49 protein-coding genes (1 of these 49 only partly in view) are annotated in these 52338 nt (G+C 68.4%); 28 read left to right on the forward strand and 21 right to left on the reverse strand.

Translation table 11 applies throughout. The features are described 5' to 3' along the window. Positions 1-288 carry the 3' portion of a DUF4254 domain-containing protein gene (locus AC5W7N_RS09905; RefSeq protein WP_163811707.1) on the forward strand. The gene continues 138 nt to the left of window position 1, outside the view, so the window shows 288 of its 426 coding nt (coding positions 139-426); the start codon falls outside the window, past its left edge; its stop codon occupies positions 286-288. Positions 289-301: 13 nt separating this feature from the next. On the opposite strand, the gene AC5W7N_RS09910 is transcribed toward AC5W7N_RS09905, so the two are convergent. Then, on the reverse strand, positions 302-799 hold the full coding sequence (locus AC5W7N_RS09910; RefSeq protein WP_256673087.1) for a hypothetical protein: 498 nt from the start codon (positions 797-799) through the stop codon (positions 302-304). 280 nt (positions 800-1079) lie between these two features. Here AC5W7N_RS09910 and AC5W7N_RS09915 point away from each other — a divergent pair, with 280 nt between their 5' ends. After that, positions 1080-1895 (forward strand): ABC transporter permease, encoded by an 816-nt coding sequence (locus tag AC5W7N_RS09915; RefSeq protein WP_194990239.1) that lies wholly within the window; start codon positions 1080-1082, stop codon positions 1893-1895. After that, positions 1892-2725 carry an ABC transporter permease gene (locus tag AC5W7N_RS09920; protein WP_195007021.1) on the forward strand — a complete coding sequence of 278 codons (834 nt, stop codon included), beginning with the start codon at positions 1892-1894 and terminating at the stop codon, positions 2723-2725. The genes AC5W7N_RS09915 and AC5W7N_RS09920 overlap by 4 nt, the downstream gene beginning before the upstream one ends. On the opposite strand, the gene AC5W7N_RS09925 is transcribed toward AC5W7N_RS09920, so the two are convergent. The 3 genes from AC5W7N_RS09925 to AC5W7N_RS09935 form a co-directional block, all read right to left on the reverse strand. Continuing rightward, positions 2722-3582 carry a helix-turn-helix domain-containing protein gene (locus AC5W7N_RS09925; protein ID WP_138447223.1) on the reverse strand — a complete coding sequence of 287 codons (861 nt, stop codon included), beginning with the start codon at positions 3580-3582 and terminating at the stop codon, positions 2722-2724. The genes AC5W7N_RS09920 and AC5W7N_RS09925 overlap by 4 nt on opposite strands. Before the next feature lie 208 nt (positions 3583-3790). Continuing rightward, positions 3791-4492, reverse strand: a complete 702-nt coding sequence (locus AC5W7N_RS09930; RefSeq protein WP_495923559.1) for an FMN reductase — start codon at positions 4490-4492, stop codon at positions 3791-3793. 4 nt (positions 4493-4496) lie between these two features. Beyond that, entirely contained in the window at positions 4497-5636 is a 1140-nt protein-coding gene (locus AC5W7N_RS09935; protein WP_163811716.1) for an LLM class flavin-dependent oxidoreductase, read from the reverse strand. A 174-nt stretch (positions 5637-5810) separates the two neighbouring features. Between AC5W7N_RS09935 and AC5W7N_RS09940 the strand changes: the two genes are divergently transcribed. From AC5W7N_RS09940 to AC5W7N_RS09955, 4 genes are all read left to right on the forward strand, one after another. After that, on the forward strand, positions 5811-6431 hold the full coding sequence (locus AC5W7N_RS09940; RefSeq protein WP_194989673.1) for a TIGR03085 family metal-binding protein: 621 nt from the start codon (positions 5811-5813) through the stop codon (positions 6429-6431). Positions 6432-7075: 644 nt separating this feature from the next. Further along, the gene (locus AC5W7N_RS09945; protein ID WP_495923560.1) at positions 7076-8827 is read left to right on the forward strand and encodes a hypothetical protein; all 1752 of its coding nucleotides are present in this window, start codon (positions 7076-7078) and stop codon (positions 8825-8827) included. 449 nt (positions 8828-9276) lie between these two features. After that, positions 9277-10401 carry a cytochrome P450 family protein gene (locus tag AC5W7N_RS09950; RefSeq protein WP_495923561.1) on the forward strand — a complete coding sequence of 375 codons (1125 nt, stop codon included), beginning with the start codon at positions 9277-9279 and terminating at the stop codon, positions 10399-10401. Positions 10402-10777: 376 nt separating this feature from the next. Next, on the forward strand, positions 10778-11137 hold the full coding sequence (locus tag AC5W7N_RS09955; RefSeq protein WP_163811998.1) for a DUF4254 domain-containing protein: 360 nt from the start codon (positions 10778-10780) through the stop codon (positions 11135-11137). An 85-nt stretch (positions 11138-11222) separates the two neighbouring features. Here the strand turns inward: AC5W7N_RS09955 and AC5W7N_RS09960 are convergent, their stop codons facing one another. From AC5W7N_RS09960 to AC5W7N_RS09985, 6 genes are read right to left on the reverse strand one after another with little or no spacing between them, the layout of a single operon-like run. After that, complete coding sequence (locus tag AC5W7N_RS09960; RefSeq protein WP_195019708.1) at positions 11223-12020, reverse strand: ABC transporter permease; 798 nt, start codon at positions 12018-12020, stop codon at positions 11223-11225. A gap of 3 nt (positions 12021-12023) precedes the next feature. Further along, the gene (locus tag AC5W7N_RS09965) at positions 12024-12947 is read right to left on the reverse strand and encodes a 2-aminoethylphosphonate ABC transporter permease subunit (RefSeq protein WP_416381957.1); all 924 of its coding nucleotides are present in this window, start codon (positions 12945-12947) and stop codon (positions 12024-12026) included. Next, entirely contained in the window at positions 12944-14125 is a 1182-nt protein-coding gene (locus tag AC5W7N_RS09970) for an ABC transporter ATP-binding protein (protein ID WP_194989676.1), read from the reverse strand. Before AC5W7N_RS09970 ends, AC5W7N_RS09965 begins: the two co-directional genes overlap by 4 nt. A gap of 28 nt (positions 14126-14153) precedes the next feature. Then, entirely contained in the window at positions 14154-15227 is a 1074-nt protein-coding gene (locus tag AC5W7N_RS09975; RefSeq protein ID WP_195019707.1) for a 2-aminoethylphosphonate ABC transporter substrate-binding protein, read from the reverse strand. Between the two features lie 56 nt (positions 15228-15283). Then, positions 15284-15964, reverse strand: coding sequence for a phosphonatase-like hydrolase (locus tag AC5W7N_RS09980; protein WP_195019706.1), 681 nt, complete (start codon positions 15962-15964; stop codon positions 15284-15286). A gap of 8 nt (positions 15965-15972) precedes the next feature. Continuing rightward, a complete protein-coding gene (locus AC5W7N_RS09985) occupies positions 15973-17100 on the reverse strand; it encodes a TIGR03364 family FAD-dependent oxidoreductase (RefSeq protein ID WP_195019705.1) in 1128 nt (375 codons plus the stop codon). 96 nt (positions 17101-17196) lie between these two features. Between AC5W7N_RS09985 and AC5W7N_RS09990 the strand changes: the two genes are divergently transcribed. The 7 genes from AC5W7N_RS09990 to AC5W7N_RS10020 all read left to right on the forward strand — a co-directional run bounded on the left by AC5W7N_RS09990 (position 17197) and on the right by AC5W7N_RS10020 (position 23701). Then, on the forward strand, positions 17197-17958 hold the full coding sequence (locus tag AC5W7N_RS09990; protein WP_495923562.1) for a GntR family transcriptional regulator: 762 nt from the start codon (positions 17197-17199) through the stop codon (positions 17956-17958). An 88-nt stretch (positions 17959-18046) separates the two neighbouring features. Further along, positions 18047-18655, forward strand: a complete 609-nt coding sequence (locus AC5W7N_RS09995; protein ID WP_163811732.1) for a TetR/AcrR family transcriptional regulator — start codon at positions 18047-18049, stop codon at positions 18653-18655. Positions 18656-18733: 78 nt separating this feature from the next. Then, entirely contained in the window at positions 18734-19627 is an 894-nt protein-coding gene (locus AC5W7N_RS10000; protein ID WP_194989680.1) for an alpha/beta hydrolase, read from the forward strand. A 67-nt stretch (positions 19628-19694) separates the two neighbouring features. Then, a complete protein-coding gene (locus AC5W7N_RS10005; protein ID WP_163811737.1) occupies positions 19695-20183 on the forward strand; it encodes a hypothetical protein in 489 nt (162 codons plus the stop codon). Positions 20184-20264: 81 nt separating this feature from the next. Beyond that, the gene (gene map, locus AC5W7N_RS10010; protein WP_163811739.1) at positions 20265-21128 is read left to right on the forward strand and encodes a type I methionyl aminopeptidase; all 864 of its coding nucleotides are present in this window, start codon (positions 20265-20267) and stop codon (positions 21126-21128) included. Positions 21129-21228: 100 nt separating this feature from the next. Then, positions 21229-22947, forward strand: a complete 1719-nt coding sequence (locus tag AC5W7N_RS10015) for a cobyric acid synthase (protein ID WP_495924076.1) — start codon at positions 21229-21231, stop codon at positions 22945-22947. A 190-nt stretch (positions 22948-23137) separates the two neighbouring features. Beyond that, positions 23138-23701 (forward strand): alpha/beta hydrolase, encoded by a 564-nt coding sequence (locus AC5W7N_RS10020; protein ID WP_194989683.1) that lies wholly within the window; start codon positions 23138-23140, stop codon positions 23699-23701. On the opposite strand, the gene AC5W7N_RS10025 is transcribed toward AC5W7N_RS10020, so the two are convergent. Next, positions 23681-24748, reverse strand: coding sequence for an alpha/beta hydrolase (locus tag AC5W7N_RS10025; protein ID WP_416381958.1), 1068 nt, complete (start codon positions 24746-24748; stop codon positions 23681-23683). The genes AC5W7N_RS10020 and AC5W7N_RS10025 overlap by 21 nt on opposite strands. A gap of 286 nt (positions 24749-25034) precedes the next feature. On the opposite strand from AC5W7N_RS10025, the gene mqo reads away from it, so the two are divergent. The 6 genes from mqo (at position 25035) to AC5W7N_RS10055 (ending at position 32373) form a co-directional block, all read left to right on the forward strand. Beyond that, positions 25035-26558, forward strand: a complete 1524-nt coding sequence (mqo, locus tag AC5W7N_RS10030; protein ID WP_163811747.1) for a malate dehydrogenase (quinone) — start codon at positions 25035-25037, stop codon at positions 26556-26558. Positions 26559-26576: 18 nt separating this feature from the next. After that, complete coding sequence (locus AC5W7N_RS10035) at positions 26577-27026, forward strand: GNAT family N-acetyltransferase (RefSeq protein WP_138447240.1); 450 nt, start codon at positions 26577-26579, stop codon at positions 27024-27026. Between the two features lie 298 nt (positions 27027-27324). Next, entirely contained in the window at positions 27325-29361 is a 2037-nt protein-coding gene (locus tag AC5W7N_RS10040; RefSeq protein ID WP_495924078.1) for a magnesium chelatase subunit D family protein, read from the forward strand. A gap of 265 nt (positions 29362-29626) precedes the next feature. Next, positions 29627-30241 carry a cob(I)yrinic acid a,c-diamide adenosyltransferase gene (cobO, locus tag AC5W7N_RS10045; protein WP_194989685.1) on the forward strand — a complete coding sequence of 205 codons (615 nt, stop codon included), beginning with the start codon at positions 29627-29629 and terminating at the stop codon, positions 30239-30241. A 100-nt stretch (positions 30242-30341) separates the two neighbouring features. After that, the gene (locus AC5W7N_RS10050; protein WP_495923563.1) at positions 30342-31979 is read left to right on the forward strand and encodes a cobyrinic acid a,c-diamide synthase CobB; all 1638 of its coding nucleotides are present in this window, start codon (positions 30342-30344) and stop codon (positions 31977-31979) included. Continuing rightward, entirely contained in the window at positions 31966-32373 is a 408-nt protein-coding gene (locus tag AC5W7N_RS10055; RefSeq protein ID WP_495923564.1) for a cobalamin biosynthesis protein, read from the forward strand. The genes AC5W7N_RS10050 and AC5W7N_RS10055 overlap by 14 nt, the downstream gene beginning before the upstream one ends. A gap of 92 nt (positions 32374-32465) precedes the next feature. On the opposite strand, the gene AC5W7N_RS10060 is transcribed toward AC5W7N_RS10055, so the two are convergent. Further along, complete coding sequence (locus AC5W7N_RS10060; protein ID WP_495923565.1) at positions 32466-33329, reverse strand: hypothetical protein; 864 nt, start codon at positions 33327-33329, stop codon at positions 32466-32468. Between the two features lie 333 nt (positions 33330-33662). On the opposite strand from AC5W7N_RS10060, the gene AC5W7N_RS10065 reads away from it, so the two are divergent. Beyond that, on the forward strand, positions 33663-34481 hold the full coding sequence (locus AC5W7N_RS10065; RefSeq protein WP_495923566.1) for an alpha/beta hydrolase: 819 nt from the start codon (positions 33663-33665) through the stop codon (positions 34479-34481). On the opposite strand, the gene AC5W7N_RS10070 is transcribed toward AC5W7N_RS10065, so the two are convergent. Then, complete coding sequence (locus AC5W7N_RS10070) at positions 34470-35897, reverse strand: helix-turn-helix domain-containing protein (RefSeq protein ID WP_228806350.1); 1428 nt, start codon at positions 35895-35897, stop codon at positions 34470-34472. The genes AC5W7N_RS10065 and AC5W7N_RS10070 overlap by 12 nt on opposite strands. Positions 35898-36291: 394 nt before the next feature. On the opposite strand from AC5W7N_RS10070, the gene AC5W7N_RS10075 reads away from it, so the two are divergent. After that, entirely contained in the window at positions 36292-36582 is a 291-nt protein-coding gene (locus AC5W7N_RS10075) for a hypothetical protein (protein ID WP_194990343.1), read from the forward strand. Between the two features lie 204 nt (positions 36583-36786). Here AC5W7N_RS10075 and AC5W7N_RS10080 read toward each other — a convergent pair whose 3' ends face one another. Next, entirely contained in the window at positions 36787-38166 is a 1380-nt protein-coding gene (locus AC5W7N_RS10080) for a DoxX family protein (protein ID WP_495923567.1), read from the reverse strand. A gap of 122 nt (positions 38167-38288) precedes the next feature. Then, the gene (locus AC5W7N_RS10085) at positions 38289-39602 is read right to left on the reverse strand and encodes a DoxX family protein (RefSeq protein WP_495923568.1); all 1314 of its coding nucleotides are present in this window, start codon (positions 39600-39602) and stop codon (positions 38289-38291) included. Positions 39603-39962: 360 nt separating this feature from the next. Here AC5W7N_RS10085 and AC5W7N_RS10090 point away from each other — a divergent pair, with 360 nt between their 5' ends. The 4 genes from AC5W7N_RS10090 (at position 39963) to AC5W7N_RS10105 (ending at position 45239) form a co-directional block, all read left to right on the forward strand. Beyond that, positions 39963-41093 carry a phosphotransferase family protein gene (locus AC5W7N_RS10090; RefSeq protein WP_495923569.1) on the forward strand — a complete coding sequence of 377 codons (1131 nt, stop codon included), beginning with the start codon at positions 39963-39965 and terminating at the stop codon, positions 41091-41093. An 8-nt stretch (positions 41094-41101) separates the two neighbouring features. Beyond that, positions 41102-42229, forward strand: a complete 1128-nt coding sequence (locus AC5W7N_RS10095) for an Rv3169 family protein (RefSeq protein WP_495923570.1) — start codon at positions 41102-41104, stop codon at positions 42227-42229. 97 nt (positions 42230-42326) lie between these two features. Further along, a complete protein-coding gene (gene cobA / locus AC5W7N_RS10100; RefSeq protein ID WP_195019692.1) occupies positions 42327-43583 on the forward strand; it encodes a uroporphyrinogen-III C-methyltransferase in 1257 nt (418 codons plus the stop codon). Between the two features lie 171 nt (positions 43584-43754). Further along, positions 43755-45239, forward strand: coding sequence for an MFS transporter (locus AC5W7N_RS10105; protein WP_280212441.1), 1485 nt, complete (start codon positions 43755-43757; stop codon positions 45237-45239). A gap of 23 nt (positions 45240-45262) precedes the next feature. Here the strand turns inward: AC5W7N_RS10105 and AC5W7N_RS10110 are convergent, their stop codons facing one another. The 6 genes from AC5W7N_RS10110 to ehuB all read right to left on the reverse strand — a co-directional run bounded on the left by AC5W7N_RS10110 (position 45263) and on the right by ehuB (position 49650). Beyond that, positions 45263-45679, reverse strand: a complete 417-nt coding sequence (locus AC5W7N_RS10110; RefSeq protein WP_280212440.1) for a PPOX class F420-dependent oxidoreductase — start codon at positions 45677-45679, stop codon at positions 45263-45265. Positions 45680-45726: 47 nt separating this feature from the next. After that, positions 45727-46470, reverse strand: a complete 744-nt coding sequence (yaaA, locus tag AC5W7N_RS10115) for a peroxide stress protein YaaA (RefSeq protein WP_195019691.1) — start codon at positions 46468-46470, stop codon at positions 45727-45729. Positions 46471-46616: 146 nt separating this feature from the next. Continuing rightward, positions 46617-47372 carry an ectoine/hydroxyectoine ABC transporter ATP-binding protein EhuA gene (gene ehuA / locus AC5W7N_RS10120; RefSeq protein ID WP_163812013.1) on the reverse strand — a complete coding sequence of 252 codons (756 nt, stop codon included), beginning with the start codon at positions 47370-47372 and terminating at the stop codon, positions 46617-46619. Between the two features lie 28 nt (positions 47373-47400). Continuing rightward, on the reverse strand, positions 47401-48048 hold the full coding sequence (gene ehuD, locus AC5W7N_RS10125) for an ectoine/hydroxyectoine ABC transporter permease subunit EhuD (protein ID WP_163811773.1): 648 nt from the start codon (positions 48046-48048) through the stop codon (positions 47401-47403). After that, positions 48045-48767, reverse strand: coding sequence for an ectoine/hydroxyectoine ABC transporter permease subunit EhuC (ehuC, locus tag AC5W7N_RS10130; RefSeq protein WP_163811775.1), 723 nt, complete (start codon positions 48765-48767; stop codon positions 48045-48047). The genes ehuD and ehuC overlap by 4 nt, the downstream gene beginning before the upstream one ends. A gap of 16 nt (positions 48768-48783) precedes the next feature. Further along, a complete protein-coding gene (gene ehuB, locus AC5W7N_RS10135; RefSeq protein ID WP_495923571.1) occupies positions 48784-49650 on the reverse strand; it encodes an ectoine/hydroxyectoine ABC transporter substrate-binding protein EhuB in 867 nt (288 codons plus the stop codon). A gap of 345 nt (positions 49651-49995) precedes the next feature. Between ehuB and AC5W7N_RS10140 the strand changes: the two genes are divergently transcribed. Together AC5W7N_RS10140 and AC5W7N_RS10145 are read left to right on the forward strand one after the other, a co-directional pair. Then, a complete protein-coding gene (locus AC5W7N_RS10140) occupies positions 49996-51753 on the forward strand; it encodes a proline--tRNA ligase (protein ID WP_163811779.1) in 1758 nt (585 codons plus the stop codon). A gap of 223 nt (positions 51754-51976) precedes the next feature. Then, on the forward strand, positions 51977-52338 hold a 362-nt coding region (locus AC5W7N_RS10145), incomplete at its 3' end, for an FAD-dependent oxidoreductase (RefSeq protein WP_495923572.1).

The following is a 52338-nucleotide window of genomic DNA, read 5'->3' on the forward strand; positions in this document are numbered from 1 at the left end:
CTGGATCGCCGACGCGGACAGCTGGTGCGGGCGATCGATCGCTGGGTGACGCTGGCGACGCCGATCCCGCACGGTTCGGCCCGGCTGCATTCGGAAACCGTCGGCAGCATCGTCGACCGGATGGCACAGCTGACCGTGCATGCGTTCGTGGCCTCGGCGCACGCTCCCGACACCGTGTACTACGACGCGTGGGTGCGGCTGCACGAGGTGGCCGACAGCTATCAGGACCTCATCGTCGAAGTGCTCGACGGCAATCGCCGACTGCCCGACGCCGCGGGGGAGTGGTGAGCGGGGACAGCCGCTATCGACCGCGGCCGAACAAGCGGAACGACCGTTCCTTGCGCCGCGGCAGCGTCGCGTACACCATGGTCATCTCCGCGAACACCCCCGCATCGCGTTCGCGTTCGGGGCCGAAATCGTCGCGACCGAGCACATGCGCGACGGCACCCGGCGCCATCGACGACACCACCGAGGCCAGCGTCGGGGACAACTCCGCGGCCGGCGCGTCGAGATCGCCGTGCCCGAGCAGCATATGGCCGACGGCGTGCAGCACGATGTGCTCGGCATTGCGGCCCGCTGCCGCGGCGTCGTAGACGATGATGTCGTCGTATTTGCGTGCGATCCACAACCCATTGCCGCCGCAACCGATATCGGCCAGTGCCGACCGATGGGCGGGCTGCAGCGACAGCGGCCTGCTCCGGTGCGCGGCCACCTGAGCGAGGTAGGCGTTCAGGTCCCACGGGTGCGGTAGCGGTACCGTCCGCGCCGCCTCACCCAACCGGGCTTCCATGCTGTTCATCGTCGAACACGTTACCGATCAGGCCTTGTCTCGTCACCTTCGTGGCAGGCAGTGCAGCGTCGGTCCCTGAGCGTATCTTCGGCCTCGAAATCGCTGGGTAGAAAGTGTTTTCGGGTCACAGGCCTGCTGCGCCGAGGCAGCGTGCCGACGGTGGCGGGCGCGCGGGCAGTGGGAATTCACACCCCGAACGGATCCGTCCACCACGCCGTGACCGCGAAGTGATGGCCGCGAGCGCCCGAACGGAGGACGATGAGCGGGTGTCGAGCTCAGGACCGTGGCGGTGAGCGCACCGGCCGGTATCCGGACGGCGGCGCGCGCCGGCGCCGTCCGGCAGTGGTGGGTGCTCACCCGGCGGCTGATCCGTCCGTCGTGGCGCAACGGCGAACTGCTGACCGCGGTGCTCGCGCCGACGGTGTTCACCCTCGGCTTCTATGTGCCGCTGAACCTGGTGATGAGCTTCTACGGTCACGGCCTCAGCAGCTACGCGCAGTTCCTGATGCCGATGATCGTGATGCAGTCGGTGGCCTTCTGCGCCGGCTCGGCCGCGTTACGCGCGGCGACGGACGCCCGAGACGGTTTGGACGCCAGGTTCGGCTCCATGCCCATCGCCGCGACGGTGCCGCTGGCCGCGCGGATGGCGGCCGCGCTGTACCGCACCGCGGTGTCGCTGGCCGCGGCGGTGGTGTGCGGCACGGTGATCGGGTTCCGGTTCTACGGCAGCTGGTGGCACACGGCCGGTTTCGTCGTGCTCGCCTTGCTGATCGCGGCGGCGTTCGCGCTCGGCGCGGACTGGCTGGGGCGGCTCACCCGCAATCCGGAGGCGACCACCCAGTTCCTGGTGTTGCCGCAGCTGATCCTCGGCATGGTGTCGACCGGGTTCGCTCCGGCCGAGCAATTCCCGTCCTGGATCCAGGGTTTCGCCACCTACCAGCCGATATCCCGGTTCATCGATGCCCTGCGCGCGCTGGCCGGCGACTCGACGGGCAACGCGGGCGCGGTGGACTGGCCGATCATGGGACCCGCCCTGGCCTGGGTGTGCGGGCTGATGCTGGTATTCGGCGGCCTGGCCGTCGCGGAATCGGTGCGCAGGCGATGACCACCCAGACGCCGGACCCCATCGGTGTGCGCGGGCTGCCCGTGGTCACCGGCACCACCGAAACCCTTCGCCTGCTGGTGCCGCACACCCTGATCCAGACCCAGCGGCTGCTGCTGCGCTGGTGGCGCGATCCGCTGACGCTCATGCAGTCGCTGCTGTTCCCGGCCTTGCTGCTGGTGATGTTGCAGACCGTGCTCGGTCGCCAGATCTCGGCGTTCTCCGGCGCCAGCGCGCTCTACGGCTCGGTGCCGATGGTGGCGCTGGTCGGGGTGATGTCGGGGTCGCTGGCCGGTGCGATCACCCTCGGCCGCGAACGCGACGCCGGGCTGCTGGCCCGATTCTGGGTGCTCCCGGTGCACCGGGCCTCCGGGCTCGCGGCCCGGATCGTCGCCGAGGGCGTGCGCATCCTGACCTGCACGGTGGTGCTGTTCGCGGTCGGGGTGGTACTGGGATTCCGGTTCGAGCAGGGTTTCGCGGCAGCGGTGGCGCTGCTGGGGGTGCCACTGCTGTTCGGGCTCGCCTTCGCCACGGTGGTCACCACCGTCGCGGTGTTCGGGGCGAGAACGGCGGTAGTGGAGGCGATCTCACTGGGCTCGTCGATGATGATGTTCTTCAGCACCGGATTCGTGCCGCTGGCCGCCTACCCCGGATGGGCGCGCCCGATCGTGGAGTACCAGCCGATGAGCCACGCCATCAACGCCATGCGCGGACTGTCGCTGGGCGGGCCGGTGCGCGAGCCGTTGCTGGCGACGCTGGCCTGGTCGGTGGGTGCGATCCTGGTGTTCGCGATCCCCGCGGCCATCGGCTACCGCCGGGCCAGCCGGCGTTAGCTCAGGGCGCTCGCGGCCTCGGAGATCAGGGCCGCCGAATCGCGGGGACTCAACGCCATGGCGCGCAGCTGATCGAAGATGACGCCGAAGCGCCGGATCTCGTTGTGCCCCTCGATCAGCGCGTCGCCGGCGATGCCCTCGACATACACCAGTTCCGGATCGGCGGGATCATGGAAATCCAGCAGAGTGAACGCGCCTGCCATGCCCGGATGGGCGCCCGCGTCGAACGGCAGGATCTGCAGGATCACGTTCTTCTTCAACACCTCTTCCAGCAGCCGGTGCAGCTGCCCGCGCATGATCTCCGGCCCGCCGACCACCCGCCGGATCGCGGCCTCGTCCAGCACCACCCACAACTCCAGCGGATCGTCCTTGGTGAGCACCGCGGCACGGTCCATCCGAGCGCGGGCCCGGCGTTCCATCACCGCGGCGTCGACCTTGGGCATCGTCGTGTCGATCACCGCCAACGCGTACTGCTCGGTCTGCAGCAGGCCTGGCACGTAGGAGGTCTGGTAGTGCCGGGCCGACAGCGCCACGGACTCGAAATTGATATATGCCGCATAGACTTCGGTGAGGCTGGCCTCGTACGGGCGCGACATTCCGGGCTTCTGCGCATCGCTGAGCAATTCCAGCGCGTCCTTGCGGCGGGCCTCGTCGACGCCGTACAGGTCCAGCATCGTCAACAGGGTGCGCCGTTGCGGCCGCGCCTGCGCGCGCTCGATCCGGTACAGCGTGGTCACATTGATCCCGGTCTTGGCGCTGACTTCTTCCTTGGTGAGATTCGCCTGCTCACGCATCTCGGTCAGCAGCACCGACAGCCGCCGCAGGCCCGCGGTGAGGATCGTGCGCTTGCCCGCCATGACAACCCCTTCGCTGCGCACCCGCATCGGGTCGCGTCATCGTTCCCGGCTCGTAGCGCGTCCGGCACCCACCGGGCCGAGCCGCTCCGCCGCCGGCCCCAGACGCGTGTTGTCTCGAATCTACGACGTCGGAAGCGGTTCTACGAGCGTATGGGCAGATACGGCGGACGGATCCGCGAGTCGGCCCGATGCCGCGGCACCGGCGGGCTCAGCTGTGCGGTACGTGGCCGGGCCGGTCGTGCCGGGTCTTCGGCGACCCGACCTGACCGGTATGGCCGGCCAGCAGCTCGGCGAACGGCGTCGGTGTGGCGAGGGTATTTCCCGAATGGCGTTGCCTGCGCGGTTGCTCTTGCACGAATCCGCCGACGGCGTTCTGTTCGGCGACGACGAGCGTCGCGAATTCCGCCGCCGCGCGGCGCACCCGCTCAGCGAGCCCGGTCGATCCGAAATCCTCGGTGGCCGCGAAGATCCCGGTAGGCGTGACGACGGCGCGCAGGTAGGTGAACAGCGGACGCATGGCATGGTCGAGCACCAGCGAATGCCGCGGTGTGCCCGCGGTGGCCGCGATCAGCACCGGCATGCCGTTGAGCGCCTCGGGATCGAGGACGTCGATGAACATCTTGAACAGGCCGCTGTAGCTTGCGGCGAATACCGGCGTGACGGCGATGACGCCGTCGGCGGCCGACACCTTCGCCCTGACCTCGGCGATCGCTGCCGTCGGCAGACCACCGGTGATGGTGGTGGTCGCCAATTCGGTGGCCAGCTCGCGCAGTTCGACCACCTCGAACTCGACGGCCTCACCGCGTGCGGTCACCGCCGCCGAGACGGCATCGGCCAGCTGATCGGCCAGCAACCTGCTCGACGACGGCTGCGACAGCCCGGCGGTGAGGACCACTACTCGTCGTGTCATCGCTTCACTCCTCGCTCGCTGCGGCGAGCACGCGTTCGCGCGCGGGCTCGACCAGGTGATGCGGTGCCTGCGGACCGGCCGCCACCAGGCTCGCGTGGGTGGGCGGATCGCTGGGCACATGCGCGGGACGACGCGTCTCGAACTCCCGGCGCAGCGTGGGCACCACCTCGCGGCCAAGGATCTCGATCTGCTCGAGCACCACCTCGAGCGGCAGTCCGGCATGGTCGAGCAGGAACAGCTGACGTTGATAGTCGCCGACATTGTCGGCGAAGCCGAGGGTCCGCTCGATCACCTGCTCGGGTGTGCCCACCGTCAACGGCGTGAGCTCGGTGAACTCCTCCAGCGACGGGCCGTGCCCATAGACCGGCGCGTTGTCGAAGTAGGGGCGGAAGAACTTCTTGGCCGCGGCCTCGGTGTCGGCCATGAACACCTGACCGCCCAGACCGACGATGGCCTGATCGGCGCTGCCATGGCCGTAATGCTCGAAGCGCTGCCGGTACAGCGCCACCATCTGCGCGGTGTGCTCCTTGTTCCAGAAGATGTTGTTGTGGAAGAAGCCGTCACCGTAGTAGGCGGCCTGTTCGGCGATCTCCGGGGAGCGGATCGAGCCGTGCCAGACGAACGGGGGAGTCTGATCCAGCGGCGCCGGCGTCGAGGTGAAGCCCTGCAACGGTGTGCGGAACTTGCCCTGCCAGTCGACCTTCGGTTCCCGCCACAGCGTGCGCAGCAGGTGGTAGTTCTCCACCGCCAGCGGGATGCCGTCGCGGATGTCCTTGCCGAACCACGGATAAACCGGTCCGGTGTTGCCGCGGCCGAGCATCAGATCCACCCGGCCGTCGGCCAGGTGTTGCAGCATGGCGTAATCCTCGGCGATCTTCACCGGATCATTGGTGGTGATCAGAGTGGTCGCGGTGGACAGCCGCAGGTTCTCGGTGCGGGCGGCGATATAGCCGAGCATCGTCGTCGGCGAGGACGGGACGAACGGCGGGTTGTGGTGTTCACCGGTGGCGAAGACGTCGAGCCCGACCTCCTCGGCCTTCAGGGCGATCGCCACCATGGCCTTGATCCGTTCGGCCTCGCTCGGGGCGCGGCCGGTCGTGGGGTCGACGGTGACGTCCCCGACGGTGAAGATTCCGAACTGCACGATGCCCTCCTCCTCTCGTCCACCGAGTTGGTGGACATGGCAACCAAGGGAACGCGGCCGGTCGCCGGGCTATTCCCGGGCGCTGCCCGCCCCGCGATTCCCGGCCGCGACCGATCCGCCGACCGCCCCGATGACGGCCCCGACCGGCCGAACGCCCGGTGTTAGGGTCGACACATGAGCATGGCTCGCCGCGAACGACAGGCCCTGGCCGAGGCGATGATCGCCGCCGGACCCGAGGCGCCCACCCTGTGCGGGGAATGGACCGTGCGCGATCTGGCCGCCCATCTGGTCGTTCGCGAACGCCGCCCGGACGCGGCGCCCGGCATCCTGATCGACCGGCTGGCCGGCTACACCGACCGCGTCCAGGCGAAAGCCGCCCAGCGCTCGTTCCCGGACCTCATCGAGCAGGTGCGCACCGGCCCGCCGTGGTGGTCGCCGCTGCGCCCCGTCGACGCCCTGGTGAACCTCTCCGAGATGTTCATCCACCACGAGGACGTCCGCCGGGCCGCGGACGAATGGGACCCCCGCGAGCTGCCCGCCGCCGATCAGGACCAGCTCTGGAAGCTGCTCACCCGCACCGCGCGCATGTCCTACCGCAACTGCCCGGTCGCGGTCGTGCTCGAAACCCCCGACGGCCGCCGGATCACCGCCCGCCCCGGTGCCGACGAGGTCGTGCTGTGCGGCGAACCCGCCGAACTGCTGCTGCACGCCTTCGGGCGGGACCGGGTGCGGATCGAGGCCGCCGGCGAAACCGTGGCGGTCGAGGCCGCGCTGACCTGTGACCGGAGTGTGTGAGTCACAGCGGTCACCCGGTGCCGTGCCGTTCGGCGCGCCGAACGCGCGGTCGGCTGGTATGCGTGGCTCCGCCCGTGGTTGTCCAGCCGGCTTACCCGGCTCGGTGACGCGGAGATGAACATCGGGGTGATTCGCCGAAGCCGTTGGTTTGCAGGAATTCTCGCGGTTGCCCGATAGTTCCTGCTGGTGGGGCTCGGCTACTGCCGAGTAGCAGAATCCGGTGCCGGTGGATCCACGCAGACCACCCGCCGCGGGGGTGGGTTTGTGGCACAATACGTTTCGTGTCTCAGCCCGGCCATAGCAATCCTGCAGCACCGGTGGTGCCGCAGGTTGCCGTGATCGTTGGCACGGTCGAGCAGAACACACACATCACGAATTCGGAGGTCGAGGCCGTCGAGCCGGACCCTCCGGACGGAGCGAATTCGCGCAGTGTCGGAGTCTGGGCCGGTGATGCCCGACGGTATCGCGGTGCAACCGCAACCATGGTGTGCCGCACCGAGTCTTCATATGCCGACACGGCTTGGGGGTGGGTAGCGTAGCCGCCTTTTGGTGAACTCCACCTGGGGCACGTGGTGCATTGATCTATCGATGTGAACCCGCGCGATCGTTTCGATTTCTCACTTGTGTTTCGAAAGGGATGGACAATGGCACGCACCGCGCTGGCCGAGCTTATTCGGCATGGTAACCCGGAGATTCATCAGCAGTTGCAGGAGATCCTGAGCAACCCGGACTTCGCCGTCACGGAACAGCAGAGCCAGGAGCAGCGCCGCCTCAACGCGTATGACCAATTGCGTTACCTGGTCGGCAAGCTCGGCAGCTCGCGCGCCATCGCGACCGATCTGCCTTCGCTCTTCGCGGTTTTCGACTGGTCCGCAGTGCTGGCCACCGATCTGATCCCGCTGATCTCCGGGCACTACAACCTCGCATCGGGCAGCCTGGCCACCCTGACTGATGCCGATTCCGCCGCGCCATACCTCCAGGACCTCGATGACGCGTCAAGCGTCGGTGTCATGCTGCTCACCGAGTACGGATGCGGTTCCAACATCGGCTTCATGGAGACCACCGCGACCTGGGACGGCGACGGGTTCGTCATCAACACTCCGCACCCGCGGGCCCGGAAGTTCATGCCGAGTGTCGGCATCCCGGTATCGAGGGTCTGCGTCGTCGGCGCCCGTTACATCGACGGCGCGGGCGTGGACCAGGGTGTACACCTTTTCACGGCGCGCCTGCGCGACGCCAATGGCGACCCCGCTCCCGGGGTGACGATTACCCAGCTCGACCATCAGCCGCTGGTCATCATGGACAACTCGATCATCACCTTCGACAATCTTCGAGTCGAGCGCAGCGCGTGGCTCAGCAACGACCTCGCCACCATCGACGACAACGGTGTGCTGACCTGGCGTGACGAGGCGAGTCGGAAGCGGGCGTTCCCCTCCGCGATCAGCCAGCTGACCGTGGGCCGGATGGCGCTGTCGTCCTGCCTGAACGCGACTGCTCGTTCTGCCCTCTACATCGCGCTGAGCTATGCCAACAAGCGGGTGGTGCCGATGACGGCGGTCGACCGGCCCCTCATGCTCGATCTTCCGCATGTGCGCGACACCCTGCTCACCGACCTGGCCGGCACTGTCGCGCGGACCATCTACGGGAACGAGATCAAGACCTTCCTCGCGGGCAGCGATCTCACCGACCGCGACACCGTCGTCGCGGTGATGTTGGCCAAGTACTTCATCCAGCCACATGCCTTGGCCACGGTCACCCACGCTCGTATCAAGATGGGCGCCCAGGGCATGTTCAGCGCCAACCGGGTCGCCGACTACCTCGGCGTCTGCCATGCCGCGATCACCGGTGAGGGCGATTGCCACGTGCTCGGTTCGGTCGGCGGTCGCGTGCTGGCCAAACAGCTGGCGGGTTCACGACCGGCCGAACCCCGGCTGCACGACCCCGCCGACCCGCAGGAGCGCGCGCGCTTGCTGGAGGCTCGTACGCTGACGATCGCGCAAGAGGCGCAGCCATTGCTGAGCAACTCCGCGCTCTCGGATCGGCTCGCGGTCATTCCGGATGCGCTCAGCGTGGCCGACGCGCACTGCGCGGCGGAAGCCTTGCGGATGCTCGACAAGCACGCCGAGCATCCGGAGATCGCCGCAGTGCGGGATGTGTTCGCGCTGCAGTACCTCGATGAGCATTCGACGTGGTACCTCACCCATGGTCTGCTCGACATCGCCGCAGTCGAGGCGGTGCAGCGCGGGCTGGGTCGGGCCATCGAGAATCTCGCGGGTCACCTGCCCGCCCTGCTGGAGTCCTTCGGATTCGACGACGAGATTCTCGGCGCACCGGTGTTGGCCGATGATCTGGTCACCGCGTGGGACAACCACTGCGAGGCGGTGCGCCGCCACTGACCCTGCCGGGTCGAGTACTCGTCCAGCGTGGTTCCGCCGGCGGCGGAACCACGCTGGACGCTGTTGCGGCCGGCTACGCGCTGCCGACGGCCGAGACCGCGGCCAGGTGTGAGAGGGCGAGACCTGCACCCGTCGCTGATGGTGAGAACAGCGTGCCGTGATCGGACGGTCGGAGTACGGTACACAAGGCCGGGGCGATGTGTGGCCGACACGCGGGGCCTCGCCGACAGAAAGTTGTTGGCAGGGAACGTCATCGCAGCCCGATGGCCTTCACCCGGTCACGTCTCGAGTACTATGCTGCCGGATTCGATTGTCAAGGAGACTACGTGCATACGCAGCCCACGCAGGGTGCTGGCGCCGACTCATTTTCGCCGATCGAGGGCATAGGCCCCCGAATCCCGATCTACACCGAAAATTTTGCGGCCGACCCGCATGGGGCGTACCGGCAGATGCGACGTGACTACGGGCCGCTGGTGCCGATCGAGATGTGGCCGGGAGTGCCCGCGACCCTGGTGACCAAATATCGCACCGCGGTGCGCATTCTCAACGACCCCGAGCACTTCCCCGCCGATCCGCGCGCCTGGCAGAAGACGGTGCCGGCCGATATGCCGATCCTGCCGATGGTCGAGTGGCGGCCGAACGCGATCCGCACCAGCGGTGCGGAGCACGCGCGCTACCGCGGCGCGATGAACGACGCGCTGGCCGGGATAGATCTGAACGTGCTGCGAGCGATGGTGGAGCAGTCCGCCATCCCGATCACCAACACATTCTGCCGGGACGGCAACGCCGATGTGTTGAGTCAGTACGCACTCCCATTGGTCTTCTCGATTCTGTGCCAGGTCCTCGGCTGCCCGCAGGACATCGGTGAGCAGGTCGCGGCGGCCAGTGCGGCGATGTTCGACGGTGTGGACACCGAGGCGGTCAACGCCCAGATGGGCAGTGCGTTGCTCGAACTCACCGCGCTCAAGCGGGCGCATCCGGCCGATGACGTGACGACGCGGCTGGTGCAGCATCATGCCGACCTGTCCGATGAGGAGATGGTGCATCAGCTGGTTCTGCTGTTCGCCGCCGGTGTCGAACCGCCGGTGAACCTGATCGCCAACACCCTCGTCATGATGCTGAGCGATCCCCGCTTCACCAGCAGCGACAACAGTATTCCGCTGTCGACCAAGAGCGCGCTCGATGAAATGCTCGCGGTCGACCCGCCGATGGCCAACTACTGCATCACCTATCCGCGCCAGCCGATCCTGATCGAGAAGGTCTGGCTGCCCGCCAACCAGCCGGTGATCATCAGCATGGCCGCCTGCAACAACGACCCCGAGATCAACACCGGTGAGTTCGCGGGTAACGGCTGGAATCTGGCGTTCAGCTCGGGTCCGCACGCCTGCCCCGCGCATGCCAGGCCCTTCTCGTACCTGCTCGCCCAGGACGCCATCGACCAGCTCCTGGACGCCCTGCCGGAGTTGACGCTGGCGGTCCCCAAGCATGAGCTGGTGTGGCGGCCAGGGCCGTTCCACCGCGCGCTGACGGCGCTGCCGGTCGTCTTCCCACCCTCGCCGCCGCTGAACATCTGAATTCTTCGGTCCGGATCGGACCTCTGATCACCGCGGGCGTCCGGGCCGGCTGTGCTGTTGCCGGCCGGCGGACCCGCCGCGGCATGACGTGGCGTCGCCCTCATTCACCGACCGCCCGGTACGCACAAAGTAGTTCGCAATATTGCGTTCTGGGGTCTTGTGTTCTTGCATCGGTAAGTGCAAAATCTGCCTATCCTTGTTGTGAACAAGCGATCCGATCCGGATAACCGAACAGAGAGCCAATCATGTTGGTACAAAGTGTGATGGTGTCGGGTGAGTTCGGGGTGTGGGGATGAGCGCGCCGACGGTGGGGGTTCTGCCGACGGCGCCGCAATTGCTGTGTGCCTTCCAGGGGCGGCGGTTCCAGGACCGCGAGATGTTGCGCTCGGCGCATGCGCTGGTCGAACTGCACGAGCGGCGCGCCCAACTGCGTGATACCGCGTTGGTGGCCGAAATCGACTGTCGCAGGGTTGAACTCGTCGACGACATCAACGAGTGGATCACCCAGGAGGTGCCGCAGCATCGCAACGGCGCCACCCTGCACACCGAGAGCCTCGGGGCGGTGATCGACCGGATGGCGCGCAGCTGGGTCAACGCCAATCAGGCCATCGATACCAATGGTGCGCGCAGCGACAACACGCACAAGCACTGGTACCACCTGGCCGAACTGGTCGACGGCTACACCGATTTGATCGCCGAGGTGACCGGCGGCCGTCGGCGGTTGCCGGAGCAGTAACGCCGCGGCCGCGTCCATCCCACTGGACAGCCGCTCGCTCGGCCGGTGGAGGTCCGCCCGGACCACCACCGGCCGATCTCGTTGTTCAGCGCAGTGCGGCGCGGCCCTTGATCCGGCCGAGCAGGATGAGCGCCAGCAGTGTGACCAGCACGAGCACCGTGGTGCCCGCGGCGGCGTCGAACACCTCGCCGCGATCGGTGAGCGCGAAAATGCTGACCGGCAGCGTTTTCCAGGTGGCCGGATACACCATGATGGTGGCGCCGAGCTCGCCCATGGACAGGGCGACGGCCAGGCCCGCGGCGGCGCCGAGAGCGGGCAGCAGCAGCGGCAGCGTCACCTGGCACAGCACCCGGACCGGGTCGGCGCCGAGTGATTCGGCCGCCTGCCGGTACGCCGGGTCGAGCCGGTCGAGGGCCGCCGACACCGCGCTGAACGTATACGCCAGCACCAGCACCGAATGCGCCACGATGACAATCCATTTGGTGCCGCCGAGCACGAGTGGCCGCTCGTTGAACGCGATCAGCACGCCGAGCCCGATCGCCACCGACGGCACCGCCACCGGCAGGTGGAACACCGCATCGGTCAGCCGCCGCCACCACTGCGGTGCCTCGCGCCCCGCCAGTGCGGACCACGTGCCGAGCACCAGGGACACCGCGCCGGCCAGCAGCGCCGTCTGCACGCTGACCGAGAGGCTGGCCAATTGCTCACCCGAGAGCGCTCGTTCGAGGTTGGCGGTGCCGAGATCCGACGGCAGCGGCCCGGTCCAGCTGCCGGCCAGCGCGGCCGCGAACACCGTCGCGATCGGGGCCGCGAAGACCACCAGCACCACCACCGCGAACACCGCGAGCACCAGCGCACGTCCGCGCCCGGTCCACACCAGCATTGTTCAGCGCTCCTTCCGGGTCGGACCGGTGACCCTGGCGAAGATCAGCCGGTACCCGAGATACAGGGTCAGTGACAGCGCGACCTGGACGGTGGCCAGTACCGCCGCACCGGGCAGATCGAAGGTGACGATGCCGCGGGTGTAGATCAGCGCGGGCAGGGTGATCACCCCTTTCGCGCCGGTGAACAGCACGATGCCGAATTCGTTGAGCGTCAACAGCAGTACCAGGCTGCCGCCTGCGGCGAGGGCGGGCCACGCCTCGGGCAGTACCACCTGACGCAGCACCCGCCACGGGCTCGCCCCCAGGCTCGCGGCGACGTCGAGTTGCTCACGCGGCAGTTGAGCGAACGCGGCCAGCAGCGGACGCACCACGAACGGGGTGAAGAAGGTGATCTCGGCCAGGATCACCCCGGTCGGGGTGGTGAGAAAGTCGAGGGCCGGTCCTTCTCGTCCGGTGAGGCGGGAGATGAGCGCGTTCACCGCGCCGGCCGTGCCGTAGAGGAAGGTGAAGGCGAGCGTGATCAGGAACGACGGCAGCGTCAGCACCGTGTCGATGAGGCGGCCGACCACGGTGGCGCCGGGAAACGGGACGAACGCCAGCACCACCGCCAGGAACGCGCCGAGCACCAGACAGCCCGCCGTCGAGCAGGCCGCGATGGTGATCGTGCGCCACAGCGCGTCCCGGAAGGCCGCCGATCCGAGGACCTGCGACCAGGTTTCGGTGCCGCGACCGTCCGGGGTGATCGTCGATTCGGTGAGCACCCGCAGGATCGGGTAGACCGCGATGACCAGCACCACGAGCATCGGCGGCAGCGCCCACGCGATCGGCCGGAGGTTTCGCCGCGATGCCGGGGACGCGCTACCGGCCGCCATCGGGATATGACTCGGAAGCTCGGGTGCTGGTGGTTGTTCGGTCGATGTCGTCATGACGGGCTCCCACTGCTGCCATCCAACGGCGGTGGAATGAGTACTCCGGCCGGATCGGGGAGTATGACGCCGACCACTGCGCCGGTTTCGGTCTCCACGTGTCCGGCGACGTCGGCGGTGAGCTCACCGGACAGCCCGTCGACGCTCATCCGCACGCGGGTGGAGGCGCCGCGCCAGACCGCGCTCAGCACCGTCGCGCGCAGGGCTCCTCGGTCGCCGGTGGCGCCGATTCGCACGGTATGCGGCCGGATACACAGCAGTGCCTCGGAATCCGGCGCCCAGGCCGGACGGCCGACGCCCGGTTGGGGTGCCTGTGCCCGCAGGGTCGAGGTGCCTGCGGTGACCAGCGCAGTGCCGCCGGAGACCCGGTTGACGGTGCACGGCAGCAGATTCGCGCCGCCGAGGAAGGCGGCGGTGAAATCCGACGGCGGACGCTGCCACAGGTTGGCCGCGGTGTCGATATCGACCAGGCGCGCATCGCGCATGACCGCGATGCGATCGGCCAGGGCCAGCGCCTCGGTCTGATCATGGGTGACATACAACATCGCGGTGTCCGGCAGCGCCTGCCGAAGTTGTTGCAGCTCACCGAGCATGGACTGGCGCAGCTGTGCGTCGAGTGCGGCGAGCGGTTCGTCGAGCAGCAGCACCGGCGGCCGGATGGCAAGCGCCCGGGCGATGGCCACCCGCTGCTGCTGGCCACCGGAGAGTTCGCGCGGCAGTCGCTTCGCGTAGCCGGCCATGCCGACCATCTCGAGGGCTTCGACGACCCTGGCGTCGATCTCCCCGCGCGGAACCCGATGGGCCTTCACTCCGAAGGCCACGTTGCCGTGCACCGTCATATGCGGGAACAGGGCGTAGGACTGGACGACGACACCGATACCGCGTTTGGCCGGCGAGAGGCCGGTGACCTCGCGCCCGGCCAGCCGCACCGCGCCCGAGGTCGGCCGGACGAAGCCGGCCAGCGCCTTGAGCGCGGTGGACTTGCCGGAGCCGCTCGGCCCGAGCAGCGCGACGGTCTCACCCGCCGCCACCCGCAGCGAGAAGTCGGTCAGGGCGACGGTCGCGGTGCGGCCGCGGCCGTAACTGACACCCACCCGATCGAAGACGATCGCGGCTTCGGCCGCGTGTGCGGCGGCCTTCGTGGTGTTTGTGGTCGTGAGCGCGTCACCGGCGGGCATTGTCGGCTCCTGTCGTCGTCGGCGGATGTCAGCTGCCGGTGGCCCGCTGGTAGGCGGCGATATCGCCGTCCAGCTCGGTCAGCACGGTGTTCCAATCGACCGGGACCACCTCGACACCGGCGAGCAGGCTGCTCGGCGAGGGTTCGGTAGCTGTCGGTGCGTTGCGCAATTCGGCACGCGCGGGTACGGCGAACGCCTCCGGCGCCAGGGTCTGCTGGGCGGGAGTCGACAGCAGGAACTCCATCAGCTGCTTGGCCTCGGCCTGGTGCGGTGCGGTCTTGCTCAGCCCCATGACATACGGAACCGCGACCGTGGAGCGCTTGCCGTCGGCGCCGGCGGGGAAGAAGATCGAGAACTTCGATCCCTTGTCCGCGATGGTGGCCAGGTTCATCTGGATATCGCCGTTGGCGATCAGCAGCTCGGCCTTGTCGACCTTGGCCTGCAGTTTGCCGGTCGACGACGACGGACCCACATTGTTGGCCTGCAACTTCGCCAGATAGTCCAGCGCGCCCTGCTTGCCGAGCAACTGCTGCAACAGGATCAGCACGGCGGTGCCGTCACCGGCCTGGCCGGGGGTCGAATATTGCAGTTTGCCCTTGTATTCCGGCTTCAGGAGGTCGTCCCAGGTCAGTCGCGCGGTGTCGACCGCGGGGTTGGCGATGAAGCACAGGTAGTTCTCGGCGAGGGTGACGTACTGGCCGTCCGGATCCTTGTCGGCGGCCGGCACGGCAGCGGTGTCGATGCCGCTGTCGGCGAGCAGGCCCGAACTCTTCGCCTTCTGGATGAACGGCGGCAACGTGACCAGTACGTCGGCCTGCGGGTTGTTCTGCTCCATGGTCACCCGGTTGACGACCTCGCCGGAGCCGGCTTCGACCAGATTCACCGCGATACCGGTCTGTTCGGTGAACTCGGCGAAACGCTTGTCGTACCAACCGGCCAGGCCGTCGGCGGAGTAGACGGTGACGGATTTACCGCCGGTGGCCTCGGCCCCGGTCCCTCCGCAGGCCGCCGTGAACGCCACCGCGGTGGCGGTGGCGACCAGCAGTGCGGTCCGGGAAAGGGTGCGTGCCAGGCGTCGGCCCGGTGTATTCGAAGTACGCACGATGACTGCAACTTTCGTTCTCGAAGCGAGTGAGGAGTCGAAGGGACGGGTCGGATTCAGTGCAGGATCAGGTCGGCGAACTCGCTGACCGACGCCACCACGTGGGTGGCACCGGCCTCGCGCAGCGCGTCCGCGTCATGGGCGCCGGTGAGGGTGCCGGCGACGATCCGGGCGCCCGCGGCCAGGCCGGTGGCGATATCGCTGGTGGTGTCGCCGAGCACCGCCACCCGGTCGACGGCGTCGGCGCCCAGACGCAGCAGCGCGGTGAGCACCAGGTCGGGGTAGGGGCGGCCGCGGCCGGCGTCCGAGGGCGCAAGGGTCAGGTCGGCGATGTCGTGCCAGCCGAGCGCGTCGAGCAGCCGGTCTTGGGTGGCACGGCTGAACCCGGTGGTCAGCGCCACCTTCACCCCGGCCGAGCGCAGTGCCCGGATGGCCTCGGCGGCGCCGGGGATCGGTGCGACATCGGAGTCTTCGATCAGCGCGTCGTAGGCGGCTTCGAAGGCGCGGTTGGCCTGGTGCGCCCGGTCGTCGTCGCCGAGCAGGGCGCGAAAGACCGCGATCTTCGATTGCCCCATGGTGTCGAGCACGTAGCCGCGGGCGCGGTCGCGTTCGGGGCCGGCGGCGGGGATCCCGGCGGCGGTGGCGGCCTCCTCGAAGGCGCGCAGCACCAGGCCGCCATCGGCGACGGTGGTGCCCGCCATATCCAGGACCGCGAGCTGAATGGTGGTGTCCGGCATGGTGATCCTCACAGGTTGAGCAGGTCGGCGGTCTCTTCGCCGAGTGCGGGTCCGAGGGTCATGCCGCGCCCGCCGGGCCCGGTCACCACCCAGATGTGCTCGTCGGCCCGGGCGCGGGTGACGATGGCGTCCGGATCGACGCTCTGGCTGTACACCCCGGCCCAGCGGCGCATGATCGGCGGCAGCTTGCGGCCGAGCAGTTCCTCGGTGACGGAGGTGAGGTGCTCATAGGGCGCCTCGTCGACGTCGAACGGGAACGGTTCGGCGTACTCATGGGTGTCGCCGATGGTCAGCCCGCCGTGCAGGCGCTGCACGCACAGCAGCTGCATCTTGTGCTCGGCCGCGGTGGCGGTCTGGGACTGCTCGCGTTCGAGCGCCTCGACCTGCGGACCGGCGAACCCGGGGTAGTAGCGGAAACTGTCGCCGTCGGCGATCGCGGTGGTGAGCGCCTCGCCCAGCGGCGCCGTCTGCATCATCTGCAACCGCACCCGGCGCACGGGCAGCTCACCGGCGAGATCACGGGTCAGGCCGGTGTGCGCGGCGCCCGCGCAGACGAGCACCAGATCGGCCTCGAACGTGCGGCCCCGGTCGTCGCGCACGGTCGCGCCGCCTGCGGTGTCCTGGACGGTCCTGGCCTCGGTGCCCGCGTGGAAGGTGTAGCGGCCCGAGGCCTCCATGTACGCGCGCAGCGCGGGCAGCGCCTGCCGGGATTCCACCGCCGCGTCGGCCGAGCAATGCAGTCCGGCAAGGAACTTGCCGCGCAGCGCCGGATTGAGTGCGCGCACCTGCTCGGGCTCGAGCAGTTCGAAACCGCGCTGCTCGGCGGTCGGACCCGCGGCCGCGGCCTCGGCCACCGCCAGTTCGGCGGGCGTGCGCACCAGCGTCAGCGAGCCCGCCGGCCGGAACCCGACGCCCGGGACCCGGCCACCGATCTCCTCCCAGAGCTGCCGCGACCGCAACGTCAGCTCGAGTTCCGTTGCCGAGCGCCCGGAGACCCAGACCAGGCCGAAGTTGCGTACTGTGGCGCCGCGGGCTTCGGGCTCGCGCTCCAGCTGGAGGACCTCGTGGCCGCGCCCGATCGCGGCCAGGGCGTGCGCGGTGCCGAGGATGCCGCCGCCGATGATGACCAATCGCATGCGCCCATCGTGCACATTGGTCTAGACCGATGGGTGTGGGCCGCGCGAACGCTGGGTTAACAATTGGTATAGACCAATTGCGGGTACGCTGAGGGCATGGACACGACGGATGTGGCGGGGGCGGATACCCGGTGGCCCAAGGCTTTTCCGACGACGACGCCCAAGGTCGTCGGCAAGGCCTACCAGGTGCGCACCGAGATCGAGCGGATCCTCGACGAGCTGAACGAAGGCGATCCGGTGCCCTCGGAGCGCGAACTCGCCACCCGGTTCGAGGTCGCGCGCGAAACGGTGCGCCAGGCCCTGCGCGACCTGCTGGTCGAGGGCCGCATTCGCCGGCGGGGCCGGGGCACGGTGGTATCGCGACCGAAGATGGTGCAGCCGTTGGCCTTGCAGTCCTACACCGAGGCAGCGCTCAGCCTGGGGCGGGTACCGGGGCGTTCGGTGGTCGGCTGGCAGGACGTGCCCGCCGACGCCGATACCGCGCGTGACCTCGGTGTCGAGCCCGGCACCGAGGTGATGCATCTGGAACGGGTGCTGCTGGCCGATGGTGAACGCATCGGCCTGGAGAGCACCTACCTGCCATTGAGCCGTTTCGCCGGGCTGCGCGGCAGTTACGATCCGGCCACCTCGCTGTACGCCGCCATCCGGGCCGCCGGAGTGGAATTCGCCGCGGCGACAGAGCGAATCGAGACCGTGCTCGCCGCACCACGCGAGGCGGCCCTGCTGGAGTGCAGCACCGCGCTGCCGCTGATCCTGCTGACCCGCCGTAGCGTCGATGCGGCGGGTCAGCCCATCGAGCGGGTGCGCTCGCTGTATCGCGGTGATCGCATCGCCTTCGAAGCGCGACTGGGGCGCTGACTTCCGGCCGCCGTGCTGCCCGGGAATCGCGATGTCCGGGGCGCTGATCGAGCGCAGGGTTCGCCCGACGACTCGGTACGGTGCAGTTATGTCAGGAACGACCTCGCCGCGAGTAGGCCGCCCCCGCGACCGCGACTTGGATGCGGCCTTGCTCGAAGCCGCGGCGCGGCTGGTCGTGGAGCGTGGCTACGCCGCGCTGACGCTGCAGGCGGTGGCCGACGAGGCCGAGACGAGCCGACCGGCCCTGTACCGCAGGTATGCCGATCGTGCCGAGCTCGTCATGGCTGTGCTGATCGATCGTTTCGGCTTGCGGCCGGGCGGGCAGGATCTCGGCGGCCTCGAAGCGGAAATGCTGGCGATCCAGCAGCATCAGCGGGACCTGTTCAACGAGCCGGTGATGGGCAAGGCGCTGCCCGGGTTGCTGGCCGATCTGGCGAGCAACCCGGAGGCTGCGCGTCGTTTCCAGGAGGAGTTCCTCACGCCTCGCCGCGTCTCCACCGCCTCGATCCTGGAACGCGCGGCCGCTCGGGGGGAGATCGAGCCGGGTGTGGATCCGGAATGGATCTGCGATTTGATCACCGGTCCGATGCTGATGCGGGCGCTGGTGCCCTCGCTCGGTCCGATCGACGACGAACTGGTGCGGTTGACCGTCCGGTCCGCGTTGGATGCGCTCGGCTACCGGGGGCCACGCAGCTGATCCATGAATGTGGTTGACGCCACATTTCCGTGCCTCTACTCTCAGTTACGTTACGGCACGTAATTTATTGGAGGCACCATGCGGGTCGATACCGAATTCCTCAGCAATGGCGTCACCCTGCGCGGGTGGCTGTATCGGCCGGAGGCCGGCCCGCCGACCGGCGCACCGCTGGTGGTCATGACCCACGGGTTCGCCGGCGTCAAGGAATGGGTGGCGCCGTTCGCCGAGGTACTGGCCGCCGCGGGCCTGGCGTGCCTGGTGTACGACCATCCCGGCTTCGGGACTTCGGACGGCGCACCCAGGTACGAAGTGGACCCGCAGGCCCAGATCGACGGCTACCGCGATGCGATCACCTATGCGCAGACCCTCGACGGCATCGACCCGGATCGGATCGCGGTGTGGGGCACCAGCTACGCCGGGGCCCATGTGCTGGTCGTCGCCGCCACCGACCGGCGGGTGCGTGCCGTGGTCTCCCAGGTGCCGCTGACCGACGGTTGGGCCACCTTCAGCCGCCTCGTGCCACCGACCATGATCCCGATGCTGCACGAGGCCATCGCCGCGGACCGCCTCGCCGTCGCGGCGGGTAAACCGCATCAGACGATCAAGGCGGCCTCCGACGACCCCACCGAGATGGTCGCCATGCCGGGCCTCGAGGTGTACCAATGGCTGATGGACAACGGCCCGCGAGTCGCCACCTGGCGCAATGAAGTGACGCTGTCCAGCGTCGACAAGTTCCAGTCCTACGCTCCGGAAGCATTCGTCCGACGAGTCTCGCCCACTCCGCTGCTCATGATCGTCGCCGATCAGGACACCCTCACGCCGACCGATATCGCGCTGGCCCGCTATCAGGAGGCGCTCGAACCCAAACAGCTGGAACTCGTTCCGGGCGGTCACTTCTCGGTCTACGGGGAACAGTTCGACCGGGCCGTCGGCGCGGCACGCGCCTTTCTGACCGCTCACCTGCTCGGATGATCACTCCGGTAGCGCCGAAGGCCCGCCGCCGCAGCACCGCGCGCCGCACTGCCGTGCAGGTCGAGCCATGACGGTGCTGGCGCTGGCGATCGGCGCGGACGTTCTCGCGGCGGGCCGGGTGCGTGCCGGCGGCGTCCACGCCATCCGGCGCAAGCCCATGCCCGCGACGCCGGCGTGGTGGTCCTGCCGCGAACTGCTGCTCGATGTCGCCGGCGACGACGAGGTCACCGCGGTCGGGATCGCGTGCGCGGGGCGGATCGGCGGACCCGCCGGCACGGTCGGGTGGGCCGGAATCTCCGGCCGTTGCGGCGGATTCGGGATGGTCGCGGCGGTGCGCAAGATGTTTCCCGCGGCCGTGGTGCGCATGGGCACCGAAGGGCTGTGCGCGGCGCTCGCCGCGCAGCAGTCGCAGGCCTCGTACGGGGTGGAGACGGTGCTCGCCGGGGCCGAGCTACTTGCAACGATCGCCGAGGAACGATCGTTGCTCAGCTGGCCACCGGAGCAGGACGACGTCCGCCGCGCGCTGCCGCTCGGTCCGTGCGAGCAGTACCGGTAGCGGTGGCATGACCCATCATGCGAGGAGGTCGAGAGCGGTGGGCGACGGTCTACCCGCAGTGCGGGCCGCTAGGGTGGAGCAATGTCCGTGCGCACCCGTCAGCCGCTAGTTCCCGGTACGCAATCGCCGATCCGGGAGGTTCCGCGCGCCATCGAGCGCCCGGAATACGCCTGGAAGAAGACCGTCAACGAAGGCCACGAGCCGTGGGTGCAGACGCCGGAGACGATCGAGAAGATGCGGGTGGCCGGCCGGATCGCGGCACGGGCGCTGGCGGAAGCCGGTAAGGCCGTCGCGCCCGGCGTGACCACCGACGAGCTGGACCGGATCGTGCACGAATACCTGTGCGATCACGGCGCCTACCCGTCGACGCTCGGCTACAAGGGTTTCCCGAAATCCTGCTGCACCTCGCTGAACGAGGTCATCTGCCACGGCATTCCGGATTCCACCGTCATCGAGGACGGCGACATCGTCAATATCGACGTCACCGCCTACATCGACGGCGTCCACGGCGACACCAACAAGACCTACCTGGCCGGCGATGTCGACGAGGAGGTGCGCCTGCTGGTCGAGCGCACCGAAGAGGCCACCATGCGCGCGATCAAGGCGGTGCGCCCCGGGCGCGCGCTCAACGTCATCGGGCGTGTCATCGAGTCCTACGCCAACCGGTTCGGCTACGGCGTGGTCCGCGACTTCACCGGCCACGGCGTCGGCCCCACCTTCCACAGCGGCCTGGTGATCCTGCACTACGATCAGCCCGCGGTGGATTCGGTGATCGAGCCGGGCATGACCTTCACCATCGAGCCGATGATCAACCTCGGCGGCATCGACTACGAGATCTGGGACGACGGCTGGACCGTGGTCACCAAGGACCGCAAGTGGACAGCGCAGTTCGAGCACACCCTCGTCGTCACCGATACCGGCGCGGAAATCCTGACCCTGCCGTGAACACGGTGGTCGGTGGCCACCTGGCGGCGAGCGGATTCGGCTCGGACGTCGGTGCGGTGCCGCCCGTTCACCGGTGGCCGCGAGCCTGCGCGGGCCGGGGATGAAGGGCGCGCTGCTGGTCGCAGGCACCACCTCGGACGCCGGTAAGAGCGTGCTGGTCGCCGGCATCTGCCGGATGCTGGCCCGGCGCGGGGTGCGGGTGGCGCCGTTCAAGGCGCAGAACATGTCGAACAACTCGGTGGTCACCCTGGACGGCGGGGAGATCGGCCGGGCGCAGGCGCTGCAGGCCCGAGCCTGCGGGCTCGAGCCCAGCGTGCGATTCAATCCGGTGCTGCTCAAACCGGGCAGCGATCGACGCTCGCAGTTGGTGGTCCGGGGGAAGGCCGTCGATACCATCGGCGCCGGCGACTACTTCCGGCATCGGCAGTGGCTTCGGGGGGTCGTCGCGGACGAGTTGGCGGCATTGCGCGCCGAGTTCGATGTGGTGATCTGCGAGGGCGCGGGCTCGCCCGCCGAAATCAACCTGCGCGCCACCGATCTGGCGAATATGGGGCTGGCCCGAGCGGCCGATCTCCCGGTGCTGATCGTCGGCGATATCGACCGCGGCGGGGTGCTCGCGCATCTGTTCGGCACCCTGGCGATCCTGGAACCCGAAGATCAGCAACTGATTTCCGGGTTCGTGATCAACAAGTTCCGCGGCGACGTCGAGCTGCTGCGACCCGGCCTCGACCAGCTCACCGCGCTCACCGGCCGCCCGACGCTCGGCGTCATCCCCTACAGCGACGAACTGTGGATCGACGCCGAGGATTCGCTCGGCACCGTAGCCGACGCCCCGGTCGGGCGCCCGCGCCCGCCGATCGGCAGCGAATGGCTGACCGTCGCGGCGGTCCGGCTGCCCCGCATCTCGAACTCCACCGATGTGGAGGCCTTGGCGTGCGAGCCAGGGGTCTCGGTGCGGTGGGTGACCGAACCGTCGCGATTGTCCGGCGCCGACCTGGTGGTGCTGCCGGGGAGCAAGGCCACCGTCGACGATCTGCGCTGGTTGCGCCGCACCGGATTGGCCGATGCGCTGCTCGCCCGAGCTGCTGCGGGCGGGCCGATCTTCGGCATCTGCGGGGGCTATCAGATGCTGGGCTCCCGCATCATCGACGAGGTGGAGTCGGGGGCGGGGACGGTCGACGGTCTCGGGCTGCTCGATCTCGAGGTCGAATTCGGCGCGCCCAAGGTCGTGCGGCGGGTGGTCGGCGTGGGTGCGGCTGCGCCGGGGATCGCCCTGCGCGGATATGAAATTCATCACGGCCGGGTCCGGCGCACCGGTGAGCGCCACTGGCTTCGTCTCACGCCGGACGAGCGTCGGGAGCCCGCCGGGACGTCGCCCGAATTCGACGGTCATCCGCTGCCCGGGCACCGGAACGATCCCGCGCCGAGGGAATCGGCAGCACTGGGCGCCGGGACCACCGCCGCAGGTTCGGGCCCCGACGGCGAGCCCGGCCGCAACGATGTGCTCACGCCGGGCATACCCGAGGGCAGCGTCCGCGGGACTGTCTGGGGCACCCATGTCCATGGGTTGATGGAATCGGATGCGTTCCGCCGTGCCTGGCTCGCCGAGATCGCCGCGCAGGCCGGACGCACGGGATTCCGCGTCGCGTCCGGCACCTCCGTCGCGGCCGTGCGCCTCGCCCAGCTCGATCTGCTCGCCGACCTCGTGGAGCAGCATCTCGACCTGGACGCGCTCGACCGCCTGCTCGTCGGCGGCGCGCCGCGAGATCTGCCTGCCGTCACCGCTACCAGAGACGACGCAGCCCGCCTCACGCCCTGATCGTGCGGGCGGGCGCGGCCCGACACACCGCTTCCCGGACAGACAGGCCCGCCGATCCGGTCAGTGCCCGATCGCGGCCCGCCGCGGTGGACTACCGCCGGTTGCCCTCGCCGCCCCGAAATCCGCACAGACCAGCGGTTTCGGCTGACAACTCCCTACGGTTCACGCCTGCGGTGTAGCGTCCTTCGGCATGAAGTCTCGGCGGATTGCGGTCGGCGACCGGGAATGGACGGTACGGGTCGACGGCCCGGAAACTCAGCACAGCGTATTGCTGTTGCCCGACGCGGGGGACCCGCCCGATGTCTTCGACCGGGTCTGCGCGCGGCTGCACAATTCCGATCTGCGCACCATCGCGGTGGAGACGGTCGATCGGCTCGACACCACCGGCGTCTACGCCATCCTCGACGAACTCGGGGTGCCCTGGGTGAACGTCGCGGGGCGGGGCGAGGGCGCCAGCGTCGCCTGGCAGGTGTGCGCCACCGGTTTCGGCCGGTTCATCAGCCTGGTCGTCGCCGACCGCGGACATCCCGCCGTACCGGACGCCGACGGTGCGGTCCGCGACCCGGACTGCCGGGCGGTGGAACTGCCCACCACCGTGCTGGTCACCAAATCGCTGCCGCGTTCGGTGGCCGACACCTCGGGCCGCTACGTCTACGGGGAGTACCGGGTGGTCGCCCTCGACGTCGACAATGTCGCCCTCGAAGCCGACCACGAACTGGCCACCGAGATCGTGCTACGCACCAGCCTCTGGTGAGGCGGCCAGGCTGCGGCGGTAGCTCGTCAGCCAGTCCAGCCAGGCATCCAATTCCTCGAACGCCTTGGCCAGCGGCTGCGCCGAGGACAAGAACACATCGTGGCGGGCGCCGTCGATCGGCACGATCGAGGTGCGATCACCCAGGCAACCGGCCCAGCGCTGGATCTGCCTGACATCGAGCACCGCGTCGGCCACGTCGACGGCCGGGCCGTACTTGCGGGCGAATTTCGTCAACCGGGACCGCAGCAGCAGTGAGGGCACCCCGATATCGAGACCGGCGTGCAGTTGCGCGTGCCCGCGCCGGATGGCGCGCAACCAGCCGAAGCGCACCGGGAAACCGTGCAGCGGCTTCCAATCGAGGTTGTAATCCCACTCGCCGGAGGCGGTGTGGTGCAGGCTGGCGCCATAGGCATCGGTCTTCGCGAGCGGCAGTTCGTCGCGGGCCCGGAAGCGGCCGAGCGCGTGGATGATCGGGGTGCCCACCGTGCGGTAGTAGGACGGGCCCTGCAAATCGAACCAGGGGCTGTTCAGCACCAGCCCGGTGATCCCGGCGGCCGCGGTGCCCTCGGCCCGGTTCAACCGGTCCAGCCACAGCGGCACGACCAGCCCGCCGGTGGAGTGGGCGACCAGCAGCACATCCTTGCCGGTTTCGGCGCGGATGATGCGCAGCGCCTCGTCGAGTTCGGCGTCGTAGAGAGACAGATCGCTGACGTAGTGCGGCGTCTGCCCCTCGCGCAGTGACCGGCCGCACTTGCGCAGATCGAGTGCGTAGAACTGGTGCCCGCGGTCGGCGAAATGCTCGGCCAGATGCCGCTGGAAGAAATAGTCGGTGAATCCGTGGACGTAGAGCACCGCGCTCTCGGTACTCGCCGCGGCCTCGCCACCGGCGGGGACGTGGCGTACCAGGGTGGCAACCGCCTGCCCCTCACCGTCGGGATCGGCGCCGAAATCCAGGGTGCGCTGCTCGTAATCGGCGCCGAGGATATCGGGCTGCCAGTCGGCGGTGCGGGTGCCGGCGCGGGAATCGACCGAGGTCTCGTTCGTCACCACCTCAATCTAAGCGACACCCCTGTCGCAGGCGAGCGCCCGCCCCGCCGAGCGGGCGCAACGACGCGCCGGGAGGAATCTTTGTCACATTCGCCGGGTTCGTTGCTGGTCTGCGCGGTGGTGAGGTGCACAATTGGCGGTAGGTGAACGGCGGGTAACCTACATCCCGCCGACGCCCGTGTCGGTGACGACACGGGATGTCGTTACAACCGCATAGTGCCCGTGCCCAGGCGGAGCCACCTCAGCCGGTGGGTCCGCGCACAAGGACAAGGAAGTCGATCTACCCGTGCCGAACGCTGACCTGACTGAAAAGACCGATGTCGTACTCATCGGTGCCGGCATCATGAGCGCCACCCTGGGTGCGCTGCTTCGTCAGCTGCAGCCGGATTGGTCGATCTCGGTGTTCGAGCGCCTCGACGCCGCCGCGGCCGAGAGCAGCGACCCGTGGAACAACGCGGGCACCGGACACTCGGCGCTGTGCGAGCTGAACTACAGCCCGCAGAAGCCGGACGGCTCGGTCGATGTGAGCAAGGCCGTCGACATCAACGAGCGGTTCCAGGTCTCGCGCCAGTTCTGGGCCTACGCCGTGGAAAACGGTGTGCTCGGCGATCCCTCGCAGTTCATCAACCCGATCCCGCACGTCAGCTTCACCCACGGCGCCGACGATGTGCAGTACCTGCGCAAGCGGTACGAGGCGCTGGCCCCGCACCCGCTGTTCGCGGGCATGGAGTTCATCGACAGCCCCGACGAGTTCTCCCGCCGCCTGCCGCTGATGGCGCGCGGCCGCGATTTCTCCGAGCCCATCGCGCTGAACTGGACCGACGCCGGCACCGATATCGACTTCGGCTCGTTGACCAAGCAGCTGCTCGCCTACATCGGTTCCACCGGCGCCGATATCGCCTTCGGTCACGAGGTGCGTGATCTGAGCAAGCAGTCCGACGGCACCTGGCGGGTCAAGGTGCGCAACCTGCGTACCGGCAAGTCCCGCACCGTGGTGTCGAAGTTCGTCTTCGTCGGCGCAGGCGGCGGCGCGCTGCCGCTGCTGCAGAAGTCGGGCATCAAGGAGATCAAGGGCTTCGCCGGGTTCCCGGTCAGCGGTCAGTTCCTGCGCTGCACCAACCCCGAGCTGATCGCCCGCCACGACGCCAAGGTCTACGGCAAGGCCGCGGTCGGCGCCCCGCCGATGTCGGTGCCGCATCTGGACACTCGCGTCATCAACGGCAAGCCCGGCCTGCTGTTCGGCCCGTATGCCGGCTGGACCCCGATGTTCCTCAAGGACGGTAAGTACACCGACCTGTTCAAGTCGATCCGTCCGGGCAATATCGCGCCCATGCTCGGCGTCGGCGTCACCGAACTGGGCCTGGTCAAGTACCTCGTGTCCGAACTGCTCAAGTCGCAGGCAGGCAAGGTCTACACCATGGAGGAGTTCATCCCCCGCGCCGAGGCCAAGGACTGGGAGATCATCACCGCCGGCCAGCGTGTGCAGATCATCCGCCGCAAGGGCGTGGGCGGCGTGCTCGAACTGGGCACCGCCGTCATCGCGGCCCAGGACGGCACCATCGCCGGCCTGCTCGGGGCCTCGCCGGGCGCCTCCACCTGTGTCACCGCGATGCTCGATGTGTTGCAGCGCTGCTTCCCGCGCGAGTACGCCGACTGGACGCCGAAGCTGAAGGAAATGGTGCCCTCCCTCGGCGTGAAGCTGTCCGAGAATCAGGCCCTGTTCCAGGAGGTCTGGGACTGGACGTCCAAGGCTCTGCAGCTCGATTCCGCCGCCACGCCGAGGACCGTGGGGGTCGCGCCGACGGCGTAGGTGTGATAGCAAGACGCGATGATGTCAACGGTTGCTCTCAAACGGTCATGGGCACAGGATCTCGATACCGCCACCCTGTACCAGCTGTTGAAACTTCGCGTCGAAGTCTTTGTCGTAGAACAGAAATGCGCGTACCCGGAGCTGGACGGACTCGACCTGCTACCGGAAACGCGCCATTTCTGGCTCGACGACGAAGGTGAGGTCATCGCGACGCTTCGGCTGCTCGAAGAGCACCACGACGGCGTGAAGTCCTTCCGGATCGGGCGGCTGTGCACAGCGGTCCCGGCCCGCGGGCACGGTTACACCACCCGCCTGTTGCAGGCCGCGCTGGCCGAAGTGGGTTCGGATACCGTGCGCATCAACGCCCAGACCTATCTGATCGACCTGTACAGCAAGCACGGGTTCGAGGTGGACGGCGAGGAGTTCGTCGACGACGGTGTCCCGCACGTTCCCATGCGCAAGGGTTAGGTGACGTTCGCCGGGCACGTGCTCGCCTCTGACACGGCCGCATTGTCCGCGTGGTGGACGGCCGCGACCCCACCGGCGCACCGGATGCGAACGCGGGCCGGTCGCCGTGTGTCCCGGTGCCGCCACCGATGGCCCGCGTCGCGATCTCGTCAGTCCGGCTTCGGTGGGCGGCGGGGGCCGGCTCGCAGTGCCCCCGGATCGGCCTACTGCGCCCGTTCGGTTGCCGTAGGTCGACGTCGGGCGGGTTGGCCGCGCCGCATAGAGTCGGGGTGTGTCCGTGTCGCATGCCGAAACCGCAATGTCGTCCGCCGCTCACGGTGCGGGGCGCCCGCCGAGCGGTGCCCGTGACGAAGCCGGGTTCCCGTTCTCCGCGGTCGTCGGACAGGAACGGCTGCAACTGGCGCTGATCCTGTGCGCGGTGCACCCCGGCATCGGTGGCGTGCTGGTGCGCGGCGAGAAGGGCACCGCCAAATCGACGGTGGTGCGCGCGCTGGCCCAGCTGCTGCCGCCGGTGGTGGACGAGACCGGCGCGCGTCCGGCCCGGCTGGTGGAGCTGCCGGTCGGCGCCACCGAGGACCGCGTGGTCGGCTCACTCGATCTGGAACGGGTGCTGCGCGACGGCGAGCAGGCCTTCCGGCCGGGACTGCTGGCGGCCGCGCATCACGGCGTGCTCTACGTCGACGAGGTGAACCTGCTGCACGACCACCTGGTGGACGTGCTGCTGGACGCCGCCGCGATGGGCCGGGTGCACATCGAACGTGACGGTGTCTCGCATTCGCATCCCGCGCGCTTCGTGCTGGTCGGCACCATGAATCCGGAAGAGGGCGAGCTGCGCCCGCAGCTGCTGGACCGCTTCGGGCTGACCGTCGACGTGGCCGCCTCCCGCGACGTCGACGTGCGGATGGCGGTGGTGCGCCGTCGTCTGGACTACGAGGCCGATCCGGACGGATTCGCCGCCCGCTACGTCGCCGCCGACCGCGAGGTCGCCGAGCGCATTCTCACCGCCCGCGACCGACTGTCCGAGGTCGCCCTCGACGATGTGGAGCTGCGCCGGATCGCGGCCCTGTGCGCCGCCTTCGATGTCGACGGGATGCGGGCGGATCTGGTGGTCGCGCGCACCGCGACCGCGCATGCCGCCTGGCGGGGCAGCGATACCGTCACCGAGGACGATGTGCGGGTGGCCGCCGAACTCGCGCTGCCGCATCGGCGTCGGCGCGACCCGTTCGACGAGCCGGGGATCAGCGAGGATCAGCTCGACGAGGCGATGCGCGAGGCGGGCGAGGAAGCCGAGCGGGCGCCCGAACCGGAGCCAGGAGCCAAGCCCGACGCTGAGCCCGAGAGCGGGCAAGCAGAGCCGGCCGAGGACGACCGTGCCGCAGATACCGGGCACGATCCCGAAGAACCAGACGACGATCCCGATGGCCCGCCGGAACCTCCTGGCGGCGGCCAGGATTCGCCGAAGCGCCGCGAGGGCGGACAGTCGAAGGAAGGTCGCACCGCCACCCCCACCACGGCTCCCGCGAAGCCGCCGCGCTGGGAGGTGCCCGGCGTCGGCGAAGGCGCTCCCGGCCGCCGCTCGCGCGCCCAGACCAGGCAGGGCCGCATGGTCCGACCGGACACCGACACCACCGGCGGGTTGCACCTGCTCGGTACCGTTTTCGCCGCCGCACCGCATCAGCACGCGCGCGGCCGGACCGCGGGGCCGCTGAAATTGGCCACCGACGATCTGCGCGGCGCGTATCGCGAAGGGCGCGAAGGCAATCTGGTGGTCTTCGTGGTGGACGCCTCGGGGTCCATGGCGGCGCGCGATCGGCTCTCGGCCGTGACCGGGGCGGTGGTCGCGCTACTGCGCGATGCTTATCAGCGGCGGGACAAGGTCGCCGTGATCACCGTGCGCGGCGCCGAGGCGGAACTGGTGCTGCCGCCGACGTCATCGGTCGATATCGCGGTGCGGCGGCTGTCCGGCATGCGTACCGGGGGCAAGACTCCGCTCGCCGCTGGCCTGCTGAAGGCGCGCGAGGTCGTGGCGCGCGAACGAGTCCGTGACCCGCGCCGCCGCCCGATGCTGGTACTGCTCACCGACGGTCGCGCCACCGGCGGCACCGACCCCGTCATCCGCGCCCGCGCCGCGGCCCGGCTGCTCGCCATGGATGCGGTCACGGCCATGGTGGTCGATTGCGAACGAGGGATGATCCGGCTCGGCCTCGCCGCCGAACTGGCTCGCGAATTGCGTGGTGAATGTGTGCGATTGGGTGAGCTCACCGGTGATGCGGTGGCGGGCGCGGTACGGGACTCGGCGCGGGCGATGAGTACAGGGGCCGGCCGGGCAGCGTGAACGTGTGGTGCTGCACCCGGTTCGGCCATCGGTCGGGCGGGAAAGGCGACCGGCCCCTGTGGAGCCCAGGCGCACCGGAGACGTCCCGCGACGGCAGCGGTGGCAGTACCGTTCGGCCCGTTGTCGGCCGAGTCGGCTCATACGCCGTGGGGGCTGCGATCCGACCCGACGAGTCGGAGTGCGGGAAGGTCGGGCCGGCTCCGGCCGGATGCCGTGCGGTCGACCGCATCCGATAACGAAACACAGTGATCAGCGAGGAGATTCGATGCCCAAGGGTGTGCCGGAAACCGTTCCGGACGACGGCCTGACGACGCGGCAGCGCCGCAACCAGCCGGTGCTCGCCGTGCACACAGGACCCGGTAAGGGCAAGTCCACCGCAGCATTCGGGATGGCCCTGCGGGCCTGGAACCAAGGTTTCGACGTCGCCGTGTTCCAGTTCGTGAAGAGCGCCAAATGGAAGGTCGGCGAAGAAGCCGCCTTCCGCGCCCTCGGCCGTCTGCACGAGGAAACCGGCGCCGGCGGCGCCGTGGAATGGCACAAGATGGGCGAAGGCTGGTCCTGGACCCGTAAGCACGGCACCGAGGAAGATCATGCCGCCGCCGCGCTGGCCGGCTGGCAGGAGATCGCCCGCCGCCTCGCCGCCGAACAGCACCGCTTCTACGTGCTCGACGAATTCACCTATCCGCTGAAGTGGGGCTGGGTCGATGTCGACGAGGTGGTGCGCACGCTGGTCGAGCGTCCCGGAAACCAGCATGTCGTCATCACCGGCCGCGACGCCCCCACCGCCCTCATCGAGGCCGCCGACCTGGTCACCGAGATGACCAAGATCAAGCACCCGATGGACGCCGGGCGCAAGGGCCAACGCGGGATCGAATGGTGAGCGCCGGGCGGAGACCTGCCGCGTCGAGGGCCGCTGTCGCCGAGCCGATGCGGACCGAGCGCCGGTATGGCGCCGCAGCCGCAGCCGGCCGGAGCCCACGATGAGCACACCTGCCGTCGTGATCGCCGCGCCCGCCTCGGGCAGCGGGAAGACGACCGTGGCGACCGGCCTGGTCGGTGCGTTGCGGCGGGCCGGGCATCGGGTGGCGCCGTTCAAGGTGGGTCCCGATTACATCGACCCGGGGTATCACGGGCTGGCGGCCGGGCGTCCCGGACGCAATCTGGATCCGGTGCTGTGCGGCGCCGAACGGGTGGTGCCGCTGTACCGGCACGGGTCGGCCGGCTGTGATCTCGCGGTGGTCGAGGGCGTGATGGGCCTGTTCGACGGCCGCATCGACGCCGGCGACGCCAGGCCGGTCGCCGAGGGGTCGACGGCCCAGGTCGCCGCGATGCTCGGCGCCCCAGTGGTGCTGGTCGTGGACGCCCGTGGCCACAGCCAGAGCCTGGCCGCGCTGCTGCACGGGTTCGCCACCTACGACAGCTCGATCCGGCTCGGCGGCGTGATCCTCAACCGGGTCGGTAGCGAACGGCACGAACAGGTGCTGCGCTCGGCCTGCGACCGCGTCGGCCTGCCCGTGCTCGGTTCGCTGCCACGCATGGCCGAACTCGAAGTGCCCTCCCGTCACCTCGGGTTGATCCCCGCCGTCGAACACGGGGCGGCCGCCACCGCCGCGGTGGCCGCGATGACCGATCTCGTCGCGGCTCACGTCGATCTGGGTGCCATCGCAGCTTTGGCCGCTTCCTCGACGCCCGGCCCGGCCTGGAGCCCGGAAAGCGCGCTCTACGGTCGGGCGACCGAGGTCGGCGCTTGGTCCGTCCAGGGCGCAGCCGATGGGCGGGCCAGGGCTGAGTCCGAGGCCGATGTCGCAGGTCCTGGCTCGGATCCCCGGTTCGGGCATGGAGGCAGCCGCGATACCGCGATGCACGCCGGCCCGCTGCACGATGGCGACGTGACGGACACGATCCATCGACGCGAGGTATCGGCCGAGTCGCCATCAGGGATGTCCGCCGTGCACCCGGGGCAGGTCGGCGGTGCGGACACGACGCCGGGCGATGCCCCGGTGATCGCGATGGCCGGGGGAGCGGCGTTCACCTTCGGATACGCCGAGCATCGCGAGCTGCTCGTCGCGGCAGGAGCGCAGGTCGTGGTGTTCGACCCCCTGCACGACGAACTTCCCTCTGGCACAGCGGGGCTGGTGTTGCCCGGCGGGTTTCCGGAGGAGCACGCCGCCGAGCTCGCGGCCAACACGCGGCTGCTCGCCGCGGTGGGAGCGGGAGCCCGGCGCGGGATGCCGATCCACGCCGAGTGCGCGGGCCTGCTCTACCTCACCCGATCACTGGACGGCCATGCGATGGCCGGAGTCCTCGACGCCACAGCGGAATTCGGCCCCCGCCTGACCCTCGGTTACCGCGATGCCGTCGCCCTGATCGATTCACCGCTGTGGCGCGCAGGCGAACGCGTACGCGGCCACGAATTCCACCGCACCCGCCTGACCGGCACCGGTACCGACAATCCGGCCTGGGGCTGGCATACCGCCGATGCCCGGCTCCGCGAAGGCGCCGTGGTGCACCAGGTCCACGCCTCCTACTTGCACACCCACCCGGCCGGCAACCCCGAATCGGTGCGCCGATTCGTCGCTGCGGCCGCAGATTTCGCCTGCGCCGATGCCGCCGGATGAGCCGTTCGACGCCGCCGCCGATACCCGCCGAGCGCTGGCCGTCGGCGTCGGCATCCGCCCAGGTACCCCGGCCGCGCAGATAATCGCCGCAATACGCGCCGTCATCGGCCCCCACCCCGTAGCCTGCCTCGCCACCATCGACCGCCGCGCCACCGAACCCGGATTTCGCTCCGCCGCCGCCGAACTCGGCGTGCCGGTCTACTCCTTCACTACCGCCGAACTCTCGTCCGTCCAGGTCCCGAATCCGTCGGCCCGTACGACAACCGCCCTTGGTGTCCCGGGCGTAGCCGAAGCCGCGGCGCTACTGGCCGGGACGGGACCCCTGCTGTTCCCCAGACAGGTCATTGGCACCGTGGTGATCGCCGCCGCATGCCCCGGCCCCGTCGTCCCATAGGTTGTGCCAATCTCACGTAGGTTATGGGCAAAACGGCTCGCGATAGCCAATGCGAGGTGTTCAGCCCTGTGCGGAGGTGGGTCGCCCTTTGGTCAGCGCAAAGCTCTCCACCGGTCCAGCGACAGCTGGGTACCGAGTTCGCTGCGGAAAGCGGGGTTGTCGGCGTAGAAGGAAAGGAATCGAAGTACGCGGTGTCCGTCGACGGCCAGTCGCGGGCATTCCATGCAGATGCTGCCACTCCGCGCGGGGCGGTCCAGCATCCAGATCGGGCGGCGGGCGCGGCCGAGCGGTACATGCGGTGTCGTGACCTCATGGTTCCACTGCTCGCCAGTCGACCCGGTGATGACAATCAGCGGCTGTTGCTCGAATGCGGCCATCACACCCGCAACATCGGCCCATGGCAGGCGGGTTCGGGAACTCCAGCCCTCGTGGACGATGTCGTCGGCGGTCAGCACGATCCGCCCGCGTCGCAGTGTGCCCACTGATGCCAGCGCAGGTGCGGATGCGCAGGCTGAACCCAGGCATATGAACAGTAGGCCCAAGGGCCAGTGGGTATGCCACGCCGCACCAGCGGTTTCGGCGCCGGCTGCCAAGAACATCACCGCGAAGCCCACCCAGATTGACTGGTACAAAACGAAATAGCCCACGGATCCGGGCACAACGGTCGCGTGTCCACGCTCGAATGATGTCAATTCGACTGCGCGCAGCCGTCGTATCAGCCCGACATCCCCGTATGCGCCGAGAGCCACGATCACGATCAGGATGGCGCCGAACAGGGCCACATACTTGGAGACGACGTGCGCGACATGGTCGTCGCTGCGCGCCATCTGAACCGCGATAGCCACGCACAGCGCCGCGAGGCCGGCGAGGAACACCATCGACACAACACGTTTTCGCCGGAACGCCTTCGCTCCGAGGTGAAGGTCCGGCCGGTCGCGGAGATCAGAAGATTGCATTCGACGCCTTCGAACGAGGGATGACGCCCGGAGCGCCTGAGCTCGAGGCGATCACCGAACCCGGTGACACGCCGAACTCGTTCATCAGCGGCAGGCTACCAGCAGGTGTCGAGGACACACCGCTAGTCTGACTACCCCCGTTGCGGGGTCGCGCGGGTGCGGTTGGCCGGGGGTAGGCTCTGAGGGCCTCGGACCGGTTCTCGATGGCGCGGCAATCGCAGCACGTACGTGCCGTCCGGAAGTCGTCGGACATCCCGGATAATTGCCGCCGCCGATGTGGCACATCGCTAGCGCCACCTGGTCGCGGGTGCGAACCTCTGCTTCACTGGATCGGTGCCATCAGTCAGCGCCATCAGCCGAATCCGAACCCTTGACGGCCTCCATCTCGCGGCTACATTCGTTACACCCGGGCAGCCCGCACGACGAGCCGTCCTGCTGGTGCACGGTGGTGGCGTCACCCGCGAGGAAGGAGGCTTCTTCACCCAGCTGGCCGAGGGATTGGGCGAAGCCGGAATCGCCTCGCTGCGATTCGACCTCCGTGGTCACGGCGAGAGCGACGGCCGACAAGAGGAGCTGACGCTCGCCACCATCTTGAACGATATTCGCGTCTGCCTTGCGCATCTCCGTGATGCGACCGGCGCTGCCGAGCTGAGCCTTCTCGGTGCGAGCTTCGGCGGTGGCATCTGCGGGTACTACGCCGCCAAGCGACCGGACGAACTTGCGCGGCTGGTCCTGCTCAATCCGCAGTTCGACTACAAGTGGCGCACGATCGACAGCCGCGACTATTGGACGAACGATGTCATCAATGACGATAGAGCACGGGAGCTGAACGAGACCGGCGCTGTTGTCTTTACGCCGACGCTCAAGCACGGCCGCCCGCTCCTGAACGAAGTGTTCTGGCTGAAGCCGAATGAGGTGCTCGGCGAGATCGGGACGCCGACCCTCATCGTCCACGGCAACGGCGACACGTTGGTGCCGATCGACGGCTCCCGATACGCAATTACTCAGTTCACTGCCCCGGTCGAACTAGTCGAGATCGACGGTGCCCAGCACGGCTTCGCCATCCACGACGATCCGCAGTACCTCCAGCCCGAAAGTCAGGAGTGCCAAGCGCAAGTCGTTGGCATCGTGACGCAGTGGCTACGGCATTAGAACGTCGTTCAGCATCCGAACGTTGGGCCGGTTGCGCCACGGCTCGAGCGCCCGAACGACCTCGGCCACGACGTTCATCGTGCGCTCGGACCGTGTTTCTCTGGCCACCGCGACTGCGGTGGCGGCAACGGTTGCAGCTTCATCGGGCTCACCGGCCAGCGCTAGCGCCTTGGCTTGCCGTGCACGGAACAAGCCGCTGTCGCGCTTGGAGAGGGTGCCGCCTGCCAGCACATCACCGAACAACTGCACCGCGCGGTGCGGCTTTCCCGCTTCGGAATAGCAACATGCCGACCGGACGAGCAGGGTGTCCTGGTTGAAGTAGGCCCCGAGCGCGTCGCCACCGGCATCCTCAGCAGCGGATAGCAACTGCTGTGCGTGGCCGAGGCTAAGTTCGACGGCGGCCAGCGGTTCGCCGGTCATGGCGAGACCCAGCGCTTCCTGCTGCACGACTTCGGCCTCGGCACGGGGCGGGAGTCGCCACGGCCCCGTCCTCGCCGCCTCAGCCAAGGACAACACGGTTCCCGCATCCTGGGTGTCGTATGCCATTTGGGACTTCTTGAGCAGCACGTACCCCTGGAGGGACACGCTGCCCGCTGCTTGCGCCCATTCCATCGCACGGTCGTACAGAAACGCTGCCGTCAGCGGATCGTGCAGGTCGCGATAGAGCCATCCCGCGAACTCGGCGCCGTCGGCTCCCACCTCCAGTAGCCTGCGGCGGGTTTCGGATTTCGCGTCGCGGCAATGCCGGCGAATGGCCCCGAGTATGCCCAGAACCAACGGGAGCGCCGACGCAGGGCCGAGCTCGCCATCGTCGGCCTTGCACCGCTCGAGCTGCTGGCGGAAGAAGTCCACAACCTGGCCGTCGAAGTAGCGGTGCGCGTTGTCCAGCGCGGCTCCGACACGGTGTAATTCGTCGGTGTTGTCGCCCGGAGGCGCATCGGTTCCGTCCGAGGCCAGCCAGCGGGCCAACAGCATGGCATTCTCGCCGACCCCGCGCGAGACAGCCGGTGCCGCACCGCTGACCGACGGCATCTTGAACCACAGCAGTTCATCCGGGATGCCGAGGATCTGTGCCCAACGCACCAGCTTCGAGAGCTGGTCGGGGGCAGGTCCTTTCTCGATGCGGCTGAGCTGAGCCTGGGTCAGTCCGAGCCAGTTGGCGACAAGTTCCTGTGGCAACGGTCTGCTGTGGTGCGGATGCGTTCGATAGGCGAATATCACGCGGCCCATGTGCCAGGTTGCCAGGGCATCACGGATCTGGTCGATGTCCCAGAAGTCGCGGGAGACTGTCGGCGGTCGCTGTAGCTCATCGCGGGATGCGGATTCGCAGGGTGCGCAGATCGATTCGGGGTTGTAGCGGTTCAGCCTCGAGCCGCATCGGGTGCAGTACCGCTGTTGGCGGGATGCCTGCGCCATCGTTCGTCCCCCTGACATCAATCGACTGTGTGCGCGCCGTTTGCCTGGTCGCGCGACGGTACCCGAGCTCGACATCAGTGGCTATGCGTTTCATGTATGCCACCGATATCTATGTGGCGTGGAGTTTGGGCGCGCGATCAGCCGACCCTGGCCATTCACCCAATGGTCCACTAGGACACGACGGGACGGGGCGCTATCCCTCGTAGTTCTAATACGCGGCCAGCTTGTCGAATATGCGTCCGACGCATTCCGGGCCGGCGGACTCAGGCATAGAAACGGTTCGCCTGTTCCGTCCAGTCTCGACCTTGGAACCGCCGCGTGGCGGCCCCGCCGGCTCGTGAGAGTCGCGCTACCGATGCTCTCGATCGCGAGAATTCTCAGGAGTGATCACGACATGTTCGCGCTCGGCTGGATACATCCATCTTCACCGACCCCGGAATGGGATGCCGCGCAGATTCGCCGGCTGGCGCGGCGGTTGGGTTACTCGTTGCGGTGGGCTGACTCGGCGGTACTGGGTTTGGCCGAGCAGGTCGAAGCCGCTGGCGCGGATGTCGTGCTGGTGCCGTCGACCGGGCATGTGGACGCCATTACTTTGAACCGAGTGCTGGCGGTCGCTGACGTCGAATGTGCTGCGCCGCGTGTGTCGTTCGCGCGTTGGACGCTTATCGGAGGGGTGCGGCGGTGACGGCGACTCATTTGGGGTGGTCGATCGCGATCGGTCTTCCGTTGGTGGTCCTGGTGGCGGCGATCTGTTGGCCGAATGATTACGGCGATTCGTGAAACCGATCGCTGGGATAACCGGGCCGGACACCGGGTTGTGGCGCCGACCGCGACCGCCATCTACGACCTCGACGACGATTACGGCCGTGAGGTCTGACCGTCACCGCACTTACTCGAGGTGCGGAGACTGTTGGATCCAGTGAAAACCACGCTCCACCAGTGCGAACCGATCGAGCGGGATGGATTCCAGCACCATGTGTACCGGCCGGGTGCCGAGGGTGCCGTCGAGGATCAGGCGGTCGGGGGTGGGCTGGGTGTAGGTGAAGCTGCCCAGCTTCCATTGGGCGGCGGGATCGCGGAACAGGGTGAGGGTGTGGAGGTCGGGGTTTACGGTGGCGGGCATCCAGGTCAGCCGGTCGTCCATGCCTTGCACGTGGATCCCGTCGACGGTGTCGAAGACGAGGCGGCGGGGGCGGGCCGAGGTCGGGTCGGTGAACGGGTTCGGCTCGGTGAGTAGCGGGGGGACCTGGTGGCCGGCGACGGAGTATTCGGCGACATTCCAGATGCCGTACAGCGGGGAACGCGGGCGGGCGGCGCCGTAGGCGTGCCAGGCGTCCCAGCCTTCCAGCGCCGTGGTCGCCAGCAGCCACAGGCCGAGCAGGACCTGGCCGAGCAACGCGAACCGATTCGACCGTGCGGTGGTGAAGAGTTCGGATCCCTCGGCCGCCGGCACCGCCTCACCGGAGAACAGGACCGTTGCCAGGCGGCGGCTGTGCGGGGCGAGCAGTGCGAGGGACAGGGCGAGCATATGGAAGCTGAACAGCTTCACCGGCACGTCGAAGGTCATATTGAGCAGGAAGACCTGCGCCATCGCCACCGTCGACAGCGCTGCTCCCGCGGTGACGGTGGCGGGCAGGATCAGCAGCAATCCGGCGCCGATCTCCGCGCAACCCAGAGCGATCTCATAGGGCTTCGACGCCGCCGTCTGCGACCACAGCACCCCCATCGGCGTCATATCGCCGAACGGTTCGATCAGCCGGTGCAGGGCGAACGTCATCTGCGACGGCATCACCTTGACCATGCCGTAGAGCATCAGCGCACCGGCCAGCGCGAAGCGCAGCAATGCTCGGAACCAGCGGTCCAGGCCGCGGTAGTCGGTGCGGCGCCGGTCCAGAGCGGTCCAGATCGCGGTGGCCACGGCCGCGACCACCAGCCAGCTGAACGCCGCCACCCAGAGGGTGACGGTGTCTCCGCTGCCGGTGGGTGCGTACCCGAGCGGTTCCTCGATGCCGAACAGCTGGGCGGCGAACCAGTCGGTCAGCGGCGGCAGTGCCCACCACCGGCCGAGGGTGAGCACCGCCGGCTCCGGGACACCGACCGACCGCAGCAGTTGCAGGAGCAGCCATTGCGCCGCGGTACCGATACCGAGGTAGACGAATGCGAACCGGAACAGCACACGCGTGGCCGGATGCCACGACGGTGACAGCACGACAGGTACGGGCTCACCCTGCTCCCGATCCGGCGCCTCCGACTCCACCAGGGTTGCCACTGTTCACCTTTCCCGATCCGCCGCACACCTGACCTTGCTCTGGCACGGTATGTCAGATCAGGGGTGCGCCGCGGCTGGGAAAACCTGTGCCCCCAGTGCTGTCTGCACCGGTTTCGGGGGCGTCAGCGGAAGTCCGGGTAATCCTGGACCCAGCGGAAGCCGCCGCTGCGCAAGGGGAATGAGTCGAGGTCCATCTGGTCGAGCACGATGGTTGTGGGTGTTCCGTTCAACTCGCCGGTGAGGCGCAATCGCTCGGGCTCGGGCCGTTCGAAGGTGAAGGAGGCGATCGGAACCGGCGTGGCATCGGGTGATTGCGGTGGGGCGGTCAGGGTGAGGGTGCGGGCATCGGCGTCGATGGCGACCGCGGTGGGCGTCAGCGCACCGTCCATCCCCTGGATGAACATCGCGCCCGGATCATCGAAAACAGCGCGCTGCCAGCGGTTCTCATCGGTCAGCACGGGAGGAACCGGCTGCCCTGAGGCGGTGAACTCGCTGACTGTCCAGATGCCGTACAGCGGCGATTTCTCGCGGCCGCCACCGAACTCGTCCCACGCGCGCCAGCCGGTGTCCACCACGCCGATCAGCATCCACACCCCGATCAGCACCTGGACCAGGGCGGCGATCCGATTGGCCTTGGCGCTGTCGAACAATCGCGGCTGCGTCGCCGGGTCCGACGGGCGTTCCAGTACCAGCACATTCGCCAGCCGTTGCGCCTGCGGCGCCAGCAGCAGTAGCGACAGCAGCAGCAGATGGAACGACAGGATCTTGACCGGCACGTCGAAGGTCATGTTCAGCACGAACACCTGCGCCATGCTCACCACGCTCAGCATCGCGCCGACGGTCGCGGTGCGTGGCCAGAACAGCAGCAGGCCCGCGAGCATCTCGGCGATGCCGAGCAGCACCTGATAGGCGGGCGAGGAACCCACCTGCAACCAGAGCACCGAGGTGATGCTGAACTCGCCGTACGGCTGCAGCAGTGCGTTCAGTGGTGGTGACGGCATCTGCGTCGGGATGGCCTTGGCGATGCCGTAGAACAGCATCTGACCGGCCAGGCACAGCCGGATGACGGTGAAGAACCAGGCGCTCAGCCGCGGGTAGGCGGTACGGCGCCGGTCGAGCACCGACCAGATCAGCGTTGCCGCCAGGGCGACGACAAGGACGCAGAAGATCATCACCCAGATGACGGTCTGATCGCCGCTGCCCGAATCCTCGTGCAACACGGCATCGACCCCGAAAACCGTCCGCCCGACCCACTCGTAGGCCGGCGAGAGCAGCTCCATCTGCCACATGACCGCCCGCTCGGGCAGCCATTGCCCGGCGATGCCGGTGAACGCGAAGGTGATCTGGGCGAACAGCAGACAGAACAGGCCGAAATAGACGAAACAGAACCGGAACGCGATGCGCGTGAGCGGATGCCACCGGCGTGGCTCGGCCACCTCGACAGGAGCGTCATCGTCTTGCTGTTGGAGAACCTCGACCCCGACCACTATCAGCCCCTCACTGCGCCGATCCGATTGCCTGGGCCGAACGTATCCACCGGCGGCGCCGCCCACCACCGGATAAACCCGGAGTGGAACCCCTATTTTCGCATCATTCGTAGGACGTATCCGGCATCATCCTTGCGGCCGATGCGGCGCTCCCGGAGAGGTGTCACGGATCGATTTCCGGCTTTCCCGAACAGTCAAACTGAAACGCGTTACAGTCACCACGACCCGGCAGTCACCGCGGTCCGAGCCGGGCTCGGCGGCAACGCCCTCGCCCGAGCCGCACCGCTGTACGGCATCAGGAGGACGATGATGGCCGACGATCCCGCACCCACCGAACGACGTCGGCTGACCACCAGTGATCGCGATCTGGATTCGTTCACCGCCGACCTGTCCCGCTGGCTGGGCGAACGCGTCGGCGCCGACGAACCGCCCTCGATCACCGGCCTGTCCCGGCCGGAGGCGGGCGGTATGTCGAGTTCGACGGTGTTGTTCGACGCCGAATGGCTCGCGGGCGGGCAGCGCGGCGGCGGGTCGTTCGTGGCGCGGATGGCGCCGGAGGACGATGCCTTCCCGGTGTTCGAAACCTATGATCTGGCAACGCAATACCAGGTGATGGCCGGTGTCGCCGAGGCGACCGATATCCCGGTGCCGAGGACGCGCTGGCTGGAAAACGATCCCGGTGTGCTCGGTACGCCGTTCTTCGTGATGGACCGGGTGGAGGGCCGGGTGCCCACCGACAACCCGCCCTATGTCTTCGTGGGCTGGCTCTTCGACGCCACCGACGAGGAGCGGGCGCGGTTGACCGACGCCACGGTCGAGATCATCGCGAAGGTGCACGCCATCCCCGACCCGGTGCGGCGGTTCCCGATGCTGGCCGGGCCCGGCGATGCGCTGCGCCGCCACGTCGACGCCCAGCGCGCCTGGTATCGCTGGGCCCTCGCCGACGACGGCTACCGGATCCCGATCATCGAGCGCGGCTTCGATTGGCTGGCGGCCCACTGGCCCGCCGACCCCGGCCCCGACGTGCTGACCTGGGGTGATGCCCGTCCCGGCAATATCATCTACCGCGGTTTCGAACCGGCGGCGGTGCTCGATTGGGAGATGGCGGCCATCGGCCCGCGGGAACTCGACGTGGCCTGGATCATCTTCCTGCACCGGTTCTTCCAGGACCTCGCCGTTCGGTTCGACCAGCCCGGCCTGCCGAACTTCCTGCGCCGCAGCGAGGTGGTGGCGAAATACGAAGCGGCCAGCGGCCATACCATGCGTGATCTCGACTTCTACCTGGTCTACACGGCACTACGGCACGCCATCGTGATGGCAAGGATCAAGCGCCGGATGATCCACTTCGGCGAGGACACCGACACCGATGACCGCGACGACTATGTGATGCACCGGGCGAGCTTGCAGGCCCTGCTCGACGGAACATACGAATGGGATTGAGCCACACTATGTCTGATTCCTCCCGTCTTCCCGGATCCGCACCGGCACCGTTGGACGAGTTCCCGATCCACCAGACGCCGCTGTCGCTGGCACGGGTGGCCAGCAGCGACCGCAACTTCTATGACCGCAGCTATTTCAACGCGCACAATCGTGCGGGCGGCACCATGCTGGTGACCGGGTTCGGCGTCTATCCGAACCTGGGGGTCACCGACGCCTATCTGGCTCTGCGCGAGGGCGATACCGTGCGCACGGTGCGGTTCTCCGACGCGCTCGGCGACCGGAGCCTGGATATGCGGGTCGGTGGCTACCGGATCGAGGTGCTCGAACCACTGCAGCGGCTGCGGCTGGTGTGCGAGCACGATGAGCTCGCCGCTGACCTGACCTGGACCGGCGCGTTCCCCACGGTGCAGGAGCAGCCGCATCTGATCCTCAACGGCAACCGCCCGATCATCGAGGCCTCGCGGTTCGCTCAGGTCGGAAGCTGGTCGGGCACCCTGCAAGTCGACGGCCGGGAGATCACCGTCGATCCCGAGGTCTGGACCGGCACCAGGGACCGGTCCTGGGGCATCCGGCCGGTCGGCGAAACCGAACCGCCCGGGCGCGCGGCCGCGGAACCCTCGGGCGGGTTCTGGTGGCTGTACATGCCGTTGCGGTTCGACGACTTCGCGATCGTCGTCATCGTGCAGGAGGAACCCGACGGCAGGCGCACCCTCAACGACGCCACCCGGATCTGGCCGGACGGGCGGACCGAGCAACTCGGCTGGCCGCGCATCTCGATCGACTACCGCTCCGGCACCAGGTTGCCCACCGCCGCGCGCATCGAACTGACCACACCGGACGGCAAACCGCTCGACGTGGAAATCCGGACGGTGACCGATATCCCGCTGCACGTGGGCTGCGGCTACGGCGGCGATCCCGATTGGCAGCACGGCCAGTGGAAGGGCCGCGACTGGACCTCGAGCGACCGCTACGACCTCACCGATCCGGCCGTCGCCGGGCGCATCCCGTACGGCGTCATCGACCATGTCGCGCATGCCCGTTGCGGTGAGGCCGAAGGCTGGGGGTTGTTCGAGCACGCGAGCATCGGACGGCACGACCCCACCGGGTTCGCCGACTTCCTGTCGGTGGCGCCCTAGCGGCGCTGGGGCGGGACCAGGTCGATCACGACCGGGATCTGAGCCTGTCCCGGGTGCCTGCGGCCGGTGCCGGACACGCCCCGTAATCTCGACACTTGTGCCGAACACGTCAGCCGATACCGAGGACCAGCCAGCGGGCGACCCGAACTACCTGGTCGGGCTCGATCTGAACGGGCGAAGGGTGGTCGTCGTCGGCGGCGGTTCCGTCGCCCAGCGCAGGCTCGGGCTGCTCATCGCCTCGGGCGCGGACGTGCACGTCATCAGCCGTGAGGCCACCCCGGCGGTCGAAGGCATGGCCACCTCCGGTCAGCTGACGCTCACGCTGCGCGCCTACACCGATGGCGATCTCGACGGCGCCTGGTACGCGATCGCCTGCACCGACGAACCCGAAACCAATGCCGCCGTGGTCGCGGAGGCCGAACGCCGCCGCATCTTCTGTGTGCGCGCCGACAACGCCCGGCTCGGCACCGCCGTCACCCCGGCCACCGCCCGCTTCGACGGCCTCACCCTCGGCGTGCTGGCCGGGGGCAGGCACAAGCGTTCGGCGGCGGTGCGCAACGCGCTGCTGGAAGCGCTGCAATCGGGTGTGGTGACCGATGATTCGACCCCGGTCGCGCCGGGCGTCGCGCTGGTCGGCGGTGGACCCGGCGACCCGGACCTGATCACCGTGCGTGGCCGCAGGCTGCTCGCGCGCGCCGATCTCGTCGTCGCCGACCGGCTCGCACCGCCGGAACTGCTGGCCGAACTCGGCCCGGAGGTCGAGGTCGTCGATGCCGCGAAGATCCCGTACGGACGCGCCATGGCGCAGGAGGCGATCAACACCACGCTGGTGGAAGGCGCCAAGGCGGGCAAGTTCGTGGTGCGGCTCAAGGGCGGCGACCCGTATGTGTTCGGCCGCGGTTTCGAGGAGGTCGAGGCGTGTGTGGCCGCCGGTGTGCCGGTCACCGTGGTCCCCGGCATCACCAGCCCGATCGCGGTGCCCTCGGCCGCGGGCATTCCGGTCACCCATCGCGGGGTGACCCATGAGTTCGTGGTGGTCAGCGGGCATGTGGCGCCGGATCACCCGGACTCGCTGGTGGACTGGCCCGCGCTGGCGCGGCTGCGTGGCACCCTGGTGCTGATGATGGCCGTCGAGCGGATCGAGCAGTTCGCCGATGTGCTGCTCGCCGGCGGGCGGCCCGCCGATACCCCGGCCACCGTCATCCAAGAGGGCACGCTGCGGACCCAGCGGGTGCTGCGCGCCGAGCTGGCGACGATCGCCGAGCGAGTGCGCGCCGAAGGCATCCGCCCGCCCGCCATCGTCGTGATCGGCCCCACGGCGGGCTTCTCGGCAGACGTCGCGCCGGGCGGCTGAGACGTAGCGGGCGAGCGACAAGTGACAGCCCGCACGCGACAGCAACGTACCGCCGCCCTTCGGTAGCGCGGTGGGGCGCGGCCCGGTCGCCCCTCCGGTCGCGCTGCTCGAACGACCCCGGCCCGACGTACCGAACGGTGTGCTTGTGACCGTCGATTACAGTGACTCCCTGTGCTCGACAAAGCCGCTGCTACGACGCAGTACCCCGTGACGCGGCGGGCCTTCGGGCTCGCGATCCTCGTCCTGAGCGGACTCCAGCTCATGGTGGTGCTCGACGGCACCGTGGTGATCCTGGCGCTGCCGCGATTGCAGGAAGAAATGGGGCTGTCCAGCTCCGGCAGCGCCTGGATGGTGACCGCCTACGGCCTGCCCTTCGCCGGCCTGATGCTGCTCGGCGGCCGGATCGGCGATTCCTTCGGGCGGCGGCGGATGTTCCTGCTCGGTGTCTCACTGTTCACGCTGGCATCACTGCTGTGTGGACTGGCCCAGAACGAAGGCATGCTGATCGCGGCCCGCGCTTTCCAGGGCACCGGCGCCGCACTCGCGGCCCCCACCGCGTTCGCCTTGGTGGCCAGCACATTCGCACCGGGACCGGTGCGCAATCAGGCCTTCGCGATCTTCGGGTCGATGGCGGCGCTCGGCTCGGTCGGCGGACTGGTGATCGGTGGCGCGCTCACCGAGGTGAGCTGGCGCTGGATTTTCCTGATCAATGTGCCCATCGGCGCGCTCATCATCCTCGGCGCCGTGATCGCCCTGCGCGACACCACGCATCACCGGCTCACCCTCGACGTGCGCGGCGCGATCCTCGGCACCCTGGCCTGCGCGCTGATCGTGTTCGGCGCGACCGAAGGGCCGGAGTTCGGCTGGGACAGCCCCTACGTCATCGGTTCGCTGATCGGCGGTGTGGTGCTGCTGGTGGTGTTCGTGCTCGCCGAACGCGCGGTGGCCAACCCGCTGCTGCCGTGGTCGCTGTTCGATCACCGCGACCGCAACGCCACCTTCGTCATCATCCTGCTCGCCAGCGGCGTGCTCGGCGCCACCACCTACTTCGCCGGGCTGTTCGTGCAGAACGTGGTCGGCTACAGCCCGCTGGTGGCCGGGTTGTCGTTCATCCCGTTCACCGTCGGCATCGGTATCGGCGGCGCGCTGTCGTCGAAGCTGGCGATGCTGGTCGCGCCGCGGTGGCTGCTCAGCGGTGCGGCCCTGGTCCTGGTGGCCGGGCTGGGTTTCGGATCGACGCTCGACGGTGACGTCAGCTATGTGCCGACCCTGCTAGGGCTGTTCCTGGTGATCGGTTTCGGTATGGGCCTGGCCATCGTCCTCATCCCGCTGTGCGTGCTCGTCGGTGTGCCGCAGGACGAGATCGGCCCGCTGTCGGCGATCGGCCAGATGTTCCTGAGCCTCGGCACCCCGATCGCGATCGGCCTGCTGACACCGCTGGCGGCCTCACGCACGCTGTCCGAAGGCGGCCGTACCGGCAAGCCCGCGGATATGACGGCGGCCGAACTCGTCGCGCTCGGCAGCGGCTACACGTTGGTGCTGTTCGTCGCGGCCATCGGTGCGCTGCTGGTCGGGCTGCTCGCGCTGACCCTGCGCTACACCCCGCAGGAAGTGGCGCAGGCCCAGCACGCTCAGGAAGAGGCCCAGCAGGCCTGAACCCGGCGGACTCGGCAGCGGGTTCAGAGTCGGCCGACGACCTTGTCCGGTGTGACCCGCACGATGATCCGCTCGGCGTCGTGCACCGAGGCCGGATTGAACTCCCGGTAGGTCTTGCCGGTGTACTTCAGCGCCAGCTTGTCCGGCAGCGCTCGCTCCGGGTCGGGCGTCACGGTGGCCGAGCCCTTGATCTCGGCGTAGACGAAGGGCCGGTCGGGCGGGTTGATCATCACCGTGACCCGCGGATCGCGCATGACATTGCGGCCCTGCACCCGGCCGACGGTGGTGGAGAAGATCAGATCCTCGCCGTCGCGCTCGAGCCAGACGACGGTCAGATGCGGATGCCCGTCCTTGCCGACGGTGGCGACTGTGGCGTAGACGCGCTCTTCGTCCAGATACTTCTTCAGGTCATCGGACAGTACGGCTGTAGTAGTGCTCACAACACTCGCCAACACCCGGGTCTCCCGGCGCATTCCAGCCGCGGATCTCAGGTGATGATGAGAAGTTCGGTGGGGGAGGCGATCTCGGTTCGCAGCCCGGCCTTGGTGGCGATCCGGGCGACGGCGCGGATATCGGCCGGCTCGGCGCGGGTGAGCACCAGCGCGCGGGCGAGCAGGCCCTTGTGATGCTTGTTGAAATGCGAGACGACGGTGCGGGAACCATCGGGATGCTCGGTGAGCACGTTCGCGGTGATGGCGCCGGGGACGCGGCCGAGCTGCTGATAGGTGCCCGAACGCAGGTCGATCACCAGTTCGTCGCCGGCCTCGGCGCGCAGGGCATCGGGCAGCTGTTCGCGCCACACCGCCGACAAGGTGGGCAGGCCGGGCAGTTTCGACCCGCCGGAGAGCCGATACGCCGGGATCGGATCGCCGGCCCGCACCGCGCCGAACAGTGCCGAACCGATCCCGAGACGGGCGTAGGCCTTGGCCCGCTGCACCTTGGTGAACGAACGGGCATCGAGCGCGTCGTAGAGCACACCGGTGTAGCGCTCGAGCGCGGGCCGGGTGGGGGAGGTGCGCAACGCCGCGTTGCGGGCGATCTCCGTCTCCGCGCCCTTGCCGAGGCCGAGCGCGGCGCGCGAGGCCTCCGGATCGCCGGCCAGCCGTACCAGCTCCGCCAGCAATTTCTCCCGCACCGCGGTCAGCTGCGGCATCGCCAGCTCGCCGAGCTCCAGCGGCGCGCCGGTTCCGCCGTCGGACTTGGTTTCGGAAGGAGGTAGCAGCACCAGCACGAGCGACAACGGTAATCGGCGCCCGCCGGCCGGCCGGCAGCACCCCGGGACGCGGTCCCGGGTACTTCGGCGCCGAGAGACCGTTGGCCGCAGCCCAGCGGTGCCGCGGGGATGGTGTGAGCCGGCGGCGTGATGGGCGGCCGTCGTCAGCGCACCGCGCGTAGGAAGGCCCGGGTCCGCTCGTTGTGCGGGTCCTCGAACAGCTGCCGCGGCGGGCCCTGCTCCACCACGCGGCCGCCGTCGAACATCATCACTCGATCGGATACATCGCGGGCGAAGCGCATCTCATGGGTGACGATGAGCATGGTGATATCGGTGCTCTCGGCGATATCGCGCAGCAGGTCGAGCACATCGCCCACCAGTTCCGGATCCAGCGCCGAGGTCACCTCGTCGAGCAGCATCACCTTCGGGTCCATCGCCAGGCAGCGCGCGATCGCGACGCGCTGCTGCTGACCGCCGGACAGCTGCGCGGGATGGGCGTGCGCCTTCTCGGCGAGCCCGATCATCTCCAGCAGCTCCGTCGCCCGCGCGCGGGCCTGGCCCTTGGACCGCCCGAGCACATGCACCGGCGCCTCGGTGATGTTCTCCAGCACCGTCATATTCGGGAACAGGTTGAACTGCTGGAACACCATGCCGATCTTCTTGCGCACCGTACGCAGGTGTTTCTCCTTGGCGGGCACCAGCTTCGCACCGCGCTGCTCGTGCGTGAGTGGTTGTCCGTCCACCCAGATGACGCCGTCGCTGACCTGCTCCAGCGTCATCAGCAGCCGCAGGATCGTGGTCTTACCCGATCCGGAGGGGCCGATCAGGGTGACCTTCTCGCCGCGGCCGACGGTGAAATCGAGGTCGTCGAGCACCACCAGCTTGCCGAACCGCTTGCCCACCTTGTCGAAGCGGATCATCGCGTCCTGGTCGCGGCCGACCGTGTCGTCAGTAGTAGGCAAGACGCTTCTCCAGTCTTCTGATCAGTACAGACGTCGGGTAGCTCGCGATGAGGAAGAACACGCCGGCCAGGGTCAGCGGCTCCAGATATTGGAAGTTGCGGGCCCCGAACTGCTGGGCGGCGGTGACGAGTTCGACCACCGAGATGGCGAACAGGAACGGCGTGTCCTTGAACATCGACACCGCGTTGGTGCCGAGGGCGGGAACGCTGGCGCGGATGGCCTGCGGCAAGACCACCGCCCGCCAGGTGCGGTACGGCGGCAGCGACAACGCACGCGCGGCCTCCCACTGCCCGGTCGGCACCGACTCGATCCCGGCCCGGTACACCTCGGCCAGATAGCTCGAATAGTGGATGCCGAGCACGGTGATGCCGATCTGCAATGCGGAGAACTGCGGCAGCAGGTTGTAGGCGAACAGCAACTGCACCACCAGCGGCGTGAGCCGGACGAACTCGGCCACCGCATGCACCGGGGCCGCGATCCAGCGCGGGAACGACCGGCGCACGATCGCGATGGCCAGCCCGATCACCGCCGCGATCGCGAAACCGACGACGGTGGCCAGCAAGGTGATCTGGAAACCGTCCCACAGCACCGGCAGCGATTCCCTGGCGCGCTCCCAACTCCATTCGACGGTCATCGCGCCACCGCCTCGACCGGCTCGTCCGGGGCGAGCCGAAGCATCTCCCTGAGCGTCGGCCCACGGCCGAGCTTCGCCTTGGCGCGGGTTTCCACCAGGTTCATCAGCACCGTCAGCACATAGGCCAGCGCGAAATAGATCAGCAGACCGACACCGAAGGCGAACAGGGTGTCACCGGTGGATTGGCGCAGCTTCCCGATCTCGAAGGTCAAGTCCTGCAACGTGATGTAGGAGGCCACCGCGGTGCCTTTGAGCAGGTGGATCAGCAGGTTCGTCAGCGGCGGCACCATCAGCGCCCAGGCCTGCGGGAACAACACCTTGCGCAACCGCTGCCACGGGCTGAAATTCAGCGCGACCGCCGCCTCCCACTGCGTGCGCGGTACCGCGTTCAACGCACCGCGCACCACCTCGGCCCCGTAGGCGCCGTAATTGAGGCCGAGCGCCAGGATTCCGCAGAACACCGGCTCGAGCTGATAGCCGAACAGCGGCAGCACGTAGAACAGCCAGAAGATCTGCACCAGCAGTGAGGTGCCGCGGAAGAACTCGATCAACACCCGCGAGGTTCCGCGCAGCGCGAGATTGCGCACCCGCACCACGGTCCCGAGCAGCAAGGCGATCACGAAGGCCAGCGCGGCCCCGCCGAGCGTGAGTTGCAACGTGACGAGAATGCCGTCCCAGATCCCGGGAAGCGCCTCGCGCAACGCGTCCATATCGCTCATGGCGCGAACCGCTCGATCAGACTTCGCCCTTGCACAGCTGTTCAGTGGTCAGACCCGGATCCGGCAGCTCCCGCTCGGTGAACCCGAACGGACCGACGATGGCCAGGTAGCGCTCTTTGTCGGAGGTGATCTTCTTCAACTCGGCGTTATAGGCGTCCAGCAGGTCCTTGTCGCCGGTGCGGAAGACGGTGCCGCCCGCCCCGATCTGCGGTTTGCCGTCGATGACCGCCACGAACGACGGCGTCACCTCGACCTCGGCGCCGGGGGAATGGCTCTTCAACCAGTTCAGCGAGATCGCGGTCAACGCGAACACATCCGCGCGGCCGGAGGTGACCGCGTCCAGGCCGTCTTGCGGGCTGCCGACCAGCATGGCGTCGATGCCGAGGGCCGCGGCGTAGTCGGATTCGATGGCGCCGGTCATGGCCGCCATGCGCGCGCCGCTGTCCTTGACCGACTGCATATCCGTCAGGTTCAGCGGATTGCCTGACTTCACCATCAGCGCGGTCGTGTACATGAATTCCGGTTCGCTGAACGCGGCCTGCTCACAGCGTTTGGGCAGGATCGACATGCCTGCGCTCACCGCGTCGAAGCGCTGGGCCTGTAAACCGGGGATGAGCGCACCGAACTCGGTCTGCACGCCGTCGACGGTGTCGATGCCCAGATTCTTGAAGATCTCCCGGTGCAGGGCGACGGTCGCGCCGGTCAACTGCCCGTCCTGCTCGAAGGAGTACGGGGCCTCGCCGGCGAACCCGACGGTGACGGTGCCGCTGTCCTGCAACGTTCGCAGCAGTTCGCCCTCGGCGGCGGTATCGGTCTTGGTGCAGCCGGCCAGCATGGCCGCCGATAGCGATGCCGCGGCCAACGCCGCGGCCCAACGAACCATTCTCCGGTGTGTGTCGACCACTGCCTCACCTTTCGACAGGGGTGGCTGGCCATCATTTCGCGGAGATGATCGGGCGACCAGAATTATCGACACCCCCGCAGGTCAGCGGCCCTTTATGTGGTTGTGTGCGCCGGTATTTCGGCACTCCAACAGTATTTGGTTCGCATTCTTTACATGGCGAAAGTGATATTTTTGTGATCCAAAGTTTGGCGGCCTCCATTAATGGGTAATTTACTTTCCTGTTCGTGCGTCATGATCGTTTTCGGACCCTCTGCGCGCGCCCCGCGGTCGCGAACCGCTAATCCGGTGTCATCGGCCGTGGACCGGCGACTACCCTGTGCATCCGTGATCACCCGCCTCTCCCGCCTGTTCCTGCGCACCCTGCGAGACGATCCCGCCGACGCCGAGGTGCCGAGCCACAAGCTATTGGTGCGCGCCGGATACGTGCGCCGCGTCGCCCCCGGCATCTATTCGTGGCTGCCGCTGGGCCTGCGGGTGCTGCGCAAGGTGGAGCAGGTGGTGCGCGAAGAGATGGACGCCATCGGCGCCCAGGAGATCTCGCTGCCCGCCTTGCTGCCGCGCGATGCCTACGAGACCACGAACCGGTGGACCGAATACGGCGACGCGCTGTTCCGGCTGAAAGACCGCAAGGGCGCGGACTATCTGCTCGGGCCCACCCACGAGGAGCTGTTCGCGCTCACCGTCAAGGGGGAATACAACTCCTACAAGGATCTGCCGGTCACGCTCTACCAGATCCAGGACAAGTACCGCGATGAGGAACGTCCGCGCGCGGGCATCCTGCGTGGGCGCGAGTTCGTCATGAAGGACTCCTACTCCTTCGACCTCGACGAAGACGGCCTGAAGGCGAGCTACAACGCCCACCGTGAGGCCTACCAGCGCATCTTCGGCCGGCTCGGCGTCAAGTACGTCATCGTCGCCGCGACCTCCGGCGCCATGGGCGGCAGCGCGTCCGAGGAGTTTCTCGCCGACAGCCCCGTCGGTGAGGACACCTACGTGCGCTGTCCCGAGTCCGGATACGCCGCCAATGTGGAGGCCGTGGTCACCCCCGCTCCCGAACCGCTGCCGATCGAGGGACAGCCCGCGGCCGTCGTCCACGACACCCCAGGCACCCCCACCATCGCGACCCTGGTGGACTGGGCCAACGGCGCCGGTCTCGCCGAACGCTATGGACGGGCGGTCACCGCGGCCGACACCCTGAAGAACGTCATGGTCAAGCTGCGGCACCCGGACGGCAAGACCGAGATCGTCGGCGTCGGCATCCCCGGCGATCGTGAGGTCGACGACAAGCGCCTCGGCGCCTCGGTGGAACCGGCCGAGGTCGAGCTGCTCACCGACGCCGACTTCGCCGCCAACCCCTTCCTGGTCAAGGGCTACATCGGCCCGAAGGCGCTGCAGGCCAACGGTATCCGCTATCTCGTCGATCCGCGCGTGGTGACGGGGTCCTCGTGGATCACCGGGGCCGACGAACCGGGCAAGCATGTCGTCGGCCTGGTCGCCGGTCGCGATTTCACCCCCGACGGCACCATCGAAGCCGCCGAGGTGCGCGACGGTGACCCCTCGCCCGACGGACGCGGCACCCTGGTCTCGGCGCGCGGCATCGAGATCGGCCACATCTTCCAGCTCGGCTACAAGTACACCGACGCCTTCGAGGTCGATGTGCTCGGCGAGAACGGCAAGCCGGTCCGCCTGGTCATGGGCTCCTACGGCATCGGCGTCTCCCGCATGGTCGCGGTGATCGCCGAACAGCAGCACGACGACAAGGGCCTGCGCTGGCCCGCGTCGGCCGCTCCGTTCGACATCCACGTCGTGATCGCCAACAAGGACGCCGCCGCCCGCGAAGGCGCCGAAGCCGTGGTCGCCGGACTCGACGCTCAGGGCCTTGATGTCCTCTTCGACGATCGCACCGCCTCGCCCGGCGTCAAGTTCAAGGACGCCGAACTGCTCGGCATGCCGTGGGTGCTCGTCATCGGCCGTGGTTGGGCCGACGGCAAGGTCGAACTGCGCAACCGTTTCACCGGCGAATCCGAAGACATCGCCGCCGATTCCGCCGTCGACGCGGTGCTCGCCAAGATCCGCGGCTGACTGTGACGCACTGTCTACGCCCCCGGCTCCGAATCGGACCGGGGGCGTAGGCGTTTCCTGGCGTCGGTCGGCGGGTGGTCCGGCCGCCCGCCGCGCCGTGGTGCGGTACCCGAAGACTCGGCTCCCGCTGAGAGGGATGCGCCGGGCGCGGACAACCGCGATGCCGAGCACCATGGCCGGTGGACTCCGGGATGAGACCACCGGCTGTGGAAAGGATTTCGCTATGGGTGCCGTGCGGTTCGACGAGGAATTCGACGTGGTGGTCCTCGGGGTCGGGGCGGCCGGCGCCGCCGCGGCGCTGAGCGCGCACGCGGCCGGCGCGCGGGTCGTGGTGCTGGAGAAGGCGGATCCGGCGACGGCGGGCGGTAACACCAGGGTCTCCGGGGCCGGCTGGTTCATCAATCGCGACCCGCGACGCGCGGAGGTCTTCCTCCGTTCGCTGTGCGGGCCCTACCCGGTCGCCGAGGACGTCATCGCCACCTGGGCGCGGGAAACCACGCTCAATTCCGAGTGGTTGCGCGCGCTCGGCGCCGAGGGTAGTGGGAAGGCGAAAGAACCCAAACAGGGAGAAAATTTTAACCCCGA

Source organism: Nocardia sp. CDC519 (assembly GCF_059509835.1).

Bases quoted from the DNA above. Each gene is read 5' to 3' on its own strand.
- AC5W7N_RS09910 (WP_256673087.1), bottom strand. From the start codon at position 799: ATGAACAGCATGGAAGCCCGGTTGGGTGAGGCGGCGCGGACGGTACCG.
- AC5W7N_RS09920 (WP_195007021.1), top strand. From the start codon at position 1,892: ATGACCACCCAGACGCCGGACCCCATCGGTGTGCGCGGGCTGCCCGTG.
- AC5W7N_RS09925 (WP_138447223.1), bottom strand. From the start codon at position 3,582: ATGGCGGGCAAGCGCACGATCCTCACCGCGGGCCTGCGGCGGCTGTCG.
- AC5W7N_RS09930 (WP_495923559.1), bottom strand. From the start codon at position 4,492: ATGACACGACGAGTAGTGGTCCTCACCGCCGGGCTGTCGCAGCCGTCG.
- AC5W7N_RS09940 (WP_194989673.1), top strand. From the start codon at position 5,811: ATGAGCATGGCTCGCCGCGAACGACAGGCCCTGGCCGAGGCGATGATC.
- AC5W7N_RS09945 (WP_495923560.1), top strand. From the start codon at position 7,076: ATGGCACGCACCGCGCTGGCCGAGCTTATTCGGCATGGTAACCCGGAG.
- AC5W7N_RS09950 (WP_495923561.1), top strand. From the start codon at position 9,277: ATGCGACGTGACTACGGGCCGCTGGTGCCGATCGAGATGTGGCCGGGA.
- AC5W7N_RS09955 (WP_163811998.1), top strand. From the start codon at position 10,778: ATGTTGCGCTCGGCGCATGCGCTGGTCGAACTGCACGAGCGGCGCGCC.
- AC5W7N_RS09960 (WP_195019708.1), bottom strand. From the start codon at position 12,020: ATGCTGGTGTGGACCGGGCGCGGACGTGCGCTGGTGCTCGCGGTGTTC.
- AC5W7N_RS09965 (WP_416381957.1), bottom strand. From the start codon at position 12,947: ATGACGACATCGACCGAACAACCACCAGCACCCGAGCTTCCGAGTCAT.
- AC5W7N_RS09970 (WP_194989676.1), bottom strand. From the start codon at position 14,125: ATGCCCGCCGGTGACGCGCTCACGACCACAAACACCACGAAGGCCGCC.
- AC5W7N_RS09980 (WP_195019706.1), bottom strand. From the start codon at position 15,964: ATGCCGGACACCACCATTCAGCTCGCGGTCCTGGATATGGCGGGCACC.
- AC5W7N_RS09985 (WP_195019705.1), bottom strand. From the start codon at position 17,100: ATGCGATTGGTCATCATCGGCGGCGGCATCCTCGGCACCGCGCACGCC.
- AC5W7N_RS09990 (WP_495923562.1), top strand. From the start codon at position 17,197: ATGGACACGACGGATGTGGCGGGGGCGGATACCCGGTGGCCCAAGGCT.
- AC5W7N_RS09995 (WP_163811732.1), top strand. From the start codon at position 18,047: ATGTCAGGAACGACCTCGCCGCGAGTAGGCCGCCCCCGCGACCGCGAC.
- AC5W7N_RS10000 (WP_194989680.1), top strand. From the start codon at position 18,734: ATGCGGGTCGATACCGAATTCCTCAGCAATGGCGTCACCCTGCGCGGG.
- AC5W7N_RS10005 (WP_163811737.1), top strand. From the start codon at position 19,695: ATGACGGTGCTGGCGCTGGCGATCGGCGCGGACGTTCTCGCGGCGGGC.
- map (WP_163811739.1), top strand. From the start codon at position 20,265: ATGTCCGTGCGCACCCGTCAGCCGCTAGTTCCCGGTACGCAATCGCCG.
- AC5W7N_RS10015 (WP_495924076.1), top strand. From the start codon at position 21,229: ATGAAGGGCGCGCTGCTGGTCGCAGGCACCACCTCGGACGCCGGTAAG.
- AC5W7N_RS10020 (WP_194989683.1), top strand. From the start codon at position 23,138: ATGAAGTCTCGGCGGATTGCGGTCGGCGACCGGGAATGGACGGTACGG.
- AC5W7N_RS10035 (WP_138447240.1), top strand. From the start codon at position 26,577: ATGATGTCAACGGTTGCTCTCAAACGGTCATGGGCACAGGATCTCGAT.
- AC5W7N_RS10040 (WP_495924078.1), top strand. From the start codon at position 27,325: ATGTCGTCCGCCGCTCACGGTGCGGGGCGCCCGCCGAGCGGTGCCCGT.
- cobO (WP_194989685.1), top strand. From the start codon at position 29,627: ATGCCCAAGGGTGTGCCGGAAACCGTTCCGGACGACGGCCTGACGACG.
- AC5W7N_RS10050 (WP_495923563.1), top strand. From the start codon at position 30,342: ATGAGCACACCTGCCGTCGTGATCGCCGCGCCCGCCTCGGGCAGCGGG.
- AC5W7N_RS10055 (WP_495923564.1), top strand. From the start codon at position 31,966: ATGCCGCCGGATGAGCCGTTCGACGCCGCCGCCGATACCCGCCGAGCG.
- AC5W7N_RS10060 (WP_495923565.1), bottom strand. From the start codon at position 33,329: ATGCAATCTTCTGATCTCCGCGACCGGCCGGACCTTCACCTCGGAGCG.
- AC5W7N_RS10070 (WP_228806350.1), bottom strand. From the start codon at position 35,897: ATGGCGCAGGCATCCCGCCAACAGCGGTACTGCACCCGATGCGGCTCG.
- AC5W7N_RS10075 (WP_194990343.1), top strand. From the start codon at position 36,292: ATGTTCGCGCTCGGCTGGATACATCCATCTTCACCGACCCCGGAATGG.
- AC5W7N_RS10090 (WP_495923569.1), top strand. From the start codon at position 39,963: ATGGCCGACGATCCCGCACCCACCGAACGACGTCGGCTGACCACCAGT.
- AC5W7N_RS10095 (WP_495923570.1), top strand. From the start codon at position 41,102: ATGTCTGATTCCTCCCGTCTTCCCGGATCCGCACCGGCACCGTTGGAC.
- ehuA (WP_163812013.1), bottom strand. From the start codon at position 47,372: ATGATCCGCTTCGACAAGGTGGGCAAGCGGTTCGGCAAGCTGGTGGTG.
- ehuD (WP_163811773.1), bottom strand. From the start codon at position 48,048: ATGACCGTCGAATGGAGTTGGGAGCGCGCCAGGGAATCGCTGCCGGTG.
- ehuC (WP_163811775.1), bottom strand. From the start codon at position 48,767: ATGAGCGATATGGACGCGTTGCGCGAGGCGCTTCCCGGGATCTGGGAC.
- ehuB (WP_495923571.1), bottom strand. From the start codon at position 49,650: ATGGTTCGTTGGGCCGCGGCGTTGGCCGCGGCATCGCTATCGGCGGCC.